Origin of the sequence: Paenibacillus sp. JGP012 (assembly GCF_014203995.1) — a bacterium.
GTDB lineage: Bacteria > Bacillota > Bacilli > Paenibacillales > Paenibacillaceae > Paenibacillus > Paenibacillus silvae.
Genome location: NZ_JACHKG010000010.1, coordinates 57672 through 115342, shown reverse-complemented (window position 1 = coordinate 115342; position 57671 = coordinate 57672). Strand labels below are relative to the sequence as shown.

General features: G+C 48.3%; 51 protein-coding genes (2 of these 51 cut by a window edge). 14 read left to right on the top strand and 37 right to left on the bottom strand.

The annotated features are described in order from the left end of the window. The 5 genes from HNR77_RS14460 to HNR77_RS14440 form a co-directional block, all read right to left on the bottom strand. On the bottom strand, positions 1-2474 hold the 5' portion of the coding sequence (locus tag HNR77_RS14460) for a DUF4132 domain-containing protein (RefSeq protein WP_184185439.1). The gene continues 1087 nt to the left of window position 1, outside the view; 2474 of the gene's 3561 nt are visible here — the first part of the coding sequence; its start codon is at positions 2472-2474; its stop codon lies off the left edge, out of view. Between the two features lie 68 nt (positions 2475-2542). Then, the gene (locus tag HNR77_RS14455) at positions 2543-3745 is read right to left on the bottom strand and encodes a VWA domain-containing protein (protein ID WP_184185436.1); all 1203 of its coding nucleotides are present in this window, start codon (positions 3743-3745) and stop codon (positions 2543-2545) included. Beyond that, entirely contained in the window at positions 3730-6177 is a 2448-nt protein-coding gene (locus HNR77_RS14450; protein WP_221443847.1) for a DUF5682 family protein, read from the bottom strand. The genes HNR77_RS14455 and HNR77_RS14450 overlap by 16 nt, the downstream gene beginning before the upstream one ends. Then, a complete protein-coding gene (locus HNR77_RS14445; protein ID WP_184185433.1) occupies positions 6165-7265 on the bottom strand; it encodes an ATP-binding protein in 1101 nt (366 codons plus the stop codon). The genes HNR77_RS14450 and HNR77_RS14445 overlap by 13 nt, the downstream gene beginning before the upstream one ends. A gap of 295 nt (positions 7266-7560) precedes the next feature. Further along, on the bottom strand, positions 7561-8538 hold the full coding sequence (locus HNR77_RS14440; protein ID WP_184185430.1) for an aldo/keto reductase: 978 nt from the start codon (positions 8536-8538) through the stop codon (positions 7561-7563). Between the two features lie 198 nt (positions 8539-8736). Here HNR77_RS14440 and HNR77_RS14435 point away from each other — a divergent pair, with 198 nt between their 5' ends. After that, positions 8737-9981 carry a cytochrome P450 family protein gene (locus tag HNR77_RS14435; protein ID WP_397366819.1) on the top strand — a complete coding sequence of 415 codons (1245 nt, stop codon included), beginning with the start codon at positions 8737-8739 and terminating at the stop codon, positions 9979-9981. Beyond that, on the top strand, positions 9978-10376 hold the full coding sequence (locus HNR77_RS14430) for a ribosomal L7/L12 family protein (protein ID WP_184185427.1): 399 nt from the start codon (positions 9978-9980) through the stop codon (positions 10374-10376). Before HNR77_RS14435 ends, HNR77_RS14430 begins: the two co-directional genes overlap by 4 nt. A 226-nt stretch (positions 10377-10602) precedes the next feature. On the opposite strand, the gene HNR77_RS14425 is transcribed toward HNR77_RS14430, so the two are convergent. From HNR77_RS14425 to HNR77_RS14385, 9 genes are all read right to left on the bottom strand, one after another. After that, positions 10603-11358 (bottom strand): SDR family NAD(P)-dependent oxidoreductase, encoded by a 756-nt coding sequence (locus HNR77_RS14425; protein WP_184185424.1) that lies wholly within the window; start codon positions 11356-11358, stop codon positions 10603-10605. 190 nt (positions 11359-11548) lie between these two features. Next, positions 11549-13276: a ubiquinone-dependent pyruvate dehydrogenase gene (gene poxB / locus HNR77_RS14420; RefSeq protein ID WP_184185421.1), complete on the bottom strand. Its 1728-nt coding sequence runs from the start codon at positions 13274-13276 to the stop codon at positions 11549-11551. Positions 13277-13502: 226 nt separating this feature from the next. After that, positions 13503-14264 (bottom strand): SDR family NAD(P)-dependent oxidoreductase, encoded by a 762-nt coding sequence (locus HNR77_RS14415; protein ID WP_184185418.1) that lies wholly within the window; start codon positions 14262-14264, stop codon positions 13503-13505. 194 nt (positions 14265-14458) lie between these two features. Continuing rightward, positions 14459-14767 carry a Dabb family protein gene (locus tag HNR77_RS14410; protein WP_184185415.1) on the bottom strand — a complete coding sequence of 103 codons (309 nt, stop codon included), beginning with the start codon at positions 14765-14767 and terminating at the stop codon, positions 14459-14461. 164 nt (positions 14768-14931) lie between these two features. Further along, positions 14932-15183 (bottom strand): type B 50S ribosomal protein L31, encoded by a 252-nt coding sequence (locus tag HNR77_RS14405; protein WP_111270833.1) that lies wholly within the window; start codon positions 15181-15183, stop codon positions 14932-14934. A 143-nt stretch (positions 15184-15326) separates the two neighbouring features. Then, positions 15327-15593, bottom strand: coding sequence for an HPr family phosphocarrier protein (locus HNR77_RS14400; protein ID WP_311768624.1), 267 nt, complete (start codon positions 15591-15593; stop codon positions 15327-15329). 205 nt (positions 15594-15798) lie between these two features. After that, complete coding sequence (locus HNR77_RS14395; protein ID WP_397366814.1) at positions 15799-16875, bottom strand: NAD(P)-dependent alcohol dehydrogenase; 1077 nt, start codon at positions 16873-16875, stop codon at positions 15799-15801. Between the two features lie 69 nt (positions 16876-16944). Further along, entirely contained in the window at positions 16945-19098 is a 2154-nt protein-coding gene (locus HNR77_RS14390; protein ID WP_184185409.1) for an alpha-glucuronidase family glycosyl hydrolase, read from the bottom strand. Next, positions 19095-21278, bottom strand: coding sequence for a glycoside hydrolase family 52 protein (locus HNR77_RS14385; protein WP_184185406.1), 2184 nt, complete (start codon positions 21276-21278; stop codon positions 19095-19097). The genes HNR77_RS14390 and HNR77_RS14385 overlap by 4 nt, the downstream gene beginning before the upstream one ends. Before the next feature lie 212 nt (positions 21279-21490). Here HNR77_RS14385 and HNR77_RS14380 point away from each other — a divergent pair, with 212 nt between their 5' ends. After that, positions 21491-22402 (top strand): helix-turn-helix domain-containing protein, encoded by a 912-nt coding sequence (locus tag HNR77_RS14380; protein ID WP_184185402.1) that lies wholly within the window; start codon positions 21491-21493, stop codon positions 22400-22402. 79 nt (positions 22403-22481) lie between these two features. On the opposite strand, the gene HNR77_RS14375 is transcribed toward HNR77_RS14380, so the two are convergent. Then, a complete protein-coding gene (locus HNR77_RS14375; protein ID WP_184185399.1) occupies positions 22482-23879 on the bottom strand; it encodes an aldehyde dehydrogenase in 1398 nt (465 codons plus the stop codon). Positions 23880-24035: 156 nt separating this feature from the next. Further along, on the bottom strand, positions 24036-24338 hold the full coding sequence (locus HNR77_RS14370) for an ArsR/SmtB family transcription factor (protein ID WP_111270827.1): 303 nt from the start codon (positions 24336-24338) through the stop codon (positions 24036-24038). Between the two features lie 299 nt (positions 24339-24637). Here HNR77_RS14370 and HNR77_RS14365 point away from each other — a divergent pair, with 299 nt between their 5' ends. The 5 genes from HNR77_RS14365 to HNR77_RS14345 all read left to right on the top strand — a co-directional run bounded on the left by HNR77_RS14365 (position 24638) and on the right by HNR77_RS14345 (position 28606). After that, on the top strand, positions 24638-25312 hold the full coding sequence (locus HNR77_RS14365) for a GntR family transcriptional regulator (protein ID WP_221443854.1): 675 nt from the start codon (positions 24638-24640) through the stop codon (positions 25310-25312). Positions 25313-25380: 68 nt separating this feature from the next. Then, positions 25381-26448, top strand: coding sequence for a mannonate dehydratase (gene uxuA, locus HNR77_RS14360; protein WP_184185392.1), 1068 nt, complete (start codon positions 25381-25383; stop codon positions 26446-26448). Beyond that, a complete protein-coding gene (locus HNR77_RS14355) occupies positions 26445-27326 on the top strand; it encodes an SDR family oxidoreductase (RefSeq protein WP_184185389.1) in 882 nt (293 codons plus the stop codon). The genes uxuA and HNR77_RS14355 overlap by 4 nt, the downstream gene beginning before the upstream one ends. 149 nt (positions 27327-27475) lie before the next feature. Next, positions 27476-28219 (top strand): DUF421 domain-containing protein, encoded by a 744-nt coding sequence (locus HNR77_RS14350; RefSeq protein WP_311768623.1) that lies wholly within the window; start codon positions 27476-27478, stop codon positions 28217-28219. A 15-nt stretch (positions 28220-28234) separates the two neighbouring features. Next, positions 28235-28606, top strand: coding sequence for a DUF4363 family protein (locus tag HNR77_RS14345; RefSeq protein WP_184185386.1), 372 nt, complete (start codon positions 28235-28237; stop codon positions 28604-28606). 107 nt (positions 28607-28713) lie between these two features. Here the strand turns inward: HNR77_RS14345 and HNR77_RS14340 are convergent, their stop codons facing one another. The 7 genes from HNR77_RS14340 to HNR77_RS14310 form a co-directional block, all read right to left on the bottom strand. Continuing rightward, positions 28714-29415 (bottom strand): M50 family metallopeptidase, encoded by a 702-nt coding sequence (locus HNR77_RS14340; protein ID WP_184185383.1) that lies wholly within the window; start codon positions 29413-29415, stop codon positions 28714-28716. A 43-nt stretch (positions 29416-29458) separates the two neighbouring features. Further along, positions 29459-29986 carry a hypothetical protein gene (locus HNR77_RS14335; RefSeq protein ID WP_311768622.1) on the bottom strand — a complete coding sequence of 176 codons (528 nt, stop codon included), beginning with the start codon at positions 29984-29986 and terminating at the stop codon, positions 29459-29461. A 130-nt stretch (positions 29987-30116) separates the two neighbouring features. Continuing rightward, positions 30117-31166: a metal ABC transporter substrate-binding protein gene (locus HNR77_RS14330; protein WP_184185380.1), complete on the bottom strand. Its 1050-nt coding sequence runs from the start codon at positions 31164-31166 to the stop codon at positions 30117-30119. Between the two features lie 22 nt (positions 31167-31188). Continuing rightward, a complete protein-coding gene (locus HNR77_RS14325; protein ID WP_184185377.1) occupies positions 31189-32067 on the bottom strand; it encodes a metal ABC transporter permease in 879 nt (292 codons plus the stop codon). After that, positions 32013-32720 (bottom strand): metal ABC transporter ATP-binding protein, encoded by a 708-nt coding sequence (locus HNR77_RS14320; RefSeq protein WP_184185374.1) that lies wholly within the window; start codon positions 32718-32720, stop codon positions 32013-32015. The genes HNR77_RS14325 and HNR77_RS14320 overlap by 55 nt, the downstream gene beginning before the upstream one ends. 90 nt (positions 32721-32810) lie before the next feature. After that, the gene (gene rpmG, locus HNR77_RS14315) at positions 32811-32960 is read right to left on the bottom strand and encodes a 50S ribosomal protein L33 (RefSeq protein WP_036613813.1); all 150 of its coding nucleotides are present in this window, start codon (positions 32958-32960) and stop codon (positions 32811-32813) included. Positions 32961-33489: 529 nt separating this feature from the next. Continuing rightward, positions 33490-34704 (bottom strand): GTP-binding protein, encoded by a 1215-nt coding sequence (locus HNR77_RS14310; RefSeq protein WP_184185371.1) that lies wholly within the window; start codon positions 34702-34704, stop codon positions 33490-33492. Between the two features lie 274 nt (positions 34705-34978). Here HNR77_RS14310 and HNR77_RS14305 point away from each other — a divergent pair, with 274 nt between their 5' ends. Continuing rightward, positions 34979-36049: a permease gene (locus HNR77_RS14305; protein WP_184185368.1), complete on the top strand. Its 1071-nt coding sequence runs from the start codon at positions 34979-34981 to the stop codon at positions 36047-36049. Positions 36050-36292: 243 nt separating this feature from the next. Then, a complete protein-coding gene (locus HNR77_RS14300; protein ID WP_311768621.1) occupies positions 36293-37240 on the top strand; it encodes a TIGR03943 family putative permease subunit in 948 nt (315 codons plus the stop codon). A 725-nt stretch (positions 37241-37965) separates the two neighbouring features. On the opposite strand, the gene HNR77_RS14295 is transcribed toward HNR77_RS14300, so the two are convergent. From HNR77_RS14295 to HNR77_RS14270, 6 genes are all read right to left on the bottom strand, one after another. After that, positions 37966-39267, bottom strand: a complete 1302-nt coding sequence (locus tag HNR77_RS14295; RefSeq protein WP_184185365.1) for a pyrimidine-nucleoside phosphorylase — start codon at positions 39265-39267, stop codon at positions 37966-37968. A 316-nt stretch (positions 39268-39583) separates the two neighbouring features. Then, the gene (deoD, locus tag HNR77_RS14290) at positions 39584-40291 is read right to left on the bottom strand and encodes a purine-nucleoside phosphorylase (protein WP_184185363.1); all 708 of its coding nucleotides are present in this window, start codon (positions 40289-40291) and stop codon (positions 39584-39586) included. 171 nt (positions 40292-40462) lie between these two features. Beyond that, complete coding sequence (gene deoB / locus HNR77_RS14285; protein ID WP_184185361.1) at positions 40463-41641, bottom strand: phosphopentomutase; 1179 nt, start codon at positions 41639-41641, stop codon at positions 40463-40465. Between the two features lie 29 nt (positions 41642-41670). Further along, entirely contained in the window at positions 41671-42861 is a 1191-nt protein-coding gene (locus HNR77_RS14280; RefSeq protein WP_184185359.1) for a NupC/NupG family nucleoside CNT transporter, read from the bottom strand. A gap of 258 nt (positions 42862-43119) precedes the next feature. After that, positions 43120-43767 (bottom strand): deoxyribose-phosphate aldolase, encoded by a 648-nt coding sequence (gene deoC, locus HNR77_RS14275; protein WP_184185640.1) that lies wholly within the window; start codon positions 43765-43767, stop codon positions 43120-43122. Between the two features lie 284 nt (positions 43768-44051). After that, positions 44052-44990, bottom strand: a complete 939-nt coding sequence (locus HNR77_RS14270; RefSeq protein WP_184185637.1) for a DNA-binding transcriptional repressor DeoR — start codon at positions 44988-44990, stop codon at positions 44052-44054. A gap of 273 nt (positions 44991-45263) precedes the next feature. Here HNR77_RS14270 and HNR77_RS14265 point away from each other — a divergent pair, with 273 nt between their 5' ends. After that, positions 45264-45890, top strand: coding sequence for an FMN-dependent NADH-azoreductase (locus tag HNR77_RS14265; protein ID WP_184185357.1), 627 nt, complete (start codon positions 45264-45266; stop codon positions 45888-45890). Between the two features lie 83 nt (positions 45891-45973). Here the strand turns inward: HNR77_RS14265 and HNR77_RS14260 are convergent, their stop codons facing one another. The 4 genes from HNR77_RS14260 to HNR77_RS14245 form a co-directional block, all read right to left on the bottom strand. Next, positions 45974-46330, bottom strand: coding sequence for a hypothetical protein (locus HNR77_RS14260; RefSeq protein ID WP_184185355.1), 357 nt, complete (start codon positions 46328-46330; stop codon positions 45974-45976). 187 nt (positions 46331-46517) lie between these two features. Then, complete coding sequence (locus HNR77_RS14255; protein WP_184185353.1) at positions 46518-47180, bottom strand: class II aldolase/adducin family protein; 663 nt, start codon at positions 47178-47180, stop codon at positions 46518-46520. Between the two features lie 60 nt (positions 47181-47240). Further along, positions 47241-48746: a rhamnulokinase gene (locus tag HNR77_RS14250; protein ID WP_184185351.1), complete on the bottom strand. Its 1506-nt coding sequence runs from the start codon at positions 48744-48746 to the stop codon at positions 47241-47243. A gap of 24 nt (positions 48747-48770) precedes the next feature. After that, the gene (locus HNR77_RS14245) at positions 48771-50561 is read right to left on the bottom strand and encodes an L-fucose isomerase (RefSeq protein WP_184185348.1); all 1791 of its coding nucleotides are present in this window, start codon (positions 50559-50561) and stop codon (positions 48771-48773) included. A 385-nt stretch (positions 50562-50946) separates the two neighbouring features. Here HNR77_RS14245 and HNR77_RS14240 point away from each other — a divergent pair, with 385 nt between their 5' ends. Beyond that, entirely contained in the window at positions 50947-51960 is a 1014-nt protein-coding gene (locus HNR77_RS14240) for a LacI family DNA-binding transcriptional regulator (RefSeq protein ID WP_184185345.1), read from the top strand. 83 nt (positions 51961-52043) lie between these two features. On the opposite strand, the gene HNR77_RS14235 is transcribed toward HNR77_RS14240, so the two are convergent. Genes HNR77_RS14235 through HNR77_RS14225 form a run of 3 tightly spaced genes read right to left on the bottom strand, consistent with a single transcriptional unit; the run spans position 52044 to position 54706 of the window. Further along, positions 52044-52937, bottom strand: a complete 894-nt coding sequence (locus HNR77_RS14235; protein WP_184185342.1) for an NAD-dependent epimerase/dehydratase family protein — start codon at positions 52935-52937, stop codon at positions 52044-52046. 22 nt (positions 52938-52959) lie between these two features. After that, a complete protein-coding gene (locus tag HNR77_RS14230; RefSeq protein ID WP_184185339.1) occupies positions 52960-53700 on the bottom strand; it encodes a class I SAM-dependent methyltransferase in 741 nt (246 codons plus the stop codon). Positions 53701-53725: 25 nt separating this feature from the next. After that, positions 53726-54706, bottom strand: coding sequence for a Gfo/Idh/MocA family protein (locus HNR77_RS14225; RefSeq protein ID WP_184185336.1), 981 nt, complete (start codon positions 54704-54706; stop codon positions 53726-53728). Between the two features lie 306 nt (positions 54707-55012). On the opposite strand from HNR77_RS14225, the gene HNR77_RS14220 reads away from it, so the two are divergent. Next, complete coding sequence (locus tag HNR77_RS14220) at positions 55013-55600, top strand: bifunctional transcriptional activator/DNA repair enzyme AdaA (protein ID WP_184185333.1); 588 nt, start codon at positions 55013-55015, stop codon at positions 55598-55600. Beyond that, positions 55597-56415 (top strand): SPL family radical SAM protein, encoded by an 819-nt coding sequence (locus HNR77_RS14215; RefSeq protein ID WP_184185330.1) that lies wholly within the window; start codon positions 55597-55599, stop codon positions 56413-56415. The genes HNR77_RS14220 and HNR77_RS14215 overlap by 4 nt, the downstream gene beginning before the upstream one ends. Before the next feature lie 232 nt (positions 56416-56647). On the opposite strand, the gene HNR77_RS14210 is transcribed toward HNR77_RS14215, so the two are convergent. Then, positions 56648-57671, bottom strand: the 3' portion of a protein-coding gene (locus tag HNR77_RS14210; protein ID WP_184185327.1) for a Gfo/Idh/MocA family protein. 83 nt of this gene lie beyond the right edge of the window; only the last 1024 of its 1107 coding nucleotides appear in the window; its start codon lies beyond the right edge, outside the window; its stop codon occupies positions 56648-56650.

Genomic DNA, 57671 nt, shown 5'->3' with positions numbered 1-57671 from the left:
GCGAGCACCTTCACCGCCTCCGCGGCAATCGCACCTCGACTGTTCTCCGTCCACTCCTTAATCTGCGGAGTCAAAATATGAACGACCTCAATATCTCCGAATAAAGCGGACAGATACATGATCCATTTTTCCTTGGCCGGCGCTTCTTCTTGAATCCATAGCTGCAGCAGCTCTTTAGAAAAACGAATAAGCGACGTTTCGCTCACATATTCTCTCAGCTCATTTAACCGTTCGTTGGGTCCGGAACCGTGATCAATGGATTGCACTAATACATACTGCTTGATCCGATCATCCAGCGGCTGGCCGTCTGCTTCGCGAATCAGGGCAGGCAGTTCCTTCAGAGGCAGCCAGCTGATGCGAGACATTTTTTTGGCATCGGCCAGATCAGCAAGTGCGGCGTGTGCATACTCCGGACTCAGCTCAGCGGTATCGAGCAGAATCTGAATCAGATTTTTCCACTCCGCTGATTTCTCGTTCTCCATGAGCTCCGTGTACAGCTGCTTGCTGTTATCCAGACTGCGGATCGCTGTCAGCGCCATTTCTTTGATCGCAGCCTTTTTCTCCGCACGGTAGATCATCATATACAGCTCTTGATCTGGAATACGGTTAAATTCCGCCAGGGCGATGCTGTTCGCTCGCTTCGATGCATCCTGCAAACCTGCCTGAACGGCTGCCACCAATAGTTTCTTAGGCAGTGTATCCCGCTGTTCGAAAGCAACCTCCAGTGTCAAAATGCGTGTATCCGTTGGAAGTTTTTTGTACTGTTTCAGTGCATGTTCCATGTTTTGCTGTAAAATACGGCGATACTCTTCCTGCGGCATCGACAGATACGTATAATCCGTCATCCCATTCAGTGAGATCAAACTGGTTAGCAGCTGCTCCCGTTTAACCTGAGGATCATTCCCGTACGTATTCAGGATTTGCTCACCGCTAAACGCATAGGAGTGATACATGTCCGATACGATATCAAGCGTCCAGTCCGGGTGTGTCAGCAAAATAGCAAAACGGTGCATCGGCTCTGAATCGATTGGCAAGAAGCTGATGCTGATCAGAAGGTTAACTCGTTTCCGGTCCCGATTGACGTGATTGAACAAGCCACGGCTGTCCTTGTCTGCCCAGTATTCCTCAAGAGAATATTCTCCGCTTAGATATCTCGCAATAGCTAGCCCTTGTCTGCCGGCTTCCAGCGGCTGGCGCAGCACTTGGAATACAGCTTCTTCTATGGTCGTATCCGACTGAGGAAGGGAAATGTCCTGATCTGACATCATCTTCTGTAAACATAATTTCATAAATGGAGCTTTGACAATCTCATAGGCCCGTTTGGACTGCTCTGGCTGACTGGCAATGGCTGCTTTTAGAATACTCCAGGATACTCTGTACGAGTTCAGCTCCAGCCGCAACGTTTCAATCAATTGATAGGGTTCATCTAAGGGCACTAGTCCCGCCAGCAAGTCATCCGCATTTCTTGCACGATGGTTCATGCTGAGCAGATACTGGCGAACCTCCATTGGGTACAACTCATGCAGGTGCTGGATTGTTTCATGCAGAACTGCACCTACCCCACTTACATTTTCAAGAAAACGCTCTTTACCGCCATGAATATTCGTCAGAAATAACACCGCACTGCTTACTAACACCATCGTTTGATGAAACACAGCATGGGAAACATGATGTTTAGGCGAAAAAGTAATTTCAGGATAATGCTTGGCAATCAGCTCGCTACGGTTCCGCTGGAGAAATTCCTCTTCCAGCATCTGAGTCGAGCTGTTTTGCTTGCCTTGAATATGGCCTGCAATCAACGGTTCGATCAGGCTGTAGAGCTCCTTACGAAGCTTTACGGTATCATTTGCCAGGAGATGCTGGAACAGCCGGGGCAGCATCTCTCTGCTTTCTTTGATCTCATCGGTGTTCGTAAAATCATCCTGCAACTGCAAACACAAATGAACGAGCATCAAAGCATCAACGACATCTCTGAAATTGCCTTCACTATCTGCCTTTTTGGAGTCAAACAGCCATTGTGCGCGTTTCACACGTCGCTTGAGCTCGGTGAGAATCTCCTGCTCACCCGCGAATTGTTTCATTTTTTGCAAACGGGAGGATAAGGCTGCCATACGATTGGGGTTTTTGCTTTTTCCATTTAATCCGTAGGCTTCCGAATCCTCACCCAGACTAGCATCAAATGCACTTACACCCCAAGGGCTTCTTCGAAAATAATTCGATTCGAGATGCATCGCCACTGCGCCAGCGCGGAAAAAGAGATCTCCGTCATGCTTCTTACCAAGTTTAGTTAAAGCATCTACGGTTCGATACACATAATGACTCGTTTTGCCCATCATATCCGGGAACTTGTCGGTCGCCCCCATAACATAATCAATAATCTCGGAGCTGCGATCCGTCTTCAGCGAATAATCGTCTGAACAGACGGAAGCGAACTTCTCTACCAAACTCTCAACTGCACGGTCTGCGGTAAGCATAATAATTTCCTCCTTAAAAATGAGAAGATAAGATCATTCAATTGAAGTTTAAATATTTCAAATGAAGTTCAGGTAATGATATCTCCAATCCATTCTGCGAGTTCATTCGGGGTAATTGCAGCGACATGTGCGCCCATGTTGGCGAGCGTTTGCGCGGCATGTTCGTTGTACACCGAATTTCCATTAAAATCGAGCGCCGTAAGCACCAGCAGCTTGCAGCCTGCATCAATAATATCCTTACACGCCTGATACATCTGATTGATCGGGTATCCTTCCTCAAGATCACTGACCAGAATATAGATTGTTTTGCCTGGATTCTCGATCAGTGTCTCTCCATAACGCAGCGCTTTGGCAATATAAGTTCCTCCCCCGAGCTGCACATTCATCAGCACATCCACAGGGTCCTCCAGTCGATCACTCAGATCAACCACCTTGGTATCAAAAATAAACAATTTCGTACGCAAGGCATTCAAACGATAAAAAATACTTGCCATAACAGAGCTGTAAATCACCGAATCCATCATACTGCCGCTCTCATCAACACCGATGATGATGTTCCACTTGTTATGCTGCTGTATATTGCCATCAAAATAAAGACGATCAATCACAAATCTTCGTTTATGTTTATCATAATTTTTCAGATTGCGTGTAATCGTACGTTTGAAATTCAAATTGCGCAGGGAGCGCACCGAACTTGCTGCATATCGACTGCGTTTGCCCATAATGCTTGCCCTGACGTGAGATTCGAGTTTCCTGCGCAGATCCTCAACAACCGCCCGCACAATATCCTTGGCACTTCGCAGCACATCATTTTTCATGCGGCCTTTAAACTGCATGATGTTTTTGAGAAGATTCATATTGGGCTCAAGCGACTCCAGCAGCTTTCGATCTGTCAGCAGTTCCGTCAGCCCGTAGCGATCCAGTGCCTGCTTTTCCAGAATTTCAACCGTGGATTTGGGAAAAAGCTCCCTGACCTTATGTAACCAATGGGGCACTGTAAGCTCTGACGAACCGCGTCCGCCTTCTCTGCGATAGCCTTGCTCTTCCCCATATTCACGGTTGTACAGATATCCCAGAATTTCATCCAGCTCGGTATACTGAAATGCGTCAGATGCATATGAATCGGCTTCACACAGCCCCTCTTCTGCAGATTCCCCGAGAATCAAGCGCCACCGGTTCAATGTTTCAACAGCACTGCGCTCTGTAGATAAAAGAGGCTCTTTCAACGCTTCTTCCTGTTCATGACGGGATTCATCTATATTAAATTCCATGCAGCAAACTCCTTTCGAAGTGCCTCATCCTGCGTTCTGAACTGCATCAGAAGCTGCTCATCCAGCGCAGGGGTAGTCATCTCATCCGGCTCCACCTGATGCAGCTTGGCCACACGTTCCGCAATCAGACCCGTTTCCATCGGTGTAAAATAAGTAAAGGCCAGCCGCAATTCGGGAATCATCGCAATAAAATCATCGTAGGATAACTGTTCGATCAACCCGTTCAGCTCGGACAGCAGCTGATCTTCATACAAGAACGCATCCCGCGCCACCGTGAAGACCCCTTGTAGAAATAAAGCCGTCTGACGCATCTGTTCAGGAGTCCCGTGAATATATCCCCGGGCACGCTCCACAATCTCGTCTCTTGATCGATCACCCAGTCCTGATGCAATAGCGATACATACCCCTTCCAGCTGAGCTGGCAGCTTCGGATCACGTAAAAGCTCGTTCAATTGATTGCGAAACGTTGTATCCTGAAACTGCTCCTCTGATGATTCTGCCAGCATCGCAAGCAGCTTCAGTCCCTGAATAATCCCATCATGCTCATCTGCATTTGTTCGGGACAGCTGAAGCAGCTTGTCCACCGCATTGTTATAAGCTTCCGACACCAGTTCAGGAAGATGGGGATCATCCGATAAGCCCAGCAACCTGCGGTGCTGATGAATACGGTTCAGAATGGTCAGACTGCTGCACAAAGACAAGAAATGTCCATCTGTTCGCAGCGCTGCCCGCACCTTCGCATACAGCTGCATCGCTGTCTCCTGAAGGCCCATCAGCAGTGCATGAAGCATCAGCTGCGCAAGCTCGCCACTGTGATGATTCGGAATGTCCTGCATTTGCTGTTCCATTTTGCGAGTAGCCGCCGAAGCAAGTGTACCGCCATACAGGGAATTTTCAATAAGCCTGGCTTCGATCCGCGAAGAATACATATACTCCCAGGTTTCGCGAACCAAATTCATATCACGCTGTGCAATCCAGTCAGGGCCGGCCTGCCGTTTCGCAAACTCAGGTACGAGATAGGCAATGCATTGAAATAGCTGGCTAAGCAAGCGATGCTCCGGCTTGGCATACAGATCAAGCACCTTTTTGTGCTGACCAGTCGTTCGGATCTGGAGTTTAAACTCCGTGCAGCGGGTTTTGAAATCCTCCACAATCGGAATATGAAAAGCATTAGGCGCTACACTTCCAATGCCATCACCCGTTAGCAGAAGCTGCAGCTCCTGCAGCGGCTTGTCGGTAGCAAGCGTTAACTCCCCTTTGACAAATGAAGAGAGCGCCGCATCCATAAGCTCGTAGACTCCGCCTTCCTGCTTGCCACGAAGCTGTGCCAGCCCCTGGATCATGCTGTAAGCTTCAATCGCATCGCTCGTAGATACGTGCTCTTCATGTTCCCGAAGCCTGCGCATTAGCCTGGATAACACATTCAGTGTCGTTAAACGATAAGCTGAACCTGAAGAACGCAGCAGCTCGCCCCATATTTGATCATAGAAAAACACATAAGGCATGCCGCTGGCATAACCGTTCAGACGATCCGCCTCGGCAAACGTATATACCATCGGATACATCTGCTGCTGAATCTCTTCTGTATGTTCTTTTACATGTACTTCCTGTTCTACCTGTACTGCCTTATAGCCGTCCTCATTTAGTAATCCATAGGTATGAAAACCACCTGTAATCACAAGCACCCGCTCATGCTTTTCTCCGGCTTCCCTGATCCGTTTTCTCATATGCGCTTCCCTTAACAGATCACCGCTCGCAATTAATCGTTCCGGGGTATAACACATTCGGGATAATGTACAGTAGGTGAACACGTCCTGCGCGAATGCACAGGTTGACTTCTCCAGCCCCCCGATCTCAAACACCTTTTCCCATAACTCATCAAAGCTGCGGCAGTTTGTTTTCTCGCATAGTCGGTTAATAAAATCCGAGCTGGCCAGCAGCGTTTCATCCTGAAACGAAACGTTCTGCTGTTCCGTCTGCGCCGGGTTCGCAGGGCTGTCTGTACGCCTTGAGACATGCCGATAATCCAGATCCATGAAGGATGCCGGTATATCCCGTCGTTTCGCTTCCTTTAATGCAACATATTCGGGTGAATATCGAAGCATCGGATAATAACAGGCTTCCCGGCCGTGCTCATCTTCATAGGTGTAATAGAGACTGACTGGAGGTACGGTCGCCTCCTCCGTTAGCACGGAAATAAGCGAGTTTCCGCTTTCGGGTCCCTCAATCAGAATCATTTCAGGCTTGTAGTCTTCAATCACTCGCAGCAGATGATGTGCGCAGGCTGGACTGTGATGCCGTATTGGAAAATAGAGCGTTCGATTGTTCAGGTTGTATACCCTTGATTCAAACAAGGACTGCAGCTGCTCTAAAGCCGCAGCATCCGATAAAACGTCCGTGTCAGCAGGCGGGACTGTGCCTAACCGATCCATTTTCTTTCCTCATAATAATTTTTCCAGATTTCCTCTTCTGCGGAGCGAGCTTTCACAATTTTGGAAAAATAATTTTTCAGAATGCTAAGATCCTTGTCATTTTCCTTGGCAATCGTACCCAGCATATTCTGAACCAAACGATCCAGCGCAATCGATTTACCCTCGTAATAATACGATGTCATCGCACTCTGCACATATACAGATACCGCTTCTGCAGTGCTCATCGACGCCTGCGGTGTATCCAGCTTGTATCCTTCACGCGACATGCCTGTGCGCAGCTCCATAAACGTTGTTGCCAGCAGCTCCACCACGTCGGTTTGTATTTCGGTATCAATTCCACTATGTAATAACAGGTTTCTCGCCTGTGATTCAATGATCTTTGCTTCCATTTTCACATTTTGGATCGGCTTGATCGTTTCAAAGTTAAAACGCCGCTTGAGCGCGCCGCTCATCTCGTTAACACCTTTGTCCCGAATGTTGGCGGTAGCAATGACGTTAAACCCCGGTTTGGCAAAAAGGACACCCCCATCCAGTTCCGGAATGCTCATGACCTTGTCGCTAAGAATACTGATCAAGCTGTCCTGTGCTTCAGCCGGGCAACGTGTAATTTCCTCAAAGCGGGTAAGTATCCCCTTTTTCATTCCGTTATACAGAGGAGAAGGCACGAGAGCAGCTTCAGATGGCCCCTTATCCAGCAGCATCGCGTAGTTCCATGAGTATTTGATCATATCCTCGGTCGTTCCAGCCGTGCCTTGTATCGTATTCAAACTTGTGCCGGAGATCGCAGCCGTGAGCAGCTCACTTAACATCGTTTTGGCTGTACCTGGCTCACCGACCAGCATCAACCCGCGATTACCCGCAAGTGTAACAACCGCACGTTCAATCAGAACATCATTACCATAGAATTTACGTGTGATCGCAATCTTCTCCCCATCCAGCATAGCTGGCTGATCCCGTCCAATAATAAAATCCCGTACATAGGCCGGGGATAATAACCAGTTTGGTGGACGATGACCCTGATCCTCCTGTTGTAACGCCCGTAACTCGGCCTCGTACAATGTCTCGGCAGGCGGTTTTAGCATCTCCATCTTCAAGATGTCTCCTCTCATGTAAACAGATCGTATGTTCCTATTTTCCTCATATTATCACAGCTTTCAGCCCATGACGCTGAAAACAGGCAAAAATGGTTGAAACGTCCTTCTTATCTGCACTTCTCTGTAAGTCTCAGGTCTTACTCATGAACACGCTTGAGCACAAATATGAATACTCCAGACTACAAAGGAAGGGCACTACAAGTCAATAAACAACTCTATACAGGCTTTAATCAACATTTGAAAAATAAAAATCAAAAAGCACAGATTCCTGAGAACCTGCGCTCTTTCACTACATTCTGCGCCCGCAGGAAGACGAATACAGCTCGTACCACTCATCTCGTGTGAGTTCAACCTGGGCCGCATCGCGGCAGGCCAGAATGCGCTCCGGTCGAATAGAGCCGATCACCGGCTGAATGCCAGCAGGATGTTTCATCAGCCAGGCCAGCACAATCGATTCAGGTGTGACACCTCTTTTCGCAGCCATTCGTGCCACAAGCTCTGATGTTGCTTTAATCTCCGGCCGCTGTCCCTCAACCACTCTGCCTGTGAATCTTCCTTGCGCCAAAGGGCCCCAGGCCTGCAGCTGAATGTGCTCCGCCTGGCAGAATTCCATCGTACCGTAAGGGAACACATTCTGTTTGGCAGGTTCACGGTTCACGGTCACACCCGCTTCGACAAAGCCGATTTTATCAAGGCTCATCTCGAGCTGGTTCACAATGAAGGGAACACGGCTGTACATCTGAAGAAGGCGAATCTGCTCCGAGCCCATGTTGGACACGCCAAAATGTCTCACTTTGCCTGCCTGATGAAGCTTAGCCAGCGCTTCTCCAATCTCCTGGGGATGGGCAAGCGGATCAGGACGGTGCAGCAGCAGAATATCCAGATAGTCGATGCCAAGCCGGGTAAGAATTCCGTCAACACTTTTCAGAATATGTGCTTCTGACGTATCGTAACGCTGAGGACCTTCATCCTCCCCCGCCAGCCGGATGCCACATTTCGATTGAATAATAATCTGTTCACGCAGCCCCCCAATCTCGGACAGCACGCGTCCAAACACATGCTCCGCCTTCCCTCGTGTGTAGATGTCCGCAAGATCAAAATGGTGAATTCCAATTTCCAGTGCTGTTTCTACCGCCTGGCGGCCTTCAACCACCAGATCATTCGTAATGGGCTGTCCATCCCATTCTCCTCCAAAACGCATACACCCCAGAACAATGGGACTTGCGGGAATCTGATGATAATGCAAAGGCAGCTGTCTGTATGACATACGCATATTCTCCTCTTTTTCCAAATTTGCTAAATGTGCAAGCGCATTTCTTACTTGAATTGTTGTTTTCTGGAGCTTTGTACGATATTCCTGCATCTTTTTGGATATTTGTCGTTACGCAACAAGGTTTCGATGCTTTACGTATGGAATACATAGAGAGCAATAGGCTCTAACACCACAGGAGAGGAGATTGTGCATTTGAATTCGAATGAAACCAATGAGATTCATCAAAACGATGAGAAGCATGCGTCCAACCAGAACCGTAAGAACACAAACTCCCATTTGTTCACAGCTTCATTCACGAATAACCCTTATCCGGTCTATGAAAAATTAAGAAAAGATGAGCCTGTCTTCAAAGTCATGTTTCCACATGGCGAATTTGGCTGGATGATTTCCCGATATGAGGACGCCGTTCAGGTGTTAAAGGATTCACGGTTTAGCAAAGATATGGTCAAACGTTACGGAGCAAATCGCCAGAGCATTTTCTCCAGCACGATGCTGTTTTCGGATCCGCCCGATCATCGTCGCTTGCGAGGGCTTGTGCAGAAGGCATTCACACCTCAACTTGTCGCAGGCATGAGAAGCCATATTCAGGATATCGCTAGTGATCTCCTGGACAATCTGCCTTCACAAGAAACGATGAATCTGATTGATGACTTCGCTTTCCCGCTGCCCATTATTGTTATAAGTGAGATACTTGGAGTGCCATTGGAGGATCGGGACAAGTTCCGCATGTGGTCCAACACCTTTATTGAAGCCTCCACGATGAAGAATACAGAGCTGCTGCAGCAACACGTTCAGGAATTTACCGAGTATCTCACGGCCTGGTTCGCCAAAGTGCGCAAAGACCCTGGACAGGATCTGATCAGCCAGCTGGTGATTGCCGAGGAATCGGGAGACCAGTTAAGCGAAAAAGAACTGCTCGGCGTCGTGTCGCTGCTCATTATTGCTGGACATGAAACCACGGTCAATCTAATTGGAAACGGTATTCTGGCCCTGCTGGAGCACCCCGAACAACGGGATTTGTTAATAAAGCAGCCCGAGCTTATCCATCAGGCCATTGAAGAAATGCTTCGCTACAACGGACCTGTTGAGTTCAGCACATCGCGGTGGGCTTCAGAGGATATCGAATTTCGGGGGCAACACATCGCTAAAGGCGAGCTGGTGATTGTTGCGCTGGATTCAGCGAATCGGGATGAGGAGCAGTTCAAGGACCCGGATGTTTTCGATATTACTCGGGAGAAAAGTTCTCATCTCGCCTTCGGCAAAGGCATTCATCTCTGTCTCGGTGCGCCGCTGGCACGTCTTGAAGGAGAAATTGCTGTAAGCACGTTAGTGAATCGTTTTCCAAACATGAGGCTTCAAGCGGATGTCGATACACTGGAATGGAGACCGGGCATGGTCGTTCGTGGCGTCAAAGAAATCCCGGTACAACTGATATGAGCGGCTTCTTAATGGTTGTTTTCCTGCTGATTATTCCAATTCTGTGGTCAAAAATGAGCAGTTTGCAGCGTCAGGTCGATGACTTGAAATCCGAAGTGGAACGCCTTCAGAACAGCACACCCGGTGTGGGAAATTTTTTTACTATGAACAGCTCGTCTTCAGTCCATAACGCTTCTCCCTTTTCTAAGCCTGTTGATGGAGATTCGTTGAATGCAGTGAGTACAATCCATACCATGAATACAAGTGACCACAGTTCGCAGGATCGCGATCTGGATCGCGAGCTTTTGGACATGCTGCGTCGCGGCAACAAAATTCAAGCGATCAAGCGACTGCGCGAAGCCCGAAACTTTTCTCTGAAAGAAGCCAAGGATTACGTAGAAGCACTGGACAGGTAGGGGAAGAAGTCAAGTAACGGCAGCCTTTAGAAATTGACGAAGATCGTCAATTGGAGGAAATGTCGTGATAAAGAGGGACTTCGATATCCAACCTAGTATTGTAGCTCGGCAGGTATGCTCTATTACAGAAGTCATGTCTCCTATTCAACGAAAAAAGGAACTGTGCGGATAAACCACACGGTTCCTTTTTTGCTCAAGTCCTGTCTCAACATATAAATCTACCTTTTTATTGAGCAGTAACAGCACCATCAATTGCATATACAGCGCCGTTAATGTATGGTGCGTCGTCTCCAAGCAGGAAGGATACCAGATTAGCAATCTCTTCCGGCTTGCCCAGACGTCCAGATGGAATGCTATCTACCGTAGCCTGGAAAACCTCCGGATTATCTTTACCGAATTGAACGACCATCGGTGTCTCAATGGTACCTGGAGCAATGGCATTAACGCGGATGTTTTCCTTGCCATATTCAATTGCCGCTGTACGTGTCAAGCCAACGACACCGTGTTTGGTCGCAGCGTAAGGAGCAACTGCCGGAACACCTACAATGCCCGCTGTAGAAGCTGTGTTAACGATGGAGCCGCCCCCCGTTTTGAGCATTTCTGTAATGACATATTTTAAACCGTAAAATACACTTCTCAAATTGATATCAATAATTTGGTCAAATTGCTCAATCGTATGTTCAATTAATTTGATGCCGGGGCCAGCTATGCCCGCATTGTTGAAGAACATATCAATTCGACCGAACGCTTCGATCGTCTTTTTCACATAATTCTCTACTTCAGCGGCTTTACTCACATCGGCCTGAACAAAAATCGCTTGACTTCCCAGCTGTTCAATCTTCTTCACCGTTTCAAGTCCCGTCTTCTCAACCAGATCAACAACAACGATGGAAGCACCCTGTTCAGCTAATTTCAGCGCTGCTGCCTGACCTAACCCGCTACCTGCTCCTGTGATGATCGCTACTTTTCCTGTGTGACTCATGATGATCTCCTCCAAATTATGTGTCATTTCTAACTGTGCATATACATTCCCCGGATCATTTGGATCAACTATGTAAGAATCAGGAAGGAAGATTCTTCCTCCTGACTTTACCTATTCTAATTAAAAATATGTTCAAAAACAAACTTAAGCTCTGAACTTGCTCCTGAACCTAACGCACATGCCAACCGCCTCATCGAAGCAGATTCGTTTTGGCAAGCTCGATTAATTCATCCCCGCGCCCATTGAGAACAGCCTTCATCATCCACAATGTGAAGCCTTCGGCCTGTTTAAGATTGATTTTTGGCGGCAGGGACAGCTCCTGACGATTAACAACGGTGTCAATCAGAACCGGACCATCATGCTGCAGCGCACGCTCGATAGCTCCCTCCAGCTCCCCCGGATCTTCCACGCGTATTCCTTCCATGCCCATGGCCTGTGCAACCATTGCGAAGTTTGGATTCACAAGCTCCGTACCGGATTCCAGGAAACCGGCGGCTTTCATCTCAAGCTCTACAAAGCTGAGTGCGCTATTGTTAAACACCACTACCTTCACTGGAAGGTTATGCTGCTTCAGCGTGAGCAGATCGCCCATTAACATCGCTAATCCCCCGTCTCCTGACAGCGAAATGACCTGTCTTCCGGGATTAGCCACCTGAGCACCGATTGCCTGTGGAAGTGCGTTTGCCATCGTGCCATGATTGAAAGAACCCAGCAATCTTCGGTTCTGACTCATCTCCACATAACGTGCAGCCCATACGGTTGGAGTGCCTACATCACAGGTGAATATCGCATTCTCTGCAGCGGCATCACTGATAACTTTGGTCAAATACTGCGGATGAATCGGTTTTTTGCCTGGTTTACCCACAGCCAGCTCGTCCAGTTCCTCGCGGACCTTGGTATAATGCTTCACACTTTTGCGCAGATGTTTATCGCTATGTTCGGCCGTCAGATGTGGAAGCAGCGCTTCGAGCGTTGCCTTGACATCCCCGCACACACCATAATCCAGCTTGGTACGACGACCGAGATGGGAGGTTTGAATATCCACCTGAAGCACAATTGCGTCCTCGGGATAGAATTGTCGATATGGAAAATCAGTTCCCAGCATTAGCAGCACATCACAGTCCATCATCGCATGATATCCTGAGGAGTATCCAATCAGTCCTGTTAGTCCGACCGAATACGGATTATCATACTCCAGATATTCTTTGCCTCGGAGTGCTATGACCATAGGAGCTTTCAAGCGCTCACAGAGCTCCAGCAGTGGTTCACGTGCACCAGCACAGCCCGCTCCGCATAGAAGTGTAATTTTTTTATCCTCATTCAAATAATCTGCCAGCTTGGCGAGCTCCGGCTCTGATGGATGCACGACAGGATGCGGCGCATGATACACATGCTCAGGTACAGGAAGTTCGGCGGCGGCTAGTCCCGCAACATCTCCCGGCAGCACGATAACAGATACCCCCGAACGTGCAACAGCAGTCTGCATCGCCATCGTAACCGATCGTGGCATCTGCTTGGCGGTTGTAATGACTTCACAATAATGACTGCACTCCTGAAAAAGATATTCTGGATGGGTGGCCTGAAAATACTCGCTGCCAATCTCGTCACTCGGAATATGAGCCGCAATAGCCAGTATCGGCACACGGTTGCGGTGGCAATCATACAGTCCGTTAATCAAATGCATATTACCCGGCCCGCTGCTGCCCGCACATACGGCAATGCTTCCACTGACCTGGGCATCAGCACCTGCAGCAAAAGCAGCAACTTCCTCATGCCGGACATGAATCCATTCAATTTTGCCCGACCTGCGTATCGAATCGAGAACCGCATTCAGGGAGTCTCCAACAATGCCGTATATTCGGTGAATACCAGCGTTTAATAAAGCTTCGACAAGAACATCTGCTATCGTTTTTTTCATCGTGTGTGGTCACTCCTTTAATCCGTTGTTTAGATTAGGTTTCCATCCCGTGAATATACCTATTCTTATACCCCGGATTTTTGAAAAGCGAATCAACTTCATATGTTAATTCAAATATAAGAAGAGCGATGTCTCATTTGAACTACCTATCAGTTCTGAAATAATAAAAAATCCGCCTGCCCACAGGGCAAACGGATATTGATCACAAACAAAGCCAATCCAGCATTTATATGGCCGGCATTACATTGCCGCCGCTTACAGGAATATACGCCCCGGTAATAAAAGAAGCCAGATCGGACGCCAGAAAAGCAACTGCATTGGCAATTTCCTGATCTTCTCCCCTGCGTTTCAGCGGCACGGTTCGAGTGTAAGCTTCATCATGTCCAGGCTCACTGACTCGATCACGTTCACTGATTGTCCAGCCTGGAGCCACCTGATTCACCGTAATCTGATATTCGCCGACTTCCTTGGCTAACACCCGATATACCCCGTCCATGCCGCGCTTGCCAGCCGTATAGGCAGATTGGTGAGGAAAATTTTGCATTGCACATTCGGTATTAATGCCGATGAACCGACCCGCTCTCATACGCTGCATATGCGGAATAAACGCTTTGGCCAGATACACACTTTGCATCACGCAGGATTCGAACTGGCTCACATAATCCTCAGGCGCTTGCTCCAGCACACTTGTCCATTCATACTGAATGACCGCATTGGCAACAACGATATCAACCCCGCTCAGCCTGCTTTCAATTTCATCCCGTATCCGAAAAGAGGTATCCTGTTTGGTAATGTCACCTTGTACAATCAGGGCCTGACGGCCCATTGCTTCAATTTCGCGCTGTAATTCCATAGCCTTGGCTTCGTTGCTTATGTAATGCAGAGCCACATTTGCGCCGCAAGCAGCAAGAGTTCGTGCTATAACTCTGCCCAATTGCCCGGTTGCTCCGGTAACTAATGCCGTTTTCCCCATCAGGTTCAGCTGCATCTCTGAAATAACCTCCTTGTACAATGTGATTTATACATTCAAACTTATGCGTAGAAAACGGTTTCGATTGTCTGCATGTTTCGTATATTTTGTTATATACATTTTACCAAACAAGTCAGTTTCCTTTTTCAATTCATTCAAATCCATATGAATATAGAAATAAAATAGCTTTTTGCATCCTCGCTGCCCTGCACTTAGGCACCACTCTGCTGAATCAGGTCGATTTCCTGAAAGCGGCTGACTTCCTTCTCCCAGCGCTCTGCAACGTACTGACGATGCACCGGGTGATCATTATAAGCGTCATATGCTGCCTGATCTGCAAAAACCATCGAAAAGCTGTAATCAAACTCATTCTTGGCGCTCACCTGGCGTAACACCTGGAAGTCCTCAACACCCGGGATAGCCGCAAGCGCTTCCTTACTTTCCTTCAAAAAAGTTTCAGCTTCCGCTGTATCCTTGCCTGCATAAAGTGTAAATGTCACCATATGTGTTATTCTGCTCATCTCTGTTTCCTCCTTCATATGTTTAAACCCTATGCTCTAGTTTACAACTGAAAGGATTGAAAGCGCAATAATTGGTTGATCTCTACTTGATCGAACGATTGCTGAAGACACAAAAAAACCCCGGAAATAATCTTCCGGAGTTTCCTTTGAACGCTATGGGTAAACTAGTTTTTGAGGTTGTATTTACGGTTGAACTTGTCAACACGTCCGCCGATATCCACGTTTCTTTGTTTACCAGTGAAGAACGGGTGGGATGCGGAGCTGGTATCTACACGGATCACAGGGTATGTGTTACCGTCTTCCCATTCCATTGTTTCATTCGAGAATTTAGTCGAAGAAGCAAGGAATTTGTAGTCAGCACTTGCGTCGTAGAAAACAACGAGCTGTGTTTTAGGATGGATGTCAACTTTTGGCATAATCTATTTACACTCCTTTAATATGGGTACTCCCTAGAATCAAACTAAATTTTATTATACTCTTTTTTCGCACGAAGTACCAGCAAGATTTGCAGAAAAGACAAAAAATTTATAATCCATGCTTTGATCCATCTGATTCAACGTTATGCCGAGCCTTTCTCCAGTACATGCAGCATGTACTCGAGCGCCTCCAATTCATCTCTTCCCCGTGTCTGCAGGCGGACCACGCTGCCATTTCGAAGTGGAAGCAGTGCCATGCCAAGCAGACTCTTCACATCTACACGATGCTCGTGATCTGCCTCCGTATACGACAATAATATCTCTGAGGAAAAACGTGACGCTTGAGAAGATACCGACAACAGCTCATCCCGATGGAAATCCGCGTGAATCATAAATTCATGTGTTCTCACAACCTTCAGTTCCTTTCGCTAAGTTCTGAACACCTTCAGGGTGTATGCTATAGTTCATGTGTTTTCATTTATATATTAAAATCATCATGAATTATACCATGTGCTGGAAGGTTGTCCATGCTTTTCAGGCAGAAAAACAAAAAAATGAGCCTGACCGATAAGAAAAGCCCTGCACATCTCTATGCACAGGACTCCTTCCTACTTTTCACATCCCATTCGGGTAAACCATAACTTTCAAACTTCCGCTCTTGTTATACAGCGCCCGCTCCATAGCCTGCTGTGTCTCCTCCAGCGGATAACGATCCGTAATCAACGACATGACATCATGCTGTCCCGAGCTTAAAAAAGCAATGCCCGCCGGATACGTATTGGCATAACGGAATATGCCGTAAATATCCACTTCATTGTCCGCAATAAACGGTACATTGATTGCAATCTCATCCTGAGCGGGCAAACCGACAATGGCAAGCTTCCCACCTCTTCGCAGCGAGTAGAGAGCAGACTGTAAAGCCTTCGGGTTGCCCGCCGTCTCCCAGGCGGTATCCACTCCGGTGCCTCCCGTGATTTCCTTAATCACGGTCAGAGCATCTTCATGACGTACATTTATGGTGTGTGCAGCTCCCATCCTGCGTGCAGCCTCAAGGCGAACCTCTTCCAGATCCGTTACGATAATCTTCTGAACACCGAAGGATTTGGCAGCCGCTACAGCCATCAGCCCGACAGGCCCCATGCCCATAATGGCAAGTGTTGTACCTGGAGCCAGTTTACTGCGACGTGCGGCGTGAATACCCACAGAGAAAGGCTCGTTCATTGCCGCTTCCTCATACGTCAGATGGTCCGGGATCGGGAATACCATATCCTCGCGTATGACCATGTACTGTACAAATGCACCGTCTACCGGAGGGGTTGCCAGAAACTGAACGTCCGGGCACAGATTGTAACGTCCCTCTTTACATGCATGACATCGACCGCAGGTTACTCCGGGCTCAATGGCAACCCGATCCCCCGGTTTCAGCCTTGAGACTTGCTCTCCAACTGCCGCAATCATTCCTGCACATTCATGACCCAGAATAATCGGCTTTTCTACAATAAACCTGCCAATGCGGCCATGCTCAAAATAATGGACATCTGATCCACATACACCTACAGCCATAATCTTCACCAGCACTTCGTTCGCAGAGGGCCTCGGCACAGGCTGTTCCTCAATGATGATATGTCCGGGCTCTGTCATAACTGCAGCTTTCATTGTTACGGGCGGCTCATATGGTTCATGTCGAGTCATACGCATTCTCCTCCTTGTGTATATCAGTGCTGTCTTTCTATAACAAAGAAAACGCGGTACTGTTCACTATTAATAAATCTTTCTTGCATGCTCATCCTGAATACCGCTTTTGCGGTAGAAATAGGTGTTGATCATATCCCGCCATTCCTTCGCATGCTCTGCCTGTTCCGCCTGCAGTTCAGCCACCTTGCAGTAAATTACCGGGTCCACCTTGCCCTCCAGTTCTCTCCAGGTTTCCGCCAGTGCTTCTGCCTGCTCTACCCCTTCGAAATGAGTGTCGTAGATATGCTGTATGACCGTTTTACCGGAGTGCAGCACATGCGTATAAGGCACATGATGGAAAAAGAGAATCAGCTCATCCGGACAAGTCTCCAATGATTCATATCGAGCCGCATTTTCAGGATGATATTGTGACGTGTATCCTGTACCATTTTTTACCGTCCGATCAACCCCAATTCCATAACAATCGGCAAAGTGATACGTTCCCCACTTGGAATACTCATACCCATCCACATTTGGCCCGTAGTGATGATCCGGATTCACCATCCAGCCTACCCCGAGAGGGGCCGTATACTTTTCATAGATATCCAGTGAGGATAACAGCATCCCCGTAATCCGCTCAACGACCTGCTCATCATGACCGAACGTTAAACGCACCCACTCATCTGCAATCTGCTCTGCTGACAGCTCGGGATTCCATCCCAGTCTGCCATAGCCGTACAGATTGGCTTGAGCCAGCGGATGCCCGGTCCAGCATGCATCAGCACCAATATTGGATACCGCGGCGAACCCGCTATATGGACGCTGATAAAGCGAGCCGTCAGCAATGCGTTTGATCTCGGAGCCCTTACCTTTGGCATACGTGTCGAAATCCAGTACTTCCTTCCACTGAGGCACAAGATACGCCAGATGTCGCTGCTGCCCTGTGTATTCCTGCGTGATCTGGAACTCAATGATCTGATTTGTGTTTTCCATTGCTCCGAATAGAGGTGAGACGGCCTCCCTTACCTGGAAATCCATCGGTCCATTTTTGATCTGCAAAATAACGTTATCCGCAAACCGGCCGTCTAACGGCTTGAAATGATCATAAGCGGCACGTGCACGGTCTGTAGAACGATCTCGCCAGTCCTGCTTGCAGTTGTATACAAAGCAGCGCCAGATAAGCAGCCCGCCAAACGGACGAAGAGCTTCAGCCAGCATGTTGGCTCCATCTGCATGATCACGATTGTAAGTGAACGGCCCCGGTCTATTTTCAGAGTCGGCCTTGATCAGGTAACCACCGAAATCAGGAATTGCAGCATATACCTTCGCGGTCTGGATGTTCCACCATTCCCGTACCTGCTCATCGAGCGGATCAGCGGTTTGCAGCCCGCCTACTTCAATCGGATTCGCATAGTTGGCACTGAGAAATAAACGAATGCCATACGCTCTGAACGCAGTGGCGACCTTTGCAACATCACCCAGATACCGTTCGGTGAGGAACAGGCTCTCTTTCCTGTGAACATTGACGTTATTGATCGCTACCGCATTAATACCGGTGGAGGCAAGCAGCCGTGCATAGTCTCGAATGCGACCTATATCTTGTGTGAATTCTCCGTTTTCATAAAAAATAGAACGTCCGGCATACCCCCGCTCAATACTGCCGTCCACGTTATCCCACTGATTGATCATTCGCAACGAATTCACAGGCTGCTCTCTCATGACAATTCGCTCAGGCTGATTGTCATGAGCGGCACCGGCTGTGCCAGCTTCGGCGCTGTCCTGCTTCAATGTCAATTCGCGAAGCAAATGAAAGACTGCATACAAAATACCTTGCGGTGTTTCTGAACCAATCACCAGTTCACGTTGTAACTCATCTTCCCGAATGATGAACCCTTCACCATGTACAGCGGCACGCTCAGCATCGGTAAGCACGTTCGCTGCGAAATCACTCCCGGCCCAAGTACCCAACCGGATAGCTGGTCCACGTTCGTTCTGCTGTGAGCCCTGCGCTTGAGATTTCATAATTTCGGGCTGGACACCATATAACTTACCGAGCCCTTGGGAGAGCTCAGTAAGTGCTGTATCCATCACTTCATGCTGTTCCTGTACTTCAACCCGCTTGCTCCAGAGAGGAGCTGCCTTTCGTGCAGCATCGTTCGCTCCTGGCAGTGCAGCGTGATAACCCAGCCAGGCATCATACTGTGGACCGGACAGACCGGATTGAATGGTAGTTTGACTCATCGTACAGCCTCCTTGCTTGCATAAATCTCTGCCAGACGATTGCCTTTTCCTTCAAGCAGCCACAGAATGGAGGTCACGCCGCGTGGATAGTATTTGCTGCCCACCGCAACACCGGACAAAATCTGATCACTCCAGCACCAGTAGGACTCTTCTGGATGAAGCAGCCATTTCACATGAGCAGCGTCTGCAGCTTTCCCGGACTCATCCCATTCCACGCCAAGTATCTCACGAGCAATAAATTGCGACAGATAGATTTTGCTAAGCCAGGAGTTGTTGCTTGTGGAAGACAGCTTCCATCCTCCATCTTCAAACAGACAAGTTCCCGGAACAAGTACCGTCTGCAGATGTGTGTGGAGTGCCTTTATATAGGATCCGAATCGGCCGTTAATATCCAGTGCTGCTTCACAGCCTGTAAAGTACGGGAATACCAGGCCTTCAATGGCCGGAATAATACGGGAATCATTGTTTTCTGCAATGACAGCTGGGATATAACCACCATCGGTCAACTGAGCTGCCACGCTTGCTGCACAGCGATCTGCCTGCTTGCCTGCCTGATGAGACAGTTCAGTCAGCTTCTCCCCTGCAAACAGCTTCTCCAGGGCAACATATACGGCCCAGCACTTGCCAGCAAGATAGATATTGTTGCGAGATTGTCCGAGTGATACATCCAGACTGTCGTACGTTGTAATCTCTGCTCCACCCTGAGTACGGCTGCTATCGAGACCCATCAAGCCATTACGCTCTGCCTCTTCAGGATGATCGCGGTTAAGCATGCTTTCGAAGCACTCCTGAATCACTGGCAGCATCTTCTGCACAAAATCCCGATCCTTCGTCTGTTCAATATAGACTGTTGCACAGCAAAGCCAGTTCACCAGCTCTTCATGGCTCATCTGTGAGAAGCATTCATCAATGCCGACCAGTTCGTATGCCGAGTGGCCCGGACGAGAGAATACATTGGCAATACCAATGTCATGCGTAAACGTAATCCCGCCTGGATACAGTTTCTCTTCTCCCGGGAAACGCACCTCATCCGTATAACTGTAACGTTTCACAAACCATTCCAGCTCGTTGCGCACTGTCCAGGGATTGAGAGCAAGCTCGAAATACAGCTGGTCTGCGGTCAGATCCAGCGTATTCATCATCCGGTATTCCCCTTCATTGACAATCCATAGCGGCTCGCCATCGGCCTCCAGCAATTGTGTGCTGGCGTAATAACTGTGAATGGAATGAGCCAGCATGAAGGATTGATCCTCACTAAGCGCTGCCGTTCCAAGGCGCTGATCCACCTCGGCGCAGGATGCAGTCAACACATCAAATCGGTTCAGCGCATACTCACCCGCCTCCAGAATGTCTGAGAAATAACGAGTGTACCAATACGTTGTGTCCATGCCGGTCGTGACATTTCCGCCGCGATAGAAACATACTGCGAACTGGAATGTACGCTTCTCGCCTGCCGGCACCTCCATCAGCAGTACAGATGTAGACCCTAGGCCAAAGGCAAGATTATCCCGGTGCTTTTCCTCCAGAATCTTCTCCAGTGTGAATCCGCGCGCCGGCCACAGGCCTTCATTTTTGGATACAATCGCGGTCAGTCGGCCTTGTCCAACCCCGGTCAATGATCCGCCCTCAGGTCCACCAATCAAACGCATCGCAGAATATGGATCACTGCCTTGATAACCGAAGTAGCCTTTACGCGTCTTTGTGCCTTGACTGTTGTCAATGGTCAGCTCTACCAATACCGCTGGCACAAGCGCATCCATCAGAGCTTCACGATCGCCGCTTGTCGGGTCTGGAACAGAACGTACAGGTGAATAGATACGGAACTGCAGATCACCCGCATTCCACGTATCTGTGCCTGAAGTGAACTCACGCGTGATATCTTCATCCCGAAACGTAGCGATCAGCGGGTGCGCCCCTGAGCCATCTGTTGTCTGATTTCCGTTCTCGAGCTTCTCCACATCATAACGGCTGCTCTCATCCTCGCTTGCCTCGTAGAAAGGCAATGCCTGATAATGCTCTTCATCACGAGCCTGTAATCCAATATATACATTCTGGTCTGCCGGCTTGCCGAGTTCAAGACCCAATCCGCCTTTGGCCCCCTTGTAACCTAGCGTGAAACTGGCAAATGCCCCGATTGGTGCGTGATGCGCATTGTAAAAAATAGATCTGGCTGTACTCATTCTCCGTAACCCCTCTCGGAATAGATATGCATACGTTTTCATTAGCCCCATCCTACCACGCACTGCCCACGCATACCATGATCAAATCAATCGGATATTTACCCAAATCAAGCTGATGTATGTTAAAATATAAAGCGGTTACAACCATTCGGCTTTATGGCTACTTTTATAAATACAGGTATAAAAAGAAACATACATAAGGAGAAATTCAGATGTCTTCCACCTATTTACCGCCCGACCTTGGAGAAAATGTGCATGAAGTTTTTTACCCGGATGTACAAACAACCGTCAATCTGTTCGCAATCCACCTGCGCAGTGTCGGGAAAGATTGGGACTATCCCGCGCATGAGCACCCTCAGTATGAGCTGAACTACGTAACAGAGGGTGTCCAGTATATGACCATCAACGGCACGTTATATGTACAACATGCGGGCGAGCTGCTCCTGATCCCGCCGGGAAGCGTGCACTCCAGTCAGAGCCGGAACGGGCAGGGCTTTACTTACTTCTGCATGCATTTCGACATTGATGATCAGCTCTTCCTCTCCCTTCTGGCTCGAATCAAACAGGTCTTGTTCAGCGCAGACAGCCCCGTAACTCGGCAGATCGAGCCCGTCTTGCACAAGCTCATGTCCTCAGCTCATGACCAGTCGGGCAGCGCAATGGTGCAGCGCATGCAGCTGCAGTCGGCGGTATTCGAGCTGTTCGGGCATCTGTGGGAGACCGTGTCCCAGGAAGCAGCCCAGACGTTTACGGATGGATACGAGCGAATTGAACTGGCACACATGATCCGTACTCGGCTCCAAGGTCTGATGAGTCAGCAATTCAAGCAAGGACACGAGTCCGACAGTCACTATGGCATTGATGATATCGCGGCTGAACTGGGGATCAGTACTTCACATTGCAATCGGGTATTCAAGCAGGTATTTGGACAGTCTCCTCGAGCGGTATTATCCCAGATGGTGCTGCATGAGGCTAAAGTTCTGTTAGGCAACCCCCAGCTCTCTGTGCAAAATATTGCGCTAATGCTCGGTTATAAAGACATTGCCCATTTCAGTCGTCAATTTAAACGGTGGTCGGGTATGTCGCCCTCCCGGTACAGACAGGAACAGCCTGCCCTGGAATAGTCCAGCAGCAGGCTGTTAGAAGATATATTCCTTTATGATCGCTTAACAGCACTTCATGTCTATAAGCGATGGTTAGCTGCTATTTCAGCAAACGCTTGATCAGCTTCAGCTTGTTATCATACGGCGGGTACAACACAGGCGGGTTAATCCTGGTGCTTTTTTTCAGAATACTCTTCATATGAGAAAAAGTCTCAAAGCTATACCGCCCATGATATGAGCCTATACCTGAATGACCGACTCCTCCAAACGGCAGACGTGGATTGGCAACATGTGTAATCGTATCGTTAATACAGCCGCCGCCAAAGGAAACCTCGGTTAATACTTTATCCTGAACATCCTTATTGGAAGTGAACAAATACAATGCAAGCGGCTTGGGACGTTTCACAATCTGAGCAATCGCTTCATCCAGGTGACCATAACTGATTATTGGCAAAATAGGCCCAAAAATCTCGTCCTCCATCGTGGCTGCATCCCATGAAGCATCAATTAAAGTGGGCTCGATAAAACGACGCTCCTCATCCGAAGCCCCGCCATAAATCACCTTCTCGCGATCTCTTTCAATGAGTGTGGTTAATCGTTTAAAGTGTGCATGGTTAACAATGCGTCCGTAATCCTTATTATTTTGAATCTCTGTTCCGAAGAAAGCAACAATCGCTCCTTTCAATGCTTCAATCAAGGGCTGTTTTACACGCTCATGTACAAGCAAATAATCGGGTGCGATACAGGTCTGCCCTGTATTGAGCAGCTTGCCCCAGATAATGCGTTCAGCCGCCACTTGGATATCAGCCTGTTCATCCACGATGACAGGGCTTTTGCCACCTAGCTCCAACGTGACAGGCACGAGGTTTTGGGCCGCAGCCTGCATTACAATTTTCCCGACCGGTACACTGCCTGTGAAAAAAATATAATCAAATGGCGCATGAATCAGCGCTGTTGTTGTATCCTTGGCCCCTTCGACGACCTGCACGTACTCTGGCTCGAACACCTCGCCAATCAACTCCCGTACAACAGCAGATACGGCTGGGGTATGCTCCGATGCTTTAAGCACCGCCGTATTGCCCGCAGCAATTGCACCAACCAGTGGTTCGATGAGAAGCTGGAATGGATAATTGAATGGTCCAACGATCAGAACCGCACCGTATGGCTCAGGAATGATGCAGCTTTTGGAACCGAGAAGTGCCACTTGAGTTTTGACTTTGGTAGGTTTCATCCACTTTGATATCTTGCGAATCGTGTGTGTGATGCTATCCAGCATAAAACCAATCTCCGTCGTGTATGACTCGAATTCACTCTTGCCCAGGTCTTGATATAACGCCTCTGTCAGTCTGGTTTCGTACTTCTGTATAGCCTGCTTCAGGCGGGTTAGCCTCTGTATTCTCACTTCAGCCGAACGTGTGGCACCTGAACGAAAAAACGACTGTTGTTTTGTCAAAATCACTTGAACATCTTCACTGCTTAACTCCTGTAACGTTGTCATAGTTGCTTCACTCCTCAATTAATATAGTGTTTAAAAGTAGTTATTAAAGGTTTAAACCTACGAACATATATTATGCATGCCGAGGCATGCTGTCGTTGGCAAACATAGCTTCTTGCTTTTGGTCGGCCTATGACCGATCGTTTTACATGGTTCCAATTACAAGCATTCCTCTTCCAAAGCGGCAACAAGCTGTTTCAATAGATCAACGGAAGCATGCAGGGAAGCCGAATAATAACGCTGTGTGCCCTTCTGTTCCACCGAGATCAGACCCTTCTCGAGCAGCAGCTTCAGATGATGGGATATGGCTGGACGGGAAAGACTGGATTGTTCCGTAATTTCATTTACCGTCATCCTGCCTTGTTCACTAAGCATCAGCAAGATCGACTGGCGATGATTGTCGCTTAACACCTGAAACAACGGAATACAGGTCTGGAAAATGGATATTGCCTTCTGGCTCATCTTTGCACCTCATTTGTCTATTTCTGATTTATTTTGACTTTTTATTTACGTCGTTTAGTTTAAACGTTTAAACCTAATAGTTAAATAATATTACAAACCGGAAACAATCGCAACCATGTTCTTCTCCCCGTTTAATCGATACTCTCATATCATTCAATGGTTTCCATAGATTTTGGCAAAAAATAAAACGCTTCCATTTCACCATACTTGTATGGTAGTATGGCAATGAAGGAGTTGAAGTTGTGGATCAAATCCCGAAGTTGTCAACCAAAGCCGCCTTGCCGCCCATAACAAGTCATCTGTCTGCGCTGAACAAACAGGCCTACTCCACGCGAGATCTTGTTTATGACACGCTGAAACAACAGATTTTGAGTCTGGAACTGCCACCGGGCACAGCCATATCGGAGAAGGAAATCTCGCTGGACTTCCAGGTTAGCCGAACGCCTGTCCGCGAAAGCTTTGTAAGGCTGGCCCAGGAAGGTTTGCTGGAAGTGTATCCGCAGCGCGGGACGTATGTCTCCCTCATTCATGTAGATCTGGTTGAAGAAGCCAGATTCATGCGAGAGCATCTTGAACGAGCAGTCATTCGTCTGGCATGTGCACATTTTCCGGCCGAGCAGATGTCAGCTCTTGAACAAAATCTTACACTCCAGCAGCAATGCCTGAAGGAACCGGATGATCGGCGTATGTTTCAACTGGACGAGGAGTTCCATAGCACTCTTTTTGCAGGCTGTAACAAAAGTAAAACCTGGACCGTGATTGAGCAGATGAGTGTGCATTTGAATCGAAGCCGTATGCTTCGTCTGTCCTCGGATCATCATTGGGATCACCTGATCGAGCAGCACAGATCCATGGTTCGAGCGATCCAGCAGCAGGATGCAGATCAGGCAGAACGTCTGGCACAGGAGCATCTGCACCTGACCGTGACGGACCTGACTATGCTTCGGGATACATATGCTTCCTATTTTCAATAAGCTACATTTACTGCCCCCACATCACAAAGTTTAAAGCAGCTTCCACTAATCATGATGAGGTGAATGGAATGAAGATGGTTTTTCGCTGGTTTGGCGAAGGCAATGACACAGTTTCACTGGATCACATTCGGCAAATTCCTGGAGTTGAAGGTATCGTATGGGCCTTGCATGATGTTCCCGCCGGCGATGAGTGGCCGATGGACAAAATTCTCGCGGTCAAGGCAGCTGCGGACAAAGCCGGGCTGCACCTGGATGTTGTAGAGAGCGTTAACATTCATGAGGATATCAAGCTTGGATTGCCTTCCCGGGACAAATATATTGCAAATTACATTAAAACGATGGAGAAACTTGCCCAGGTAGGTGTCAAAGTCATCTGTTACAATTTCATGCCGATCTTTGATTGGCTTCGTACTGATATGCACAAAGAGATGGAAGACGGTTCAACTGCCCTTTTCTATGAAAGCAGCAAATTGCATAACATCGAACCGCTGGAGCTTGTTCGCAAAATCACAGAAAACTCCGCGCTGACCATGCCAGGCTGGGAGCCGGAACGTCTTCAGTATCTGACCAGTTTGTTTGAAGCCTACAAGGATGTAACCGAAGAAGATATGTGGGAGAACGCCCGTTATTTCCTGCAGGAGATCATCCCGACTGCCGAACGCCTTGGCATTCGAATGGCAATCCACCCGGATGATCCGCCTTGGCCAATCTTTGGTCTTCCTAAAATCATCATCAGTCAGGACAATCTTCGCAGATACCTGAAGCTATATGACAGCCCCGCTAACAGTGTAACCCTGTGCAGCGGTTCTCTCGGAGCCAATCCTGACAATGATATCATTGCGATGATTCATGAGTTCAAGGATCGTATCCCGTTTGCCCACATTCGTAATGTGAAGGTCTATGACAATGGTGACTTTATTGAAACGTCTCACCGCAGTCAGGACGGCAGTGTAGATATTGCGGGTGTTGTGGAGGCTTACCACGATATTGGCTTTGAAGGATATGCAAGACCCGATCATGGACGACATCTGTGGGGAGAACAATGCCGACCGGGCTACGGGCTGTATGACCGTGCACTCGGTATTATGTATCTCTGGGGTGTCTGGGATTCTCTGCAAAGGAGGTCAAACGCATGAGTACAAATGAGCACAGCTCGATCTCACATTCTGAACAAACGTCACGGCTGAAGGGCAAAACGGCTGTCATTACCGGTGGTGCCGGTGTCTTGTGCCGTGCCATGGCTGAAGAGCTTGCCAGACATGGTGCACAGATTGCCATTCTGAACCGTACCGTATCGAAGGGTCAGGAAGTGGCTGCTTCTATTGAGCAGGCAGGTGGTCGTGCCATTGCCGTTGCATGTGATGTAACGCAGGCTGACAGTGTGCAGGCAGCGGCGGATATCGTTCGCGAGCAGCTCGGCCCTTGTGACATTTTGATTAACGGTGCAGGTGGCAATCATGCAAGTGCCAATACAACGAATGAAATTTTTAAACCCGAGGATCTGGGCAACCCGGATGTAACCACCTTCTTTGACGTTAGTGTTGATGGTTTTCGTCAGGTGATGGATCTGAACTTTGTCGGCTCCCTTATCCCTACTCAGATTTTTGCCAAGCAGATGATTGAACGTGATGTGCAGGCTACAGTTATCAATATATCGTCCATGAGTGCTCCTTCGCCTATGACCAAAGTTCCGGCGTACAGCGCTGCCAAAGCAGCCATTAACAATTTCACGCAGTGGCTTGCCGTGCATCTGGCGGAGTCCGGCATTCGGGTCAACGCCATTGCCCCCGGCTTCTTCCTGACCGAGCAGAATCGTAATCTGCTCCTGCAGCCTGACGGATCGCCAACCGAACGCTCCAGCAAAATCATCGCACATACACCGATGCGCCGCTTCGGCAAACCGGAGGATTTGCTGGGAACATTAATGTGGCTTGCAGATGAGCAGCAATCCGGCTTTGTGACGGGCATTGTTGTACCTGTAGACGGTGGATTCATGGCTTATTCAGGCGTATAAACTCTTTTTTCACATACTTTACCTCTTGAATTGATTATCTATATATCTGTAACTCGAACCGAAGCTCGTGATTTCATCATGGGCTTCGGTTTTTTCATGTTTGCAGTCTGGAGCAGAAGGAATAAGTTGCCTGCTTGTGGGCAAGGATTGTGGATGTAAAGGACGGTGAACTGTACATGATGGAGGAAACGACGGTCGTTGCCGTGCGAGCTATTATCGCTTTTCTCACCTTAATTATTTATACGAGGGTGCTGGGAAAACAGCAGATGGGCAACCTGACCTATTTTGATTATATTAACGGCATTACGATCGGTTCCATTGCAGGAACATTTGCGACCGATTTGTCGTCCAAGGCATGGATTCATTTTGTGGCCCTGACCATATTTACGCTAATTACCATCCTCTTTCAATACATTACACTCAAGAGTCGTGCCTTCTCCAACATCATGGACTCTGAACCCACACTCGTCATTCAGAACGGGAAGATTCTGGAGCAGAATCTGAGTAAAATGCGCGTAAAGTTCAACGAGCTTACCATGATGCTGCGGCAAAAGGATGTATTTGACCTGACCACCGTCAATTATGGCATTCTGGAGCCGGATGGCACCCTCTCCATTGCACTGAAACCGGAGCTGCAGCCCGTCACTACAAGTGACATGCATATGCATCCACCGCCACAAAAGCTCATGACTGAGCTGATCGTTGATGGCATTCTGATCAAGCCAAATCTGGCGCAGCGAAACAAAAGCAGTCAATGGTTATCCGAGCAATTAAAAAAACAAAATCTGACCATTCAGGACATTGCCTTTGCCGCCATTTTACCCAATGACAAGCTGTATATTGATCTGTACCAGGATCAGTTACCTGAAAAGACAGAACCTGAAGAGGACTGACAAGGAGGGCAGAAAATGAAAAAACAATCATGGCTGCTCTATGCAATCCCCATTGTCATGTTGTTGCTGTTTATCGCTATTATGGCTAGCGGCCCTTGGCTGAAAAAACCTTTTGGCACGCAGGATCGGTTATTCGAATCTATACAGCTGCTGGAGAAGCACGTTCAGGACAAGCAGTGGACCAAAGCCAAAGCACAGGTCGACTATGCCATGCAAGCCTGGGATCGTATCGTCAATCGTATTCAGTTCAGTGTGGAACGCGAGAGCATCTATGATATTCTGGGTGCAATCGCACGAATGCAGGGTGGTATTGCAGCGAAGGATGACCAAGCGATTATGGAGGAAATTTATTATTTTTATGCATTGTGGGATAACCTCGGGGATTAACCGTTACTGTTCATGAAATGAAAAAGCAAAAAAACACTCCCTCTCTCTGTGAAAAGGAAGTGCTTTTCGTTCAGGCATGGCAGCCTGTTCCCGTGATAACCGCTCGATTATGCTCTGTCGAACCTGCGAGACCTAGGCGCCTTTGCGGTGCCTTCTTTGCGGAAGAAAAGTGTGAGCGCTCCCCTTGCACACCATAGAGCAAACAAAGCAAACAGCGTACCCCAGAACAACGCAGGCAGAAATGTCTGCTGTGCCAGATTCGCTGCATCTCCAGCCTGAGAAGGACGTATCCAGGACGCCCAGCCGATATACATCGCACTGACCACTGACTCCTCCAGCGTAATGAAGGCGAGCAGCAAATAATAATACTTGGCAATTTTCGCCCCGAAGATCATGATAACCACATTCAGAGCAATAAACCCGGTCAACCACAGCATGCCGAATTCTCCTCTGACATATAACAGCAATGAGACAAGAGCCACAGCCGTCATTAATCCCAGTCCCCACATGTGCCGACCTTTGCGATACAGATAGAACAGTAACCATGCAAACAGCGATGCCCCGATGTATCCGGCCAGCGAAACCAATATCGATCTTCCTGGTGTCAGCATGGATGAATACGTTACACCACTGTGGTCCGCATACAATTCAATCCGCAGCACCTTGCCGGACAACACCAGTGTCATTAGCGCATGCGCGAATTCATGAATCATCGTATCCAGATTACGAAATAAGGATGAGAACGGGATCATCCGGGTCAGAAATACAGAGGCCATCAGAAAAAGAATCGTTTTGAGCCACTTGTTCACTCTGTTCAGACCTCCTTGCCTTCATGTAAGCGAGCCTATCCCATTATACTACGTGCACTTCCCCTGCTTCGTTTCGTCTTTTGAAGTCCAGTGCACATCGTTCCATCCACCAGCAGAAGCTGCGATTATGCCCAATGAAAAAAGAGGAAAGATCATATCGGCCGCGCCCGGGCTCATATGTTACCAATAATCGGTTTTTCATTCGCTGCAGCGCATATTTCACGAACTGCTCGGATGCCGGGCTATGAATCAGCGTTACATAAGCATACAGGGAGTGATCGACAGGTTCATCCAGCGGACTGACACCTGCACATGAAAACTCCGTCTGCACACCTGCTTCATGCAGCAGGTTTAGCGTAGAGACTAACTCTGTATCAACCTCAATCCCGTTCCAGATTGCTGTCTGTTTGGGAAAAACAACCTGTTTATCCCGCTCGGTCCAGTGCATCAATTCCTGCTTTCGTCTTCTCCACAGTTGGGCGGGCTGCTCACTTAACAGTACTTCCTGCTCTTCATATTGTTCATGCGGGTCCATCGTATCCTCCTGTTCTGCTTCATCCGGTCGATTCAAGCGAAAAAGAGCACATCGCTGTGCTCTATGCTTCGCAAAAGGCAAAGGAATCGATCTCATTCATTCCTTAGCATGTTGTTATATTGTACCTTTTTCGGTGCTGAGCATCAAATTGAATAAGAATTCCTGATTATTCATTCAGAGCCAGCTTCAGCGCCTCCATGTTCTCTCTCATGACACTGATGTAGTCCTTGCCTGCTTTGACTTCGTCCTCGGTCAGACCTTCAATCGGATTTAAAACAGCCGTTTTGGCCCCAACCTCCTGAGCAATTGTATCGGACACTTTGGAGGATACCAGTGTTTCGAAGAAGATTGTTTTGACCTTGTGTTCTTTGGCAAAATCAATCACTGACGCCATCTGTGCTGCGGATGGCTCCTGTTCAGGAGACAACCCGGCAATCGGTACCTGCTGAAGACCGTACTCCTGTGCCAAATAAGCAAAAGCCGCGTGCTGTGTAATGAAGTCTTTACGTTTGCTGTCCTTCACAGCCGCCTTGAAATCCTGATCCAGTGCTTCGAGCTTGGCAACATATGCGTCAGCATTCTGTTTGAACTGATCTGCATGCTGAGGTGCCGCCTTCGCCAGTCCCGCTTCAATATTGCGAACCTCTTTTATGGCCAGTGCCGGAGATAACCATACATGAGGATCAAGTCCGCCATGATCATGGTCATGCTCTTCACTGCTGGCTTCTGCATGGTCGTGACCATCCTTTGCAGCAGCATCATCCGCGTGATCATGCTCGTCCGCATGGTCGTGGTCATGCTCTTCCTCTTCTCCACCCTCACGAATGCTAATGCCTTGACTCGCCTCGACTTGGATCAGCTTGCTGCTGCTCAGACTGTCCTTGACCTGATCAATCCAGGATTCCATGCCTGCTCCGTTGTAGACGAGCACATCTGCCTTTTCGATGCTGGCCATATCCTGAGGAGTCGGCTCCCAGTCATGCGGCTCCATTCCAGTAGGAACAAGTGTATGCACATCTGCCAGATCGCCCGCTACATTTTTCGTAAATTCATACATTGGATAGAAGCTGACCTGCACATTCAATTTTTGCTCCGTTTCCGCCGGAGTGGATGTGGATGCATCCGACTCCGCGGCCGGGGCCTTCTGCCCGCAGCCCGTTACAACGAGTGCCATGCTGAAAATCAGTGCAAGCGCGGAATTTTTAGCCCATTTCATATCATAAGTTCCCCATTTCATATTATGTGTTCCCTTTGGAATGTATATATAGTGTCGCTGTCTGCTGTTGCTGTACTGAGCGGTGTCGTTTACGGTTATATAGTGAAATCAGCTTCTGAGCCGATATTCCGGTCAACAGGAAAAATAACAGGATAAGTGCAATCGTTCCACCTGGTGGTGTATTCAATTGATAAGAAGCGGTCAGTCCGCTGAAAATACCTGACAACCCCACAATGACCGCAATGAGGATTGCTGTTGCAAAACTGCGTGATATCCTCAAGGCTAACGCTGCCGGCAGTACAATCAGTGCAGACACCAGCAGTACGCCGACAATCGGCATGGCCGAGGCAACAGTCATTCCTGTAAGTATGGCAAATGCAAACGATAATCCTTTGACCTTAACTCCCCCGATTGAGGCAGTCTCTTCATCAAAGGTCAGATTGTAGAGCGGTCTGCGCAGACCCATAAAAAAGACCAGGCCAATCAAGCATACAGCTGCCATCATCCAAAGCTGTGTGTTGCTTACAGCTACAATTGAACCGAACAGATATGAACTGAACGTTTTGGAGAGATTGGTCTTCAAACTCATTAATACAACAGCTAAGGCCAGACCCGACGTCATAATAATGGCCACGGGCACCTCGCTATAGGTACGATAGCTTCGCCGCAGCTGTTCAACCAGCAAAGCACCGATCATGGCTACCGCAAAGCCGCACAGCACGGGATTCAGGTTCATGACAGAACCAAGCGCAACGCCGGCAAGCGAAACGTGAGAAAGGGTATCCGCCATCAGTACCTGCCGTCTGAGCATCAGATATACACCCAGAATAGGTGCAATCATCCCGATTAGCCCTCCAGCCCAGAAAGCACGTTGCATGAATTCGTACTCAAACACTGCCATTCCTCACTTTCCTGTCGCTCCAGCGTGATCGTCCGGTCCAGCCGATTGCCGATCTCCTCCAGACCATGTGTAACCATAATAATGGTCAGCCCGTGCACATCTGCATAATGACGCATCAGATCATAGAAGCCTTCTCTGCTGCGCCGATCCATACCTGTAGTCGGTTCATCCAGCACAAGCACATGGGGCTGGGCAGCCATTGCCCGTGCGATACAGATGCGCTGCTTCTGTCCGCCCGACAGTTCGCCAACCCGTGTATTACGATATTCCCACATCCCCACTTCACGCAGGCTGCGTTCAACAATCGCTTCTTTGTCCGCAGTGAACCTGCGAAAAAGCCCCAGCTTGTGGTAACAGCCGGAACGAACCAGTTCGATGACCGTGCTGGGAAAACCGCTGTTAAACGAGGCCACCTGCTGTGGCACATATCCTATTTCCAGTTTGCCCCCTCGAAGCTGCTGTGTGTTCATATGGACCGAACCGCTCCAGGGCTTTAACAGCCCCAGCAGCAATTTCAGCATCGTTGTTTTCGCAGAACCATTCGGGCCTGTGATGCCAACGAATTCACCCACATGAATATCCAGCGATAGTTGATCAATGACCGGCTCTTTGCCATATCCAAATACAACATCACGCATGGAAGATAAAATCATGGTGTACCCTCTTTCATTTTCGTAAATTTTACGATTTGGAGAACTCAAAATTTTTTTACTTATGTTTTTGTTTTATTGTGTTGCCTGATTTTAGCGTGTTTCCCGATGAATCGTCATTTTCTTCAAACGCGGCGAATACTTTTTCATTTCCAGACGCTCCGGATGGTTACGCTTGTTCTTCGTTGTTGTATAGTTGCGATCTCCGCACTCTGTGCAGGCTAATGTTACAATGACTCTCATGATGTTGCCTCCTCTTTTTAATTCGTAATAATTACTATTTAATGATACTAGCTTATGCCTTTTCTTTTGTCAACTTTGTAAATTACCTCGTTAAATTTTTGTATTCACACATCATATCCCCGGAAGGATGGACAGGTTCATTTGAAGTTGGACAGGCTCATTTGGAGTAAATCTCTCTTTCGGTTTTAGTCACAAATAAATGGAAATGGCGGTTTTTATTGATGCAGCCTGCAATTCAGTTATTCCATTTCGCGCAGCATTACAATAAAGGGGCTGTCCCATAAGTCATGAAAATGACTGGGGGGTTGCCCTGCCTGCTTCGGCGCTAACGATCAGGAGAAGCCTTATTAGTTTCGTTTTTAGCGAGTTTCAAATCTAACGATTCCCAGAAACGCTATTTCGACAGAAACAGTCCTATGTGGGACAAAATTGGCTTCATTTCACAAAATAACGTCTCCTGGATTCGTTAGATTTCAGAACAGCTCAAAAAGCGGGAAATAAGGCTTCCTGAACCTCCTTTATTATCGAATCAGCTCCACTGTGGAAAAGGGTCTTTCAGCTCACGCCAGTTCATCTGCATTTCTTCATCGGTAAGCAGCGTTTCATCCAGTGTCCGCTCTATGGTCGCACGATCCATGTCAATGCCGATAAACACAAGTTTTGTCACCCGGTCGCCCCACTCATCATCCCAATCTGGAATAGCAGGCAGGGTGTCGCCAAAGTGCAGATGCCGCTCCTCTTCGCTCATTGCACCAACCCATATTCCAGCAGGTGCAAGCTGTTTGGAGGTTCCTGCGTGGCTGAACGATATCGCCATATGGTTGCGTGTAGCCATCCACATCAATCCTTTGGAGCGTACAATGCTATCCGGCCATTTGGCTATCCAGCGCAGCAGGCGCTCCGGATGAAACGGGCGTTTACGAAGATATACAAACGAGTGAATACCGTATTCCTCGGTTTCAGGCGTATGTTCTTCCTTCATTAATTCGCGGATCCAGCCCGCGGACTGGCTTGCTTTTTCAAAATCAAAGCGTCCTGTATTCAGAATCTCTCTCGGATCAATCTGTCCATGCGTTGTACGAACCAGCTTGGCCTCAGGCTGCATCGCGTGCAGTGCTTTTTCCAGCTTGGTCAGCTCCTCCTCGGACACCAGATCACACTTGTTCAGCACCAGAACATCACAGAATTCCACCTGGTCCGTCAGCAAATGCACAATACCACGCACATCGTCTTCCCCAGCTTCCTGTCCCCGATCCTTTAATGTCTCTTTTGAATAAAAGTCACGCCAGAACTGAGCGGCATCGACCACTGTAACCATCGTGTCCAGGCGGGTGAATTGGGTCAAATCAATGCCCAGCTCCTCATCTATATACGTAAATGTCTGCGCTACCGGGACCGGCTCGCCAATCCCTGTTGATTCAATCAAGATGTAGTCAAACGAACCATCGAGCGCAAGCCGCTCGACCTCTTTCAGCAAATCCTCTCGGAGTGTGCAACAGATACAGCCGTTGGACATCTCTACGAGCTTCTCATCAATTCGCGATAACCCGCCTCCGTCACGAATCAATCCTGCATCAATATTCACTTCACTGAGATCGTTTACGATGACGGCGACACGCATGCCCTCCCGATTATGAAGCACATGGTTTAACAATGTGGTTTTGCCTGCTCCGAGATAGCCGCTAAGCACGGTAACGGGAATTCGGTTCTGAACTTGCTGTTGATCTGACACTGACGATGACATATTGGCTTCCTCCACTCTTTAACGGTATGTGTAATTCATCATGTTTTTCGGGTACTGCTTCTGTTTCAAAAATATATCTGAGACGTGTATTAATCGTAATTATTACGATTAATACACAAGAAACTATACCTTACTTCACTTTTGCTTGTCAACCAGTGCGTGACGAACGAGAATTGTTTAATCGTAAAATTGTTGATTTACAGGTCAGAACGATGTATGTTACAGCACGTACAAGCATATATTCTAGCAAAGTTCTAGTGACGGAGGTCTTTTCATGAGAATGGCAGCCAGTTTGAAGCTTCTAACCTTCCTGGTTCCATGTGCATTTGTGGTCCCGGTCATCATCACATTTGCTCCTGATCTGAGTCGGGTCTGGAATAGCGAAGCTTTGCAAAATATAAAAACGGTGTTTGTCAGTATTTTTCTGGAGGCGGCCCCCTTTCTGCTGATGGGTGTTTTCTTGTCCTCTCTTATGCAGTGGTTTGTATCGGAAGAAATGGTGCGCAGACTTACACCTAAACATCCCGTTGGCGGCGTATTAGTTGCCGGGCTGCTCGGTATTATTTTTCCAATCTGCGAATGCGGTATGATTCCTGTCGTACGCCGACTTATGCGTAAAGGCATGCCTGTGTATATTGCGGTTACGTTTATCCTCAGCGGGCCTGTTGTCAATCCGATTGTGTTCACCGCCACCCTGCTCGCATTTCCCAATCATCCAGAAATTACAATTGCTCGTATGGGGCTTGCCTTTGCTGTTGCTGCTGCTGTTGGTGGACTCGTCTATGTGTTTGTTAAACGCAGTCCGCTCCGCTCACCCAAAGGTGTGACAACCGAAGTGAAGACACATCCAGGCTTCAAAATGGCCTTTTCTCCCTCACATTCACACTCACACACTCACACTAACTCGCATGATGGCTTCGATGATCATCATCATACACATCCAAAGGACTGGCGCAGCTTTTTTATTCATGCAGGTGACGAGTTCGTTGATATGAGCAAATATTTGGTGATTGGCGCGCTGATTACAGCGTGTATTCAGACGTTTGTGAGTCGCAGTGATCTGATTGCGCTGGGGAACGGCCCTGTTGCGTCGTATGTATTTATGATGGGGTTTGCTTATGTGCTGTCCCTGTGCTCAACTTCAGATGCTTTCGTGGCTTCGGCTTTCTCCCATACGTTTGCTTTGGGCCCGCTGATTTCCTTCCTTGTGCTCGGGCCGATGCTGGATTTCAAAAGCACGCTGATGCTGCTCTCTACCTTCCGCACCCGCTTTGTCATTGGATTAAGTGTAGCGATTGTTATACTGGTCTTTGCCGGGTCGTGGCTGGTGAATTTCTTTGGATGAAGCGGGGATTTGAGATTGAGTTGTACGGAATTAAGAATAGCGATAAAAATACGGAACGTTGAAAATGGAATATAGAATAGTTCAATATTAAAAATGGTTCATCACATTAATGATTAATGCCATTAACTATTTATCTTCAGGTTATGATTCCACCGTTTTTGAAAAAATGCTGATAGAGAGAGGGTGAAATTTGTGGGCTACGGAAATCATGCGATGAACAGGAGCTTTTTCTCAAAATCAAATGTGATTCAGTGGCATTCTCTCATACGTGCAGGCTGGATTGGCAGTCTGGCTGGGTATATCATACATCTCCATTCAAGCAACGCCTTGCATTATTATCTGGCTCCAACTCTGCAAAAGCTGCTGCTCGCTTGTGTCATTCCGTTCATTTTTATTGCTGTCATTATGGCCTGGCATGCTCTTTTTGACAGAAATGAAATGCAATGCGGGTGTGAGCACCCTCCACCTTCCGGAGTTTTGCGCAGTTCGATGGTGTATGGTTTGATTGCACTCCCGTTATTGCTCGGTTTTCTGCTGCCGGATCAGGCTCTGGGCAGTTCAATGGCAACTCAGAAAGGCATGTCCCTGACATATGCAGCACCTGAGATTCGGCGTAAAGAGCCGCTGCCCGCTGCCTCGCCTCGCTTGAACGTGCAGGACGTGAGGTTGCCTGTTCCCCAAGCGTCAGCAGGTCTGCCCGCTGCCCCTGCAAGTGTACAGTTTGTACCTCCCGATGAATACAGCCGTGAGTTCGCTGAGCTGGCAAAAAGGTTATATGCACAGCCTGTCATTCAGGTATACCCGCAAATATTTTCAGAAACACTTGGCACGATTGATATGTTCCAGCGCCAATTCGCAGGCAAGGAAATTATACTTACCGGCTTCGTATATCGGGATGACAGCATGGAGCATGATTCTCATTTTGCGCTGGGGCGTTTCCTCGTCATGTGCTGTCCGGCAGATGCGGCTCCGTTTGGTGTGATGATTCATGTGCCGGAAGCGAGCAGGCTGACCAAGGACAGCTGGGTTCAAGTCCGCGGTACAATTGGTTCCGCTCAAGTGGATGGAAAGGATACGATGGAGATTCGAGCAACAAACGTGACACCAATCAATCAGCCGGCCAGTCCATACATCTACACCAGTGCAGATTCCGTGAAAACATACGATAAGATTCTGAGCGCGCAGAAGTGAAATCCTTATTAGGCTGAAAAACAAGTAACTCTCATCAGCGGTTTCACTTCACACACTTCATTCATTCTAACGAATCGAGAAGAGCTTATTTGCGTGAATATGTGCTTCAGGAAATTGTAACGAATCACAGGAGCCTTATTTCACTTAAAACACAACAAAAATGCCACTTTTCTCCCCATTCTACGGAAATAGGGTTTCCTGAAATTGTTACAAAATAAAAACGCATGAAAACACCCAAATAGCGTTTCTGGGAATCGTTAGGAGTAACAAGTTGCCTCCAGCGGGTTCATCCCAATCATTTTGCACACCACTAGTTAGAGGTCACACTGTTTACGTTCTTTGTGTTGATCGAATTGCTTGGGTTAGATTGGTTGCTTGAGTTGCTTGGGTCGGATCGGTTGCTTGCGTTGATTGAGTTACTTAGGTCGGATTAGCTGCTTGCATTGATTGGGGATTGCTGGGGGTAGAGATTGGTCACTTCGGTTGGTTGGATTGCTGGAGGTGGATTGGTTGGTTTGGTTGCTTGCTCCAGTAGCGTTTGGTTGTGTTGCTTGTGTTGTCTGAGTCGCCTGATCGCTTACACTTCCTGACGCCACTTAAAACACTTAAAAAGACGGGCAGAATTAAGCTGCTCCGTCTTTTAAGTCTCGTTATATTACCTGTATCCCCACAATTCGGGTTGAGGCAATGCAATGCCTTTTATTTTAAGTTACCCGGCTATCCTCTTACTCGGTTACGATGTCATGTACCAATACCGGTGCATCCGCATGGTCAGCAATGGTAATGTTCTCTTTAATTTTTGCGATAACGGCCTCTACATCTTCACGGTTGGCATGAATAGTGACCAGAGACTCGCCGGCTTTCACTGCATCGCCTACTTTTTTGTTCAGCATCAAACCAACAGCCAGGTCAATCTCGGATTCTTTGGTTGCTCGACCCGCACCAAGCAGCATAGCCGCAGTTCCAATCTCATCCGCAACGATACCAGCTACACACCCGTCACGATCTGCTGGAACCTCGATCAAATATTTGGCTTGTGGCAGGCGATCTGGATGATCCACGACCGAAGCGTCGCCGCCCTGGTTTGCCAGGAAGTGTTTGAACTTCTCCAGCGCTTTTCCGTTGTGGATGACTTCTTTCAGCTTTTCTTCGGCCTGCTCCAATGAATCCGCTTTGCCCGCAAGGAACACCATTTGACGTCCAAGTGCCAGACACAGCTCTTCCAGATCCTTAGGACCTTTGCCTTGCAGGGTAAGGATTGCTTCCTTCACTTCCAGCGCGTTACCGATCGCGAGACCGAGCGGCTGGGACATGTCCGAGATAACCGCCATCGTTTTACGGCCGACATTGTTACCAATGCTCACCATCGCATGTGCCAGCTCTTTCGCGTCTTCTGTTGTTTTCATGAACGCACCAGCGCCTGTTTTTACGTCGAGTACAATCGCATCTGCGCCTGCCGCAATTTTTTTGCTCATAATGGAGCTTGCGATCAGTGGAATGGAGTTAACTGTTGCCGTTACATCACGCAGTGCGTACAGCTTTTTGTCCGCTGGTGTAAGGTTGCCACTTTGGCCGATTACCGCTACTTTATGCTCGTTGACGAGACGGATAAACTCTTCTTTTTCAAGCTCCACATGGAAGCCCGCTACAGATTCCAGCTTGTCCGTTGTACCACCAGTGTGACCAAGGCCACGCCCGGACATCTTCGCCACAGGCACATCCAGTGCAGCGACGAGTGGTGCAAGCACCAGTGTAGTTGTATCACCCACGCCTCCGGTGGAGTGTTTATCTACCTTGATGCCTTCAATGGCAGAGAGGTCAATTGTTTCGCCCGAGTTAACCATAGACATAGTCAAATCTGCACGTTCTTTATCTGTCATGTCTTTGAAAAATACAGCCATCGCCCAGGCGCTGACTTGATAATCCGGAATTTCTCCTTGCGTATATCCTTGAACAACAAAGTCGATCTCTTCTGTTGTCAGTTCTTTGCCGTCACGTTTTTTGGCAATAATGTCTACCATTCTCATGATGATCTCTCCTTTGGGATAAATTGATTAAACAGAACACCTGTTAATGCATCATCCGTTCCGGCTCCGGATCGTTCTTCCGAGCGCTGTTGTCTCCCGATTTTCTTTGAATCACCTTATCCATGGTCGAAATTCGGGAGACAAAGGCGCACGCTTCGCTTCTCCAGAATCGATTCCGGTTCCTCCACTCCGTGCTTCAACACAGTTTCGATCTAATCCATTTGGGATTGGTTAAGTAACACGTGTTATGCCGCAGCCGTTCCTGTCGTTCTTACGATCGCTGTTGTCTCCCACCCGGCCCGAATCGGCCCTTCATTTACAGTGTAATTGCAGTCTCCAACGCCACAACCATCATGTCGTTGAACGTTTTTTGGCGCTCTTCTGCGGAAGTTTCTTCACCCGTCAGCAGGTGATCACTTACTGTCAGGATGGTCAAAGCGTTCACGCCGAATTTGGCAGCAATGGTGTACAGCGCTGTTGTTTCCATCTCTACACCAAGCACGCCGTGCTTCATCAATTTTTCTGTCACGGAGCGGTCATCCCGATAGAAGGAATCGGAGCTGAACACGTTGCCGACATGAATGTTCATCCCTTTAGCTGTCGCACGGTCGTAAGCTTCCTTCAGCAGCGAGAACGTTGCGATTGGCGAGAAATCATATCCACCGAAAACATGTTTGTTTATGCTTGAATCCGTGCATGCTGCTTGTGCAAGCACGACGTCACGTACACGTACATGCTCCTGCATACCGCCGCAAGTTCCTACACGAATCAGATTTTTCACACCATACTCGCTGATCAATTCATTGGCATAGATCGCAAAGGATGGAATCCCCATACCCGAACCTTGCACCGAAATCCGGTGACCTTGATATGTACCTGTGAAGCCAAGCATTCCGCGAACCTCGTTGTAACAAACGACATCCTCAAGATACGTATCTGCGATGTATTTTGCACGCAAAGGGTCTCCTGGCAAAAGGATCGTTTCTGCGATATCTCCGGGTTTTGCTCCAATATGTGTACTCATGTCATTTCCTCCAATATATAAAATTATCTATGGTTATTTGCGATAGGCGGCCTGGCTCGGGAGAGACTTCCTCTTACATCACTCCCGCAGTCCGGCACCATGATGAATGCCCGCATCAGTTTGAACAGTCCAAACTTTCAGTCACTTACGATTCAGTTCAGACATTCATTGTTATTTCAGATCATTCAGGAAGCTTTTGCCGTATTCAGGCAGCTTTACACCAAAGTTATCTGCTACTGTTGCACCAAGGTCTGCAAAGGTGCTGCGCAGCTCCAGCTGTTTACCCTCGCTGAAGCGCGGGGAGTATGCAAGCAGCGGAACATATTCACGCGTGTGATCTGTGCCGCGGTAAGTTGGATCGTTACCATGGTCGGCAGTAATGAGCAGCAGATCATCGTTGGTCATTTTTGCAAAAATCTCAGGCAAACGTGCGTCATAATCTTCAAGTGCCTGCGCATAACCTTGCGGGTCACGGCGGTGGCCGTAGAGCGCATCAAAATCAACGAGATTCAGGAAGCTCAGACCCGTGAACTCTTCATCCATCGTTTCAGACAGCTTGTCCATGCCATCCATATTTGAGACAGTGCGAACTGCTTTGGTCACACCCTCGCCATCATAAATATCGGAGATTTTACCTAAAGCAATAACGTCAAAGCCGCCATCCTTCAGCTCATTCATAACTGTGCGCCCAAACGGCTTGAGTGCATAGTCATGACGGTTCGCCGTGCGCTTCCAGTTCCCGGCTTCTCCAACGAAAGGACGTGCAATAATACGGCCGAGCATGTACGGATCTTCAAGTGTGATTTCACGGCAAAACTCACAGATTTCATACAGTTCTTTCAACGGAACAACGTCCTCATGAGCTGCAATTTGCAGTACGGAGTCAGCCGATGTGTAGACAATCAGAGCACCTGTTTCGACATGCTCCGCACCCAGCTCATCCAGAATTTCCGTGCCGCTGGCTGGTTTGTTGCCAATGACCTTGCGGCCTGTCTTCTCTTCGATGCGCTGAATCAGCTCATCCGGGAAGCCATTCTCGAATACACGGAAAGGTGTGTCAATGTATAAACCCATAATCTCCCAATGGCCTGTCATCGTATCTTTGCCACGGGAAGCCTCCTGCATTTTGGTGTAATGCGCTTTAGGTTTATCCGCCACCGGAATACCTTGAATTTCTTTAATGTTAGACAGTCCGAGACTTGCCATGTTAGGCATGTTCAGACCTCCACGTTCACGTGCAATGTGACCAAACGTATCGACGTCAAAATCATCGAACTCAGCCGCATCCGGCGCTTCACCGATTCCTACTGAATCCATGACGATTAGATGTACTCTTTTGAATGTTGACATAATCTAAGCACTCCTTCCAATAATCCGGCTTACAAAAACAGTCCAGTGATGATCGCAGACAGCACGCTGACAAGCGATGCACCATAAAGCAGCTTCAGTCCGAAGCGGGCCACCACATTGCCCTGTTTCTCATGGAGTCCCTTCACCGCCCCGGCAATAATACCGATGGAGGAGAAGTTGGCGAAGGATACAAGGAAGACGGATACGATCCCTGTTGTTCTGGCAGACAATGCTGTCTGTTTGCTCAGATCAAGCATGGCAACGAATTCGTTGGACACCATTTTGGTAGCCATAATGCTTCCTGCCTGAATCGCTTCTTTCCAAGGGACACCCATAACAAAGGCAAATGGTGCAAATGCATACCCTAGCAGTTCCTGGAACGAAATGCCGATCACAGCGCTGAATATTCCGTTAATCAAGGCAATCAGAGCGACAAAACCGATCAGCATCGCTGCAACGACAATCGCCACCTTGAAGCCATCCAGAATATATTCACCCAGCATTTCAAAAAACGATTGTTTCTCTTCTTCCTGCACTTCCAATATATCTTCTTCCTCGGTTACCCGGTACGGGTTCACAATAGAAGCAATGATAAAACCGCCAAAAAGGTTGAGCACAAGCGCCGTCACCACATATTTCGGATCAATCATCGACATATAGGCACCGACAATGGACATCGATACCGTGGACATGGCTGAGGCACAGAGGGTGTAAAGCCGATGTTTCGGCAGTAACCCGATTTGTTTTTTCACGGATATGAACACTTCAGATTGCCCCAAAATGGCCGAAGCAACCGCGTTATATGATTCCAGTTTGCCCATTCCGTTGACTTTGCTTAATACCAGACCAATATATTTTATAACAAAAGGCAGGATTCGGATATACTGCAATATACCAATCAAGGCAGAGATGACCACAATCGGCATGAGCACAGTCAGGAAAAACGGTCCACTTCCGCCTTCTGCTCCAACGTTTACTAAACCGCCGAAGACAAAGGTAATCCCTTCGTTTGCATAGTCCAGCAGGTTCTTAAATACCGTGGAAAACCCGCCAATGAGCCATGTCCCCACTTCGGTGTTCAGCAAAGCATAGGCCAATATAATTTGTAAAACAACCATAACCGCAAGCGGTCGGTATCGAATCTGTTTCTTGCCGTTGCTCGCGATATAAGCCAGTCCAAACACCACGAGTAATCCAAGTATGGCTATAAGATATTTCATGTTATCTCTCCTTTGAAGATCGTTAAGCAAGCGTTGTATAAACTGCTCAAAGGGTACTGAACCTCAAGTATGAAAATCGGATATCACTATTTCATTTTTTCAGAAAATACATTAAAGCGCTTACAACATTCGCCGATAAATCAATTTTCATGAACTTCTTTGATTTTGATTAAAGCTCCTTGCGTACTCCATTCATCCAGCTTGCAAACTTCCTGAACCCTGTCTTCATAACGACAAGGTCCAGGAAACAATCAAGCTTTAGTAAGACGAAGTAGACTCGCCGCCCTGCATGATCTTCACACCAGAGCTTGCCCCGATTCGGGTAGCGCCAGCTTCAATCATTTTCTGCATATCTTCAAGGCTGCGTACGCCGCCCGATGCTTTTACCCCCACGTCTGGTCCAACGGTGCGACGCATCAAAGCGACATCTTCCGGTGTTGCTCCTCCTGTAGAGAAGCCTGTCGATGTTTTGACAAAATCTGCTCCGGCTCTGACAGCCGCTTGACAAGCACGTACTTTCTCATCGTCTGTCAACAGAGATGTCTCAATAATTACTTTCACAAGCGTACCTGCTGCAGCTTCAACAACAGCACGAATATCCTGCTCCACGTAATCATCGTTTCCGTCTTTCAATGCGCTGATGTTGATCACCATATCGACTTCCGTTGCACCCTTGGCAATGGCATCTTTAGTCTCGAACGCCTTAGTTTCGGTTGTGGACGCTCCTAGCGGGAATCCGATAACGGTGCAAATATCAACGCCTGTGCCTTGAAGCTGCTCTGCCGCATAAGACACCCAGCCCGGGTTAACACATACAGATGCAAACTGGTACTGCTTCGCTTCTTCTGTCAGCTTGGTAATTTCGTTACGGGTTGCATCTGCACGTAGCAGCGTGTGGTCGATCATTTTAGCCAATTGTGTTGTAGTCAATTCAATCTCTCCCTTATCTGAAGTGAACTGTGAACTTATATGCTTACATTACCATGAACATATGTAAAAATCAATTTGAACTTTTGTTCATGTGTAATTTTTGGATAGAAGCGTGAACATTTTGTTACACATAGAAGCACTACTATTTTCGTTTTATTTTCCGCTTTACATAATAAAACATCCGCCCTAGTGCATGGCAGATGTTGTCATCGTTGATCTGGTTATTCAGTTTCGGAACCATAAACCATTTACGAAACCCTCTATAAACGAAGCAAAGCCTGTGCTGTGTACTGATCTGTAACAAGAATGTTGGCGTACTGACCCTTCAGGGCGGCATGGATCGCTTCTATTTTGCGAATACCACCGGCGACAAGAATGGATTTCTCTTTATTCCGTAACTCCGCGAGATCAATTCCAACCGTTCTGCTGTTAATCTCCTCGCTGATCAAATGCCCCTCCGCATCAAAAAAACGTGAACAGATGTCCCCGGCACCCGACTTCATCAGGAGCTGCTGCTCTTGCTCATTAAAATATCCAAGCTTGAACAGAAGTGCATCCTCCTTCACCGTTCCCACCGTAAAGATGGCAATGTTCGCCTGTCTTCCCAGCTCTACAATTCGTCCAATGTGCCGATCGGCCTCAACCATTTTCTTCACTTCAAGGCTATCGAAGATAACAGGAAGCGGCAAATACCTTGGAACCGTGTGAAAAGCTTCTGCAAACAGATGCACAATCTCCGCCGCATATGTATTCACATGGGAGTGGCTTACGCCCCCCTTGAGCTGCACCACTTCAACACCCTTGACCTGTTTGGGACGGAGCTGTCGTGCCACGGCATGCATCGTTGTTCCCCAAGTCACACCGATAATGTCCGCATCCTGCACAGTGTCCTGCAAATAGTCCGCTGCTCTCTTGCTGATATGCTTCTGAATCTCCTCATCGCTCTTGAGTGGTGCGAAACAAACAAGTGCTGTCTCCAGATGATATTTCGCCTTGAGCTCTCCCGCAATAATATCAATATCCTCAAGCGGGTCCATAATCTCGATGCGTACATATCCCCGGTCCTTGGCATATTGAAGCAGTCTGGATACGGTCGGGCGTGATACCCCGAGTCTTGTAGCTATATCCTGCTGACTGTAATCGGACTGGTAATACAATTTCGCCGCTTCAATGCTTAAACGCTGTTTCTCCAGGTCCATTCCCATGTGCATTCATCTCACTCATCTTATTATCGTTGAAAATAGAAAACGTGGAACATCTCGGATCCAGCCTGACCACACTTGTTTTACAGGGCTTTCTCCACCAAAATACTCGTCCTATATATTATACATATATTAAGTATCCCATCACTATATTTTGCCAAAATACATCTCATGCTGCGGGTAATCCCTAACTATAGTGAATAAAATAAAGCTACCCATAGCATACTACTCCAGTCAATGAACATATATTCGGAAAGCGAGGAAATATGGATGTCAACTCTCTTGTACATTACTGCCCATCCGCATGATCATCAAACCTCTTTCAGTATGGCTGCCGGAAAAGCTTTCATTGAGGCTTACAAGCAAAGCCATGCATCTGACGAAATCATTCATCTCGATCTGTACCGTTCCAACATTCCACATATTGATGCGGATGTATTCAGCGGGTGGGGCAAGCTGCAGGCTGGCGGCGACCTGACCTCTGAGGAGCAGGACAAAGTTCAGCGTCTGAACGAGCTTTCCGACCAGTTTGCGAGTGCCGACAAGTACGTTTTTGTTACACCGCTGTGGAATTTCTCATTCCCGCCTGTATTGAAAGCCTACATTGATTCCATCTGTGTAGCAGGCAAAACGTTTCGTTATACAGAGCAGGGCCCCATCGGTTTGCTCACAGACAAAAAGGCACTGCACATCCAGGCACGAGGTGGCGTTTACTCTGAGGGTCCTGCAGCCGAGATGGAATCCGGGCATCGTTATCTAAGCATTATCATGTCATTTCTGGGCGTGCCCAAGCTGGATGGTATTTTTGTGGAAGGTCATAACCAGTACAAGGATCGTGCGGAGGAGATCAAGCAAAAAGGAATCGAAGAAGCACAGCATTTTGCCAAGCAGTTCTAGTCTGCTGAAGAAAAAAATAAAACCCGCACCACTTCCTCGAGTATAACTCAAGGCGGGTGCGGGTTGTTTAGCTTAGACAAACGTTATGGTTTTGGCGTTCCTGCACTGGCACGGCTCATCGTTTCGAGCTTGCGAGTGATCGCATGCCGGTCAATTTTCAACCCCCAGATCAGTTCAATGATCTGTTCCTTGTCCTCAGGAGAATCAGTATGTTTCAGCTGCATCAATAAATCGTGCATCTGCTCGTTAATATCCTCGAATTGATTCCAGAGATCCTGACGCACCTCGGTGGAATCCACGTGATGGTTGGAATCGACTTCTTCCTTCAAGGCTTGCAGGATGGAGTCCTTCCACTCCTCATCACCTAGCTGCTTTGCAATATTCAGGAGATCCAGATAATCGTCAACAAGAAGTGAGTTCAATTCAGCATATGTTTTCATCGTTTATTGCATCCCCTTTTCGTTCTATTTACCCAGTATTATACTCGGTATTTCAGGTTATGCAATAGTTGTCGAGAAAAAGGTTGAAATCTGACTTGATCATGTCACATTCTGACGAACCGGATTTCTTCCTGAAATCACTTGTACGCATTCAGTATGTCTCAATATGAACGGTGAAATGATCAGATCAGGACTTGAGCTGCTGTAATAATTGCACACGGTAGGCTTCACTTTCAAGAGACTGAATCTCTTTATATTGCTCGGCAGTCAGAACCTTGGGTTCCCCCGCAGCCTTTGCGATCATATATACCTTGGCACTTTCTTCAACCACTTGTGTGCGGTAATATGCTTCTCGCAGATTTTTGCCTGTCGTCACCAGACCGTGATTGACAAGGATAAGGGCTGTGTGCTCTGTTACTTTGGCAGCTACGGCATCCGCCAGAAGTTTGGTTGTCGGCAATACGTAAGGTACGAATCCGATATCTCCAACCAGTGCTGACTGGTCAGGGAACAAATGCGGCAGGCTGTCATAGACAAGACTTAGTGCAATAGTATATGCGGGATGCGTGTGCACAATGGCCTGAATATCGGAATTCACTCGATAGCTGAACAGATGCATCAGCACTTCAGATGAGGGACGTGCGGCCCCTGCACAGGTCTCTCCCGTCTCTATATCAATGGCGATCCATTCATCCGGCTCCAGCTCCTCCAGCGCGAAGCCGCTCGGTGACAAGAGCATGGTGCCATCTGAGCGCGCGCTAATGTTCCCGCCTGGACCAACAACCAGTCCTTGAGCTACCGCCTTACGGGCGTATTTGGTCAATTCCTCTCTCACCTGTTGTTCAGACATGCTTCTCTACCACTCCTTTATCTGTTTCTTTTACTTCTTCTGTCTTACAATTTCATGGCATTAAGGTTGCTCCTGTTTCAGCCCATTTAATTGCTGATATATTCCATACGCCTCCTGCCAGCCATCCTGCTGTTCAGGCGTGTAGATGTCAGGTTCAAAAGAACCCCCTGCAATTTCACGTGCATCGGACAAGCTGTCTAGTTCACCAAGTGCAATATACTGCATCAGGCAGTTACCTGCTGCAGATGCTTCAACGGGCCCGGCGATTACCGGGACTCCAGCCGCATTTGCTGTAAACTGGCATAACAAGCGATTCCGTACCCCACCTCCAACCATATGAATAACCGGAGGTTTATTGCCTGTAATCTGCTCAAGTTCATCCAGTGTCTGCCTGAACTCCAGTGCGAGACTTTCCAATATACAGCGAACGATCGCTCCCACACTTTCAGGCACGGGTTGACTGGTTCCTTGGCAGTGCTGGCGAATTCGCTGCGGCATATCACCAGGACTCATGAACACCTCGTTTCCAGGCGGTACAAATGATTGATGCGGACGCGCCAGGGAAGCAAGCAGAATAAGCTCTTCATGGGAATAGACCCGATTTTCCCGCTGCCACTGGCGTTTACATTCCTGTAGCAACCACAGACCTGAACGATTTTTGAGCGTCCTCACCTTGCCGTTTACCGTTCCCTCATTGGTAAATCCAAGCTTGCGGCTCAGATCACTCAACACCGGGGTATCCCGTTCAATGCCCATCAGAGACCATGTGCCGCAGCTGATAAAAGCATATTCAGATGCAGATGCAGGGATCGCTGCAAGTGCTGAAGCTGTATCATGTGATCCTGCGGAAACAACGTGCATCGGACCACTGTGCAGCTCTTGAACCAGATCGCTGTTTAATGCACCAAGCACACTGCCTGGCTGAACAAGCTTCGGGAACAAGGAGTGCGGCAGACCCAGACGGCTCATCAATGCTTCATTCCATCTTGCTTTCCCGGTATGAAGCAAACCGCTTGTGCTTGCAATCGTATATTCACAAGCCTGTTCACCTGATAGATAGTAGTGGAACAAGTCCGGCATGAATAACAAACGCGTGCCAGCATCGACATCCGCTACCCGTTCCCCAAGATCACCAAAGAGCTGAAATATCGTATTGATCTGTTGAGGCAGTACCCCGGACATGGAGTACAGTTCCTGCTCACTCACTACAGAAAGCACATCTTTCATCCATCTCCCATGACGTGTATCGCGGTAATGACGAGGATTACCAAGTAATCTTCCCTTGCCATCGATCAGTCCGTAATCTACACCCCACGTATCAACTGCAATAGAATGTATGGCAGAGGATAAACCGGCAGTGCCTTTCATCATGCCCTGCTTCAGCTCATGGAATAAACGTGGGAAATCCCAATATATTTCCTTTCGAAGCTGTACAGGATCATTAGGAAAGCGATGAACTTCCTGCAGTGTCAGCTTGCGTCCCTCCAGCGCTCCCCGAACCATGCGTCCGCTTCCGGCGCCGAAATCGGCAGCAAGCACATAAGCGGCTCTAGCCTGATTTCCCATAGAATGCCCCCTTCGCTCAACGTCTTAACGATACAACGGGCCAAATACATGACAAGCGCGATAATCCGCACTTTCCGGCTCACTTGTGCCAAACATGCCCCAAGCCCGCGGACGGAAGATGTCTGCTTCAGGCACATTGTGCATATTGACCGGAATACGCAGCATGGAGGCGAGAGTAATCAGGTCCGCACCGATGTGTCCATACGAGATTGAACCATGATTCGCCCCCCATTGATTCATCACCTCGTACACCGAAGTAAAGGCTCCTGAGCCGGTCAGTATTGGAGCAAACCAGGTAGACGGCCATGTTGGATCAGTCCGCTGATCCAATGTGTCATGCACATGCTCAGGCAAATCCACCGTGTAGCCTTGAGCCAGCTGCAGCACCGGGCCCAGCCCTTTCACCAGATTCAAACGGGTCATCGTTACCGGCATTCCACCTTTGGTGAGGAAGTCTGCGGAATATCCCCCGCCCCTAAAATACTCAACGGAAGCAGGTCTCCATGAAGTCGCTTTCAGACAATTCTGCACCTCCTCGTCCGTAATTTCCCAAAAAGGCTTGAGCACAGGCTTGCCATTCCGTGTTTGCTCTCCCGTACCGTCTAGCGCTGCAGAGCCTGAATTAATAAGGTGCAAAATTCCTGCCGCGGCCTGTCCCTCCAGCTGATGTTCTGTCACACGTTTCACGGATTCGGGGCTCCAATACGTACGTACATCGGCGAAAATCTGCGCGGTATGTGTCAGTAAAGAACCAAACAGCATAGAGACACCGTTCAGACTGTCATTTTCCGTAGCTACCAGATATGGCGCACGTTTACCGTTCCAGTCAAAGGAGGAGTTCAGCATGGACTCCAGAAAATCCCCGTTGGGTGCATGATCCGTCCACTGCCGCTGCCCCTGAAACCCGGATACAATCGCATGATGTCCCATGGCTTCCTCTTCAAAACCGAGTGCAGCGAGCTTCGGATTACCTGCCATCAGATCACGCACAATCTGAGTCATTTTAACAACCGTTTCCCACTCGGCATCTTTGCGCTTCCGATCACTTTGAAGATGCTCCGGGTTGTTATCCGGGCCCTCACTGCAATTCTCCTTTACCCAGGCGAGTGCAAGCCTGTATTCCTCAGGATCATAGATTCCCTCTTCCATCCGCCGCGTCAATTCGCTCATATCCACGTATTCATTCCGCATGCCCAGATATTCCTGGAAAAAAGAATCATTCACGATGGAGCCTGCAATCCCCATCGACACCGAACCTATAGATAGATATGCTTGCCCCTTCATCATAGCCGCCGCAAGACCGGCACGACTGAAACGAAGCAGCTTCTCACGCACATCGTCTGGAATCGTAGAGTCACCGCCATCCTGCACCTCTTCACCATAGATGCCGAACGCAGGAATACCTTTCTGAGCGTGTGCAGAGAGTACTGCCGCCAAATATACAGCTCCTGGACGTTCCGTACCGTTAAAACCCCAGATCGCCGTAGGAACTGAAGGTGACATATCCATCGTTTCTGTACCATAACACCAGCATGGCGTGACCGTAATCGTTACACCTACATTGGAACGACTGAACAAAGCCGCTGCTTGCGCTGCTTCCGCAACCCCTCCGATACAGCTTTCGGCAACGATGCATTGTACCGGGGAACCATCTGGATAACGAAGCTCTGCCGAGACCAGCTCGGCTACCGATGTGGCCATACGCATCGTCTGTTCTTCCAGTGACTCACGTACCCCTTTGCGTCTGCCGTCTATCGTGGGACGAATGCCAATCTTGGGGAAATCCTGTTTGTAACGGTAATCCTGTTGAGTCATGCGAGAACGTCCTCCTTTTAGTGCATTTCAATAAATGCATATGGATTTGAGAAGTTTCTGACTGAATACGAGGCCGTATTTGGGGAAAATGGCTTGTTCCATACCGGAAATATGTGTTTGCCGATAACCTTCCGTTTTTTTGAATGCGTTTACATTAGGGTAAAAAAATAAACCTCTCTCATGAATCCATCTTTTAATGTCATTCACTGTACCTTAGGCGCACAAGGGAACATACATGAAAACGAACGAGAGCGGTTCTTCTGTCTAATTATACTATTCCGTTTAGGGTTATCGGTAACCCTAACATAGCATGCACTTATCTTGATGTCAATCCACATTATCCTATAAAATGAAAAGACTACACTGCGGAAAGGTCAGATTCCATGTGATTACCATTTATGATATTGCCAAAAAAGCCAACGTCTCCGCGATGACCGTCTCCAAAGTTATTAATCGCACCGGGCGTATTAGTACAGCTACACGTGAGCGAGTGCAGCAGGTGATCGATGAGCTTGGGTATATCCCCAACTCCAATGCTCGGAGTCTTGTGCTGCAGCGAACACAGATGCTCTCTTTACTGATTACGGACATTACCAACCCTTTCTATACCACGCTCGCACGCGGAGCGGAAGATGCTGCACATCTGCGTGGATACCGTGTTTTGTTCGGCAACAGCGACGAGGATTACCAGAAAGAGCAGGAGTATGTGGAGGCTATTCTATCGACACGGGTAGATGGTGTGCTCTTTGCTCCAGCAGGTGATCGCTCTATTACCCATTTGCAGCAGCTGCAGGCGCGCAACATTCCGTTTGTGTTTCTGGACCGTACAGTACCTGATATTCATTCCGATGTCATTGCCGGAGACAGCCGTCAAGGCGCTCTGGAGCTTATGCGTTATCTGATTAAGCTGGGACATCAGCACATCGCGCTGGTGAACGGTTCGTCAGAGGTGTCCACAGCCAGATTACGCGAACAGGGATATGTAGAGGGGCTTCGTGAAGCCGGAATTACTCCCGATCCTTCGCTCGTGCTTCGTACCAGCTATCGGGATTTCAGTGATGATGAGGGGTTAGAACGTCTGCTATCCCGCCCGCAGCAGCCTACTGCTGTTTTTGCAGCCAATAACATGCTTGCGATTGGCGTTATCCGTCTGCTGCGCAAGCGTGGACTTCGAGTGCCGGAGGATATTTCCGTCGTATGCTTTGATGATCTTGATCTGGCGTCGGCCTTTGATCCTTTCTTAACGGTCATTGCACAGCCTGCATACGAATTTGGTTATCAGGGGATGCAGATGCTGATTGATCGCATTGAAGGGAAATTGCCACCAGACCCTCAAACGATCATTTTACCATCGGAGATGCGAATACGCGCTTCTGCTGCGGCTCCCGCCCCTGGCTGATATTTCCCGCAGCCATACATAAGAAAAAAACAGGATGAACCTGAGAGCACTTCTCTGGTTCATCCTGTACCTTGCCCCGCGCTTTATTTCTCGGACTGTAGAGCCAGCGCAACCTCTCGCACAAGACCCGGGAACCAGTTCATGAGCGCTTCAAACGTATACCCTGCCTGCTCCGCTTTCGAAGTATCCATTGTCCAGGACTGCTCTACTCCAAAGGGCGACATGTCCTCGTCCACCGTCTGCTTCAAAATCTGCGACTGCATACCTGTCACGGTTTCGATGAGATTCATCATAGCTCTAAGTGTAATGGAGCCCTTGGATGCTGCATTCACTGGACCTGACAGCGACACATGACCAAGCCAGGCCAGAAAGCGCCCTGCTTCCGTGGAATGAATGAAGCCAATCTCGGCTTCGGGATTTGGCATGCCAATAGGTTTGCCTTTTTGCACATGTTTAATATGAAAATGAAGTCTTCTTGTGTAATCGTCGATTCCAAGTACAATTGGAATTCGCATCGCCGCTACCGGGAAGGATGCCGTTTGGAAGAACACAGCCTCGGCAAGCCGTTTGCCCTCACCGTAACTGAAATCTGACTTACTCCCATACTGCAGCGGGTATGTATACGGATCAAAATCCGTTTCCACGAATCCCGGTCTGGGTTCTCCGTATACAGACAACGTAGATGTCAGCACGTATCGCTGTGTACGCCCGGCAAATGCTTCACAAGCAGCCTTCGCTTCATTCGGGGAATAACAGATATTATCATATACAACATCCCACTGATCCGACTGAGCGGCCTCTGTGACAGATTGGGGGTCTTCCCGGTCCATGCGAATTCGCTTCACTTCCTCGCCAAAATCCACTTCTGTCTGTCCGCGTGTCGCGACCGTGATCTCTGATTTCCCTTCCCATAACAGATGATCCACCAATCTTTTGCCAAAAAAACGCGTACCTCCAAGGATAAGCACCTTTTTCATCTGGTTTCCCTCCAATACAAATCTATTGTGACATCTTCTGAATACGAAGCATGGTATGTGCATTCCGCTGAAATTCGTATGACGTCTTGACTTCGGACACCATATATCCTCTTTTTTCCAAAAGCAACTTCAATTCATCCATATATTCATAACGCTTGCCTGACAAGTCTGCGGTCGGAAAAACACGCACCTCATGTCGGGATACACGCAGCATTTCCAGCAGTGTCTGCACATGAAAATCAACATTCAGCCGATCTGCATAGGTAAACAGGAAATGCGCAGATAAGGTTAAATCAAACTGTTCATCAGCAAACGGAAGTTCAGGCAGTACAGCTGCTGTATACCCGCCCGGATATTGCCTCATGTCCGCAACACAATCTGTAATGGCACGCAGCCGTTCTTCCTTCAAGCCCTGAATCGATCCGAACCGATCCCAGACATATGCCCCCTGTGCAGCCTGCATCTGCTTCATCGTATGTTCAATGTCCTGCAGCCCTTTGGCGTTCAGCTCATTCGTATCGAACTGATACACGATATCCGCTGCCACTGGACGTGCGCCGTGCTTCCGAGCCTGACTGCTAAACGAACATGCGCCCCCGGGACAATCGAGAATGTGCTTGCCTGCAAGCTCCTGCTCTGTCAATTGAAACATGCTCATATACTCTTCGTACGTTCTTCCGATAAACACAATCTGTGCCAGTTCGAGGCTGCTCTCTTCTCTGCTCTGCTGATCGTTCACACTTCTCTGCTCATCTCTGCTCATCTCTTCGACATCCTCTCACTGTCAATTAATCGTTAGGAAAAACAAGACCAATCTGCTGCCTGATCTGATCCATCACCCGCATCGTTTGGTAAGAGCGTTCATAGGTGTTCATCGCAGATTCTTTCTTTCCTTGCTGTACCAGATTAACAAACTCCTCCATCTCATAATACATCACAGGATGCTGCTGCTCTACGGTCAATGGCTCGATCGTCCCGTCATTATAACGAATCTCAGCGTGTTCAGGCGCACCGATCTTGTCAATCAGGATACTGCCTCGTTCTCCGATGATCTCGCTTGGTGCATGCGAATTGGCAATTTTGGAGTATGTTACCACTGCTTCCATTCCGTCATAATTCAGTAGCACGCTGCCCTGGCCGTCCACACCGGATTCCAGCATGGTGGCTTGTGATTGAACCTGCTTTGGCGCACCAAACAACGTAATGAGCGGGTATAAACAATATACACCCAGGTCCATCAAAGCTCCGTTCGCCAGCTCAGGCTTGAAGGCGTTAAGCACAATGCCCTCCTTGTACTTGTCATAACGCGAGGAATACTGCGAATAACCCGCTATGTATTTGCGAACAGGGCCGATTTTATGCAGATGCTGCTGCACACTTTTAAACACCGGAACAAGCGTTGACTTCATGGCCTCCATCAAAAGAACGTCATGCTTCCGCGCTGTCTCGATCATACGGCTCACTTCAGCACGATTAGCCGCGAGCGGCTTCTCACACAATACATGCTTGCCGTTTCTAAGGAACAATTCGGCCTGCTGGGCATGCAGTGTGTTTGGCGTTGCAATATATACCGCATCCAGCGTATCGCTGGCCGCCATTTCCTCCAGATCCGTGAAGCGATAAGCGGCATCATATCGGTCTGCAAACGCGTTCGCTTTCTCCTCTGTTCGCGAGTATACCGCTGTAAGCTGGAAACCTTGAACCTGTGCTGCTGCCTCCAGCAGCTTTTCCGTAATCATATTCGTACCTACGACCCCGAATCGAACCATACCGATCTACCTCTTTCCTTATGACTGATATTTGTTAGATATTGAACGTGTTAAACATTGGAGTAATTCTTGTTTCACAACCTGTCTCTCTATTGTAACGTATAATTCCATTGGAATGAAGAAAGAGCTCGTTGCGTTAATGAAATAGAGCTAATCGTGATTTTAAAAAAGAGCTAATTATGATTTTGTAAGAGTGATAATTGTGATAATTCAGAAAGATATGGTTAATATTGAAATCTTGCGATTTGATTCGAAATCTCGTGATTTCCTGATCGCCATGGGTATAATTATAGCTGAGGTGATCCCATGAAACGTACAGAGCAGCTTCATTCCCTGCACCAAACCATTCCTGAGGAGTATTGGAATGCGATAATCGAGAACGATTCTACGTACGACGGTACGTTTTTTTACGCGGTGCAAACGACAGGTATTTTCTGCCGTCCCTCGTGCAAATCGAGACCGCCCAAATACGACAACGTGCTCATCTTTCCCCATGCAGAGCAAGCTTTGGCTCACCAGTTCAGACCGTGCAAACGCTGCAAGCCTACTGGAGCACGAGTGCCAGACCAGGAATGGATCTATGGAGTTACCGAGTATATTGACAAGCATTATACCGAATCGTTAACGCTGGATATACTGGCTGCTGTTAGTCACGGGAGTCCATATCACCTGCATCGGGTGTTCAAACGCATTACAGGACAAACCCCGGTTCAATATATACAAGCCAAACGAGTAACAAAGGCTCAGGAACTGCTGAAACAAACCCATTTGACCGTGAGCGAAATTGGACGCCAGGTAGGCATATCCAACGCGGCTTATTTCGTTTCCGTTTTTCGCAAGCATATCGGTTACACCCCTGCACATTACAGGGAAAGGCAAGGTAGCAGCTCATGACCGTTCAATTGAACTATAAAGCACCCAAAACATTATTAAACAAAGGCAGCGGCTTCCTGAGCGGCTACACCCACACCTTAAATCCGTACACAGGCTGTTCCTTTGCATGTTCTTACTGCTACGTCAGACAGATGCCTGTCTCCTTATTTCGCAAGGAAGACTGGGGAAGCTGGGTGGATGTGAAAAAAGAAGCCTCCGGCATTCTCGCCAAAGAACTGCAGCGTGCCCGTAAGAAAGGTAAAATGACCATTTTCATGTCGTCCAGCACCGACCCGTATCAACCCGCCGAAGCTCGCGAATTGATTACACGCTCCTTGCTCGAAACAATGCTGCTTCACCCGCCCGATTTTGTGCTGGTACAGACTCGAAGTCCACTTGTCACCCGTGATATCGACCTCCTCCAGCAGCTCGGTGATCGTGTGCGTGTAAGCATGACAGTGGAGACAGATCAAGATAACATTCGCAAGCACTTTACACCCGCCGCACCGCCCATTGCCGGTCGATTGCATGCACTCAAGCAATTGCGGAATGCCGGCATTCAAACGCAGGTTGCCATTGCACCTGTTCTGCCAAGCAGTGATCAGTTTGCTGTTACGTTAAGACCGCTCGTTGACCGTGTCTGCATTGATGATTATTTTATGGGAGATGGCAGTGAAGGCAAGCGCACGCGGAGACTTGGAATGGAGCAGCTTTACCAGGAGATTGGACTGGAGGAATGGTATCGGCCCGGGGCCTATAAACGGGTTGTAGAACAGATGAGGACGCAGTTTGCCGAGCATGAAATTTATATTAGTCAGGCCGGATTTGAGCCATGATATCGATGCCACTCTGCATGCGGGTCAACACAGAGGCGTTTCCATCCTTGATCATACCAAGAATAGCAAAGAACAGCCTCTTTCCGTTCATCAGGAAAGAGGCTGTTTCTTCGTTGGTAAAACAGGCTATATACTTCGCTTTACTTAAAGCTTCACTGTACTTCACTTTACATTTCTTACGGTGCTTATATTAATAGAAATACATCATCACATGTCTTAAATGTGCTTTAACTTATTTATCCAATGTATACAGTGGAAGATTAACAGGCAATGCCGCTGGACGCTCGCATGTGCTCTTCATCGCGTAGAAGGTCTGCTCATCTGAAGAATCATGGAACGCCCACATCGCTTCAAGCACATGATAGGCCAGTTCACCACTGGCCCGGTGTGCACGTCCGCTCTGTACCGCATAAGCCATATCTGCGACGCCGATGCCTCGTGTATTTTGCTGATATCCCGGAAGCAACGGAGCTTCTGTCCATTCATGCTCGCCCATCAAGCGGTATCGTACCGGGCCGCCAAAGGTATTCGGATCAGGCACCTGAAGTGTGCCATGTGTGCCGTAAATCTCAATCGGAGGCAATGCACTTCCACCAAACACATCAAAGCTTGTAATGAGCGTGCCGATGGCTCCTTGCTCAAATTGCAGCAGGCCGGTGACATGCGTCGGGATGTCGACGGGAATGATCTGGCCCCTTTTTTTCTCACTGGTAATCATACGTTCATTCATCGCTTTTCCGGTCATTCCGGCAATAGACTTGATCGGTCCCAGCAGCTGCACAAGTGCAGTCAGATAATAAGGCCCCATGTCAAACATAGGCCCGCCACCACTGGCGTAATAGAACTCGGGATCTGGATGCCAGAATTCATGTCCCCGGCTCATCATAAAGGCTGTTGCCGCTACCGGCTTGCCGATAATCCCGTCCTCTACGAGCTGAAGTGCCGTCTGAATACCTGAACCAAAGAACGTTTCAGGTGCACACCCCACCAGAAGACCTTTACGTTGGGCTGTCTCCAGCACCGCCTGCCCTTCCTCACGAGTCACTGCAAGCGGCTTTTCAACATAAACGTGCTTGCCCGATTCCAATGCACGGATGCATACCTCTGCATGAACAGCAGGGATCGTCAGGTTGATAATCAGCTCAATCTCGGGGTCAGCGAACATTTCGTCTACAGTATAAACGTTGGGCACGTTATAGGCTGCGGCCTGCTCCTCTGCGCGCTTCCGGTCCAGATCGGCTACAGCCACAAGCTCA

Coding starts and splice junctions, on each gene's coding strand:
- HNR77_RS14390 (WP_184185409.1), bottom strand. CDS start 19,098: ATGAGTCAAACTACCATTCAATCCGGTCTGTCCGGTCCACAGTATGAT.
- HNR77_RS14345 (WP_184185386.1), top strand. CDS start 28,235: ATGAAAAAACAATCATGGCTGCTCTATGCAATCCCCATTGTCATGTTG.
- HNR77_RS14395 (WP_397366814.1), bottom strand. CDS start 16,875: ATGACTCGACATGAACCATATGAGCCGCCCGTAACAATGAAAGCTGCA.
- HNR77_RS14405 (WP_111270833.1), bottom strand. CDS start 15,183: ATGCCAAAAGTTGACATCCATCCTAAAACACAGCTCGTTGTTTTCTAC.
- HNR77_RS14330 (WP_184185380.1), bottom strand. CDS start 31,166: ATGAAATGGGCTAAAAATTCCGCGCTTGCACTGATTTTCAGCATGGCA.
- poxB (WP_184185421.1), bottom strand. CDS start 13,276: ATGAAAAAAACGATAGCAGATGTTCTTGTCGAAGCTTTATTAAACGCT.
- deoD (WP_184185363.1), bottom strand. CDS start 40,291: ATGAGTACACATATTGGAGCAAAACCCGGAGATATCGCAGAAACGATC.
- HNR77_RS14250 (WP_184185351.1), bottom strand. CDS start 48,746: ATGGGAAATCAGGCTAGAGCCGCTTATGTGCTTGCTGCCGATTTCGGC.
- uxuA (WP_184185392.1), top strand. CDS start 25,381: ATGAAGATGGTTTTTCGCTGGTTTGGCGAAGGCAATGACACAGTTTCA.
- HNR77_RS14450 (WP_221443847.1), bottom strand. CDS start 6,177: ATGGATCGGTTAGGCACAGTCCCGCCTGCTGACACGGACGTTTTATCG.
- HNR77_RS14220 (WP_184185333.1), top strand. CDS start 55,013: ATGAAACGTACAGAGCAGCTTCATTCCCTGCACCAAACCATTCCTGAG.
- HNR77_RS14355 (WP_184185389.1), top strand. CDS start 26,445: ATGAGTACAAATGAGCACAGCTCGATCTCACATTCTGAACAAACGTCA.
- HNR77_RS14265 (WP_184185357.1), top strand. CDS start 45,264: ATGTCAACTCTCTTGTACATTACTGCCCATCCGCATGATCATCAAACC.
- HNR77_RS14440 (WP_184185430.1), bottom strand. CDS start 8,538: ATGTCATACAGACAGCTGCCTTTGCATTATCATCAGATTCCCGCAAGT.
- HNR77_RS14325 (WP_184185377.1), bottom strand. CDS start 32,067: ATGGCAGTGTTTGAGTACGAATTCATGCAACGTGCTTTCTGGGCTGGA.
- deoC (WP_184185640.1), bottom strand. CDS start 43,767: ATGATCGACCACACGCTGCTACGTGCAGATGCAACCCGTAACGAAATT.
- rpmG (WP_036613813.1), bottom strand. CDS start 32,960: ATGAGAGTCATTGTAACATTAGCCTGCACAGAGTGCGGAGATCGCAAC.
- HNR77_RS14245 (WP_184185348.1), bottom strand. CDS start 50,561: ATGACTCAACAGGATTACCGTTACAAACAGGATTTCCCCAAGATTGGC.
- HNR77_RS14295 (WP_184185365.1), bottom strand. CDS start 39,267: ATGAGAATGGTAGACATTATTGCCAAAAAACGTGACGGCAAAGAACTG.
- HNR77_RS14370 (WP_111270827.1), bottom strand. CDS start 24,338: ATGAGCCAGAAGGCAATATCCATTTTCCAGACCTGTATTCCGTTGTTT.
- HNR77_RS14385 (WP_184185406.1), bottom strand. CDS start 21,278: ATGAGTACAGCCAGATCTATTTTTTACAATGCGCATCACGCACCAATC.
- HNR77_RS14260 (WP_184185355.1), bottom strand. CDS start 46,330: ATGAAAACATATGCTGAATTGAACTCACTTCTTGTTGACGATTATCTG.
- HNR77_RS14380 (WP_184185402.1), top strand. CDS start 21,491: ATGTCTTCCACCTATTTACCGCCCGACCTTGGAGAAAATGTGCATGAA.
- HNR77_RS14445 (WP_184185433.1), bottom strand. CDS start 7,265: ATGGAGATGCTAAAACCGCCTGCCGAGACATTGTACGAGGCCGAGTTA.
- HNR77_RS14215 (WP_184185330.1), top strand. CDS start 55,597: ATGACCGTTCAATTGAACTATAAAGCACCCAAAACATTATTAAACAAA.
- HNR77_RS14305 (WP_184185368.1), top strand. CDS start 34,979: ATGAGAATGGCAGCCAGTTTGAAGCTTCTAACCTTCCTGGTTCCATGT.
- HNR77_RS14230 (WP_184185339.1), bottom strand. CDS start 53,700: ATGAGCAGAGATGAGCAGAGAAGTGTGAACGATCAGCAGAGCAGAGAA.
- HNR77_RS14225 (WP_184185336.1), bottom strand. CDS start 54,706: ATGGTTCGATTCGGGGTCGTAGGTACGAATATGATTACGGAAAAGCTG.
- HNR77_RS14430 (WP_184185427.1), top strand. CDS start 9,978: ATGAGCGGCTTCTTAATGGTTGTTTTCCTGCTGATTATTCCAATTCTG.
- HNR77_RS14270 (WP_184185637.1), bottom strand. CDS start 44,990: ATGGACCTGGAGAAACAGCGTTTAAGCATTGAAGCGGCGAAATTGTAT.
- HNR77_RS14320 (WP_184185374.1), bottom strand. CDS start 32,720: ATGATTTTATCTTCCATGCGTGATGTTGTATTTGGATATGGCAAAGAG.
- HNR77_RS14425 (WP_184185424.1), bottom strand. CDS start 11,358: ATGAGTCACACAGGAAAAGTAGCGATCATCACAGGAGCAGGTAGCGGG.
- HNR77_RS14410 (WP_184185415.1), bottom strand. CDS start 14,767: ATGAGCAGAATAACACATATGGTGACATTTACACTTTATGCAGGCAAG.
- HNR77_RS14280 (WP_184185359.1), bottom strand. CDS start 42,861: ATGAAATATCTTATAGCCATACTTGGATTACTCGTGGTGTTTGGACTG.
- HNR77_RS14455 (WP_184185436.1), bottom strand. CDS start 3,745: ATGGAATTTAATATAGATGAATCCCGTCATGAACAGGAAGAAGCGTTG.
- HNR77_RS14310 (WP_184185371.1), bottom strand. CDS start 34,704: ATGTCATCGTCAGTGTCAGATCAACAGCAAGTTCAGAACCGAATTCCC.
- HNR77_RS14375 (WP_184185399.1), bottom strand. CDS start 23,879: ATGACAACGTTACAGGAGTTAAGCAGTGAAGATGTTCAAGTGATTTTG.
- deoB (WP_184185361.1), bottom strand. CDS start 41,641: ATGTCAACATTCAAAAGAGTACATCTAATCGTCATGGATTCAGTAGGA.
- HNR77_RS14415 (WP_184185418.1), bottom strand. CDS start 14,264: ATGCAGCTGAACCTGATGGGGAAAACGGCATTAGTTACCGGAGCAACC.
- HNR77_RS14255 (WP_184185353.1), bottom strand. CDS start 47,180: ATGTCTGAACAACAGGTGAGAGAGGAATTGACCAAATACGCCCGTAAG.
- HNR77_RS14235 (WP_184185342.1), bottom strand. CDS start 52,937: ATGAAAAAGGTGCTTATCCTTGGAGGTACGCGTTTTTTTGGCAAAAGA.